The sequence below is a fragment of the Lactiplantibacillus dongliensis genome (genome assembly GCF_005405105.1).
Lineage (GTDB): Bacteria > Bacillota > Bacilli > Lactobacillales > Lactobacillaceae > Lactiplantibacillus > Lactiplantibacillus dongliensis.
In genome coordinates, this window is sequence record NZ_BJDK01000024.1 from 1 (window position 1) to 53,942 (window position 53,942).

At 46.1% G+C, this 53,942-nt stretch carries 58 protein-coding genes, 1 tRNA gene, 1 rRNA gene and 1 other annotated feature; of the genes, 31 read left to right on the forward strand and 29 right to left on the reverse strand.

Annotated elements, in window-relative coordinates; translation table 11 throughout:
- The 3 genes from rrf to FFM80_RS09700 form a co-directional block, all read left to right on the forward strand.
- A 5S ribosomal RNA gene (gene rrf / locus FFM80_RS09690) occupies window positions 1-94 on the forward strand; the annotation flags it as partial.
- Window positions 95-189: 95 nt separating this feature from the next.
- Window positions 190-262, forward strand: a tRNA-Thr gene (locus FFM80_RS09695).
- An 81-nt stretch (window positions 263-343) separates the two neighbouring features.
- Complete coding sequence (locus FFM80_RS09700; RefSeq protein WP_171001077.1) at window positions 344-1,279, forward strand: C40 family peptidase; 936 nt, start codon at window positions 344-346, stop codon at window positions 1,277-1,279.
- A 50-nt stretch (window positions 1,280-1,329) separates the two neighbouring features.
- On the opposite strand, the gene FFM80_RS09705 is transcribed toward FFM80_RS09700, so the two are convergent.
- Window positions 1,330-1,782 (reverse strand): MarR family winged helix-turn-helix transcriptional regulator, encoded by a 453-nt coding sequence (locus tag FFM80_RS09705; protein WP_223877334.1) that lies wholly within the window; start codon window positions 1,780-1,782, stop codon window positions 1,330-1,332.
- 195 nt (window positions 1,783-1,977) lie between these two features.
- On the reverse strand, window positions 1,978-3,408 hold the full coding sequence (locus FFM80_RS09710) for an amino acid permease (RefSeq protein WP_137640604.1): 1,431 nt from the start codon (window positions 3,406-3,408) through the stop codon (window positions 1,978-1,980).
- 209 nt (window positions 3,409-3,617) lie between these two features.
- Here FFM80_RS09710 and FFM80_RS09715 point away from each other — a divergent pair, with 209 nt between their 5' ends.
- Window positions 3,618-4,370 carry a type I 3-dehydroquinate dehydratase gene (locus FFM80_RS09715; protein ID WP_137640605.1) on the forward strand — a complete coding sequence of 251 codons (753 nt, stop codon included), beginning with the start codon at window positions 3,618-3,620 and terminating at the stop codon, window positions 4,368-4,370.
- Between the two features lie 4 nt (window positions 4,371-4,374).
- Window positions 4,375-4,599, forward strand: a complete 225-nt coding sequence (locus FFM80_RS09720) for a hypothetical protein (RefSeq protein ID WP_137636346.1) — start codon at window positions 4,375-4,377, stop codon at window positions 4,597-4,599.
- 33 nt (window positions 4,600-4,632) lie between these two features.
- Here the strand turns inward: FFM80_RS09720 and FFM80_RS09725 are convergent, their stop codons facing one another.
- Window positions 4,633-5,082 (reverse strand): flavodoxin, encoded by a 450-nt coding sequence (locus FFM80_RS09725; RefSeq protein WP_137636345.1) that lies wholly within the window; start codon window positions 5,080-5,082, stop codon window positions 4,633-4,635.
- Between the two features lie 229 nt (window positions 5,083-5,311).
- On the opposite strand from FFM80_RS09725, the gene FFM80_RS09730 reads away from it, so the two are divergent.
- Window positions 5,312-7,012 carry a hypothetical protein gene (locus FFM80_RS09730; RefSeq protein ID WP_137640606.1) on the forward strand — a complete coding sequence of 567 codons (1,701 nt, stop codon included), beginning with the start codon at window positions 5,312-5,314 and terminating at the stop codon, window positions 7,010-7,012.
- Between the two features lie 72 nt (window positions 7,013-7,084).
- Window positions 7,085-8,035 (forward strand): phosphoglycerate dehydrogenase, encoded by a 951-nt coding sequence (locus FFM80_RS09735; protein ID WP_137640607.1) that lies wholly within the window; start codon window positions 7,085-7,087, stop codon window positions 8,033-8,035.
- 484 nt (window positions 8,036-8,519) lie between these two features.
- Here FFM80_RS09735 and FFM80_RS09740 read toward each other — a convergent pair whose 3' ends face one another.
- The 5 genes from FFM80_RS09740 to FFM80_RS09760 form a co-directional block, all read right to left on the reverse strand.
- Window positions 8,520-9,467 (reverse strand): DMT family transporter, encoded by a 948-nt coding sequence (locus FFM80_RS09740; protein ID WP_137640608.1) that lies wholly within the window; start codon window positions 9,465-9,467, stop codon window positions 8,520-8,522.
- Window positions 9,468-9,543: 76 nt separating this feature from the next.
- Window positions 9,544-10,536 (reverse strand): ketopantoate reductase family protein, encoded by a 993-nt coding sequence (locus FFM80_RS09745; protein WP_137640609.1) that lies wholly within the window; start codon window positions 10,534-10,536, stop codon window positions 9,544-9,546.
- Between the two features lie 71 nt (window positions 10,537-10,607).
- Window positions 10,608-10,846, reverse strand: a binding site (T-box leader).
- Window positions 10,847-10,959: 113 nt separating this feature from the next.
- A complete protein-coding gene (locus tag FFM80_RS09750) occupies window positions 10,960-13,146 on the reverse strand; it encodes a transglutaminase TgpA family protein (protein WP_137640610.1) in 2,187 nt (728 codons plus the stop codon).
- Window positions 13,130-14,131, reverse strand: coding sequence for a DUF58 domain-containing protein (locus FFM80_RS09755; protein ID WP_137640611.1), 1,002 nt, complete (start codon window positions 14,129-14,131; stop codon window positions 13,130-13,132). The genes FFM80_RS09750 and FFM80_RS09755 overlap by 17 nt, the downstream gene beginning before the upstream one ends.
- Window positions 14,128-15,069 carry an AAA family ATPase gene (locus FFM80_RS09760; protein ID WP_137640612.1) on the reverse strand — a complete coding sequence of 314 codons (942 nt, stop codon included), beginning with the start codon at window positions 15,067-15,069 and terminating at the stop codon, window positions 14,128-14,130. The genes FFM80_RS09755 and FFM80_RS09760 overlap by 4 nt, the downstream gene beginning before the upstream one ends.
- A 237-nt stretch (window positions 15,070-15,306) precedes the next feature.
- On the opposite strand from FFM80_RS09760, the gene FFM80_RS09765 reads away from it, so the two are divergent.
- Both FFM80_RS09765 and FFM80_RS09770 read left to right on the forward strand, forming a co-directional pair.
- Entirely contained in the window at window positions 15,307-16,131 is an 825-nt protein-coding gene (locus FFM80_RS09765) for an HAD family hydrolase (RefSeq protein WP_137640613.1), read from the forward strand.
- A 181-nt stretch (window positions 16,132-16,312) separates the two neighbouring features.
- Window positions 16,313-16,795, forward strand: a complete 483-nt coding sequence (locus FFM80_RS09770; RefSeq protein WP_137640614.1) for a hypothetical protein — start codon at window positions 16,313-16,315, stop codon at window positions 16,793-16,795.
- On the opposite strand, the gene FFM80_RS09775 is transcribed toward FFM80_RS09770, so the two are convergent.
- Window positions 16,779-17,453, reverse strand: coding sequence for a histidine phosphatase family protein (locus FFM80_RS09775; protein WP_137640615.1), 675 nt, complete (start codon window positions 17,451-17,453; stop codon window positions 16,779-16,781). The genes FFM80_RS09770 and FFM80_RS09775 overlap by 17 nt on opposite strands.
- A 311-nt stretch (window positions 17,454-17,764) precedes the next feature.
- On the opposite strand from FFM80_RS09775, the gene FFM80_RS09780 reads away from it, so the two are divergent.
- Window positions 17,765-18,436, forward strand: a complete 672-nt coding sequence (locus FFM80_RS09780; protein ID WP_137640616.1) for a WxL domain-containing protein — start codon at window positions 17,765-17,767, stop codon at window positions 18,434-18,436.
- Between the two features lie 158 nt (window positions 18,437-18,594).
- Window positions 18,595-20,208, forward strand: a complete 1,614-nt coding sequence (locus FFM80_RS09790) for a hypothetical protein (protein WP_137640617.1) — start codon at window positions 18,595-18,597, stop codon at window positions 20,206-20,208.
- Window positions 20,209-20,257: 49 nt separating this feature from the next.
- On the opposite strand, the gene FFM80_RS09795 is transcribed toward FFM80_RS09790, so the two are convergent.
- Together FFM80_RS09795 and FFM80_RS09800 are read right to left on the reverse strand one after the other, a co-directional pair.
- Window positions 20,258-20,992, reverse strand: a complete 735-nt coding sequence (locus FFM80_RS09795; protein WP_137640618.1) for a glycosyltransferase family 2 protein — start codon at window positions 20,990-20,992, stop codon at window positions 20,258-20,260.
- Between the two features lie 91 nt (window positions 20,993-21,083).
- Window positions 21,084-21,791, reverse strand: coding sequence for a GntR family transcriptional regulator (locus FFM80_RS09800; RefSeq protein ID WP_137640619.1), 708 nt, complete (start codon window positions 21,789-21,791; stop codon window positions 21,084-21,086).
- A gap of 720 nt (window positions 21,792-22,511) precedes the next feature.
- Between FFM80_RS09800 and FFM80_RS09805 the strand changes: the two genes are divergently transcribed.
- The 3 genes from FFM80_RS09805 to FFM80_RS09815 all read left to right on the forward strand — a co-directional run bounded on the left by FFM80_RS09805 (window position 22,512) and on the right by FFM80_RS09815 (window position 24,868).
- Complete coding sequence (locus FFM80_RS09805; RefSeq protein WP_137636188.1) at window positions 22,512-22,835, forward strand: PTS sugar transporter subunit IIB; 324 nt, start codon at window positions 22,512-22,514, stop codon at window positions 22,833-22,835.
- Window positions 22,836-22,928: 93 nt separating this feature from the next.
- A complete protein-coding gene (locus FFM80_RS09810) occupies window positions 22,929-23,273 on the forward strand; it encodes a PTS lactose/cellobiose transporter subunit IIA (protein ID WP_137640620.1) in 345 nt (114 codons plus the stop codon).
- Window positions 23,274-23,422: 149 nt separating this feature from the next.
- Window positions 23,423-24,868, forward strand: a complete 1,446-nt coding sequence (locus FFM80_RS09815) for a 6-phospho-beta-glucosidase (RefSeq protein WP_137640621.1) — start codon at window positions 23,423-23,425, stop codon at window positions 24,866-24,868.
- Between the two features lie 352 nt (window positions 24,869-25,220).
- Here the strand turns inward: FFM80_RS09815 and FFM80_RS09820 are convergent, their stop codons facing one another.
- On the reverse strand, window positions 25,221-26,402 hold the full coding sequence (locus FFM80_RS09820) for a GNAT family N-acetyltransferase (protein WP_137640622.1): 1,182 nt from the start codon (window positions 26,400-26,402) through the stop codon (window positions 25,221-25,223).
- A gap of 15 nt (window positions 26,403-26,417) precedes the next feature.
- Window positions 26,418-27,509, reverse strand: coding sequence for a DUF871 domain-containing protein (locus FFM80_RS09825; protein WP_137640623.1), 1,092 nt, complete (start codon window positions 27,507-27,509; stop codon window positions 26,418-26,420).
- A gap of 540 nt (window positions 27,510-28,049) precedes the next feature.
- Between FFM80_RS09825 and FFM80_RS09830 the strand changes: the two genes are divergently transcribed.
- Genes FFM80_RS09830 through FFM80_RS09855 form a run of 6 tightly spaced genes read left to right on the forward strand, consistent with a single transcriptional unit; the run spans window position 28,050 to window position 31,940 of the window.
- Window positions 28,050-28,271, forward strand: coding sequence for a DUF2829 domain-containing protein (locus FFM80_RS09830; RefSeq protein WP_137636183.1), 222 nt, complete (start codon window positions 28,050-28,052; stop codon window positions 28,269-28,271).
- Window positions 28,271-29,017: a 3-oxoacyl-ACP reductase gene (locus FFM80_RS09835; protein ID WP_137640624.1), complete on the forward strand. Its 747-nt coding sequence runs from the start codon at window positions 28,271-28,273 to the stop codon at window positions 29,015-29,017. Before FFM80_RS09830 ends, FFM80_RS09835 begins: the two co-directional genes overlap by 1 nt.
- 8 nt (window positions 29,018-29,025) lie before the next feature.
- Window positions 29,026-29,388 (forward strand): HIT family protein, encoded by a 363-nt coding sequence (locus FFM80_RS09840; protein ID WP_137640625.1) that lies wholly within the window; start codon window positions 29,026-29,028, stop codon window positions 29,386-29,388.
- A gap of 35 nt (window positions 29,389-29,423) precedes the next feature.
- Window positions 29,424-30,755: a hypothetical protein gene (locus FFM80_RS09845; RefSeq protein WP_137640626.1), complete on the forward strand. Its 1,332-nt coding sequence runs from the start codon at window positions 29,424-29,426 to the stop codon at window positions 30,753-30,755.
- Between the two features lie 18 nt (window positions 30,756-30,773).
- The gene (locus FFM80_RS09850; protein WP_137640627.1) at window positions 30,774-31,337 is read left to right on the forward strand and encodes an NUDIX hydrolase; all 564 of its coding nucleotides are present in this window, start codon (window positions 30,774-30,776) and stop codon (window positions 31,335-31,337) included.
- Window positions 31,338-31,340: 3 nt separating this feature from the next.
- Entirely contained in the window at window positions 31,341-31,940 is a 600-nt protein-coding gene (locus FFM80_RS09855; RefSeq protein ID WP_137640628.1) for a sugar O-acetyltransferase, read from the forward strand.
- Window positions 31,941-32,000: 60 nt separating this feature from the next.
- Here FFM80_RS09855 and FFM80_RS09860 read toward each other — a convergent pair whose 3' ends face one another.
- Both FFM80_RS09860 and thrC read right to left on the reverse strand, forming a co-directional pair.
- Entirely contained in the window at window positions 32,001-32,798 is a 798-nt protein-coding gene (locus FFM80_RS09860; RefSeq protein WP_137640629.1) for a Cof-type HAD-IIB family hydrolase, read from the reverse strand.
- A 14-nt stretch (window positions 32,799-32,812) separates the two neighbouring features.
- Entirely contained in the window at window positions 32,813-34,306 is a 1,494-nt protein-coding gene (thrC, locus tag FFM80_RS09865) for a threonine synthase (protein ID WP_137640630.1), read from the reverse strand.
- A gap of 695 nt (window positions 34,307-35,001) precedes the next feature.
- Between thrC and FFM80_RS09870 the strand changes: the two genes are divergently transcribed.
- Window positions 35,002-36,723 carry a glycoside hydrolase family 13 protein gene (locus FFM80_RS09870; RefSeq protein WP_137640631.1) on the forward strand — a complete coding sequence of 574 codons (1,722 nt, stop codon included), beginning with the start codon at window positions 35,002-35,004 and terminating at the stop codon, window positions 36,721-36,723.
- A 250-nt stretch (window positions 36,724-36,973) separates the two neighbouring features.
- Here FFM80_RS09870 and FFM80_RS09875 read toward each other — a convergent pair whose 3' ends face one another.
- On the reverse strand, window positions 36,974-37,291 hold the full coding sequence (locus tag FFM80_RS09875; protein ID WP_137640632.1) for a hypothetical protein: 318 nt from the start codon (window positions 37,289-37,291) through the stop codon (window positions 36,974-36,976).
- Window positions 37,292-37,474: 183 nt separating this feature from the next.
- On the opposite strand from FFM80_RS09875, the gene FFM80_RS09880 reads away from it, so the two are divergent.
- From FFM80_RS09880 to FFM80_RS09890, 3 genes are all read left to right on the forward strand, one after another.
- Complete coding sequence (locus FFM80_RS09880; protein ID WP_137640633.1) at window positions 37,475-38,110, forward strand: LVIS_2131 family protein; 636 nt, start codon at window positions 37,475-37,477, stop codon at window positions 38,108-38,110.
- 395 nt (window positions 38,111-38,505) lie between these two features.
- Window positions 38,506-39,012: an NUDIX hydrolase gene (locus FFM80_RS09885; RefSeq protein ID WP_137640634.1), complete on the forward strand. Its 507-nt coding sequence runs from the start codon at window positions 38,506-38,508 to the stop codon at window positions 39,010-39,012.
- Between the two features lie 346 nt (window positions 39,013-39,358).
- Window positions 39,359-40,555, forward strand: coding sequence for a MalY/PatB family protein (locus FFM80_RS09890; protein WP_137640635.1), 1,197 nt, complete (start codon window positions 39,359-39,361; stop codon window positions 40,553-40,555).
- Window positions 40,556-40,658: 103 nt separating this feature from the next.
- On the opposite strand, the gene FFM80_RS09895 is transcribed toward FFM80_RS09890, so the two are convergent.
- The gene (locus FFM80_RS09895) at window positions 40,659-40,985 is read right to left on the reverse strand and encodes a winged helix-turn-helix transcriptional regulator (RefSeq protein WP_137640636.1); all 327 of its coding nucleotides are present in this window, start codon (window positions 40,983-40,985) and stop codon (window positions 40,659-40,661) included.
- Complete coding sequence (locus tag FFM80_RS09900) at window positions 40,982-41,413, reverse strand: RrF2 family transcriptional regulator (RefSeq protein WP_223877335.1); 432 nt, start codon at window positions 41,411-41,413, stop codon at window positions 40,982-40,984. The genes FFM80_RS09895 and FFM80_RS09900 overlap by 4 nt, the downstream gene beginning before the upstream one ends.
- A gap of 165 nt (window positions 41,414-41,578) precedes the next feature.
- Between FFM80_RS09900 and FFM80_RS09905 the strand changes: the two genes are divergently transcribed.
- The 4 genes from FFM80_RS09905 (at window position 41,579) to FFM80_RS09920 (ending at window position 43,651) form a co-directional block, all read left to right on the forward strand.
- On the forward strand, window positions 41,579-41,992 hold the full coding sequence (locus FFM80_RS09905) for an SIR2 family NAD-dependent protein deacylase (RefSeq protein WP_137640638.1): 414 nt from the start codon (window positions 41,579-41,581) through the stop codon (window positions 41,990-41,992).
- A 75-nt stretch (window positions 41,993-42,067) separates the two neighbouring features.
- Window positions 42,068-42,457: a hypothetical protein gene (locus FFM80_RS09910; protein ID WP_137640639.1), complete on the forward strand. Its 390-nt coding sequence runs from the start codon at window positions 42,068-42,070 to the stop codon at window positions 42,455-42,457.
- 1 nt (window position 42,458) lies between these two features.
- Window positions 42,459-43,283 carry an SIR2 family NAD-dependent protein deacylase gene (locus FFM80_RS09915; RefSeq protein WP_137640640.1) on the forward strand — a complete coding sequence of 275 codons (825 nt, stop codon included), beginning with the start codon at window positions 42,459-42,461 and terminating at the stop codon, window positions 43,281-43,283.
- Window positions 43,280-43,651: an HIT family protein gene (locus FFM80_RS09920; RefSeq protein WP_137640641.1), complete on the forward strand. Its 372-nt coding sequence runs from the start codon at window positions 43,280-43,282 to the stop codon at window positions 43,649-43,651. The genes FFM80_RS09915 and FFM80_RS09920 overlap by 4 nt, the downstream gene beginning before the upstream one ends.
- A gap of 86 nt (window positions 43,652-43,737) precedes the next feature.
- Here FFM80_RS09920 and FFM80_RS09925 read toward each other — a convergent pair whose 3' ends face one another.
- Window positions 43,738-43,923, reverse strand: coding sequence for a hypothetical protein (locus FFM80_RS09925; RefSeq protein ID WP_137640642.1), 186 nt, complete (start codon window positions 43,921-43,923; stop codon window positions 43,738-43,740).
- A gap of 197 nt (window positions 43,924-44,120) precedes the next feature.
- Window positions 44,121-44,444: a hypothetical protein gene (locus FFM80_RS09930; RefSeq protein ID WP_137640643.1), complete on the reverse strand. Its 324-nt coding sequence runs from the start codon at window positions 44,442-44,444 to the stop codon at window positions 44,121-44,123.
- A gap of 181 nt (window positions 44,445-44,625) precedes the next feature.
- On the opposite strand from FFM80_RS09930, the gene FFM80_RS09935 reads away from it, so the two are divergent.
- Complete coding sequence (locus tag FFM80_RS09935) at window positions 44,626-45,099, forward strand: hypothetical protein (protein WP_137640644.1); 474 nt, start codon at window positions 44,626-44,628, stop codon at window positions 45,097-45,099.
- A 57-nt stretch (window positions 45,100-45,156) separates the two neighbouring features.
- On the opposite strand, the gene FFM80_RS09940 is transcribed toward FFM80_RS09935, so the two are convergent.
- Together FFM80_RS09940 and FFM80_RS09945 are read right to left on the reverse strand one after the other, a co-directional pair.
- Window positions 45,157-45,579, reverse strand: coding sequence for a GtrA family protein (locus FFM80_RS09940; RefSeq protein WP_137640645.1), 423 nt, complete (start codon window positions 45,577-45,579; stop codon window positions 45,157-45,159).
- A gap of 347 nt (window positions 45,580-45,926) precedes the next feature.
- Complete coding sequence (locus tag FFM80_RS09945; protein WP_137640646.1) at window positions 45,927-46,166, reverse strand: hypothetical protein; 240 nt, start codon at window positions 46,164-46,166, stop codon at window positions 45,927-45,929.
- A gap of 195 nt (window positions 46,167-46,361) precedes the next feature.
- On the opposite strand from FFM80_RS09945, the gene FFM80_RS09950 reads away from it, so the two are divergent.
- Window positions 46,362-46,832 carry a universal stress protein gene (locus FFM80_RS09950; protein ID WP_137640647.1) on the forward strand — a complete coding sequence of 157 codons (471 nt, stop codon included), beginning with the start codon at window positions 46,362-46,364 and terminating at the stop codon, window positions 46,830-46,832.
- Between the two features lie 45 nt (window positions 46,833-46,877).
- Here FFM80_RS09950 and FFM80_RS09955 read toward each other — a convergent pair whose 3' ends face one another.
- The 7 genes from FFM80_RS09955 to FFM80_RS09985 form a co-directional block, all read right to left on the reverse strand.
- Entirely contained in the window at window positions 46,878-47,678 is an 801-nt protein-coding gene (locus FFM80_RS09955; RefSeq protein WP_137640648.1) for an ABC transporter permease, read from the reverse strand.
- Window positions 47,668-48,543 carry an ATP-binding cassette domain-containing protein gene (locus tag FFM80_RS09960; protein WP_137640649.1) on the reverse strand — a complete coding sequence of 292 codons (876 nt, stop codon included), beginning with the start codon at window positions 48,541-48,543 and terminating at the stop codon, window positions 47,668-47,670. The genes FFM80_RS09955 and FFM80_RS09960 overlap by 11 nt, the downstream gene beginning before the upstream one ends.
- Entirely contained in the window at window positions 48,540-48,911 is a 372-nt protein-coding gene (locus FFM80_RS09965) for a GntR family transcriptional regulator (RefSeq protein WP_137640650.1), read from the reverse strand. The genes FFM80_RS09960 and FFM80_RS09965 overlap by 4 nt, the downstream gene beginning before the upstream one ends.
- Before the next feature lie 29 nt (window positions 48,912-48,940).
- Window positions 48,941-49,219 carry a hypothetical protein gene (locus FFM80_RS09970; RefSeq protein ID WP_137640651.1) on the reverse strand — a complete coding sequence of 93 codons (279 nt, stop codon included), beginning with the start codon at window positions 49,217-49,219 and terminating at the stop codon, window positions 48,941-48,943.
- Between the two features lie 22 nt (window positions 49,220-49,241).
- Window positions 49,242-51,035 (reverse strand): FtsX-like permease family protein, encoded by a 1,794-nt coding sequence (locus tag FFM80_RS09975; RefSeq protein ID WP_137640652.1) that lies wholly within the window; start codon window positions 51,033-51,035, stop codon window positions 49,242-49,244.
- A 14-nt stretch (window positions 51,036-51,049) separates the two neighbouring features.
- Window positions 51,050-51,808, reverse strand: coding sequence for an ABC transporter ATP-binding protein (locus FFM80_RS09980; RefSeq protein ID WP_137640653.1), 759 nt, complete (start codon window positions 51,806-51,808; stop codon window positions 51,050-51,052).
- Window positions 51,809-52,226: 418 nt separating this feature from the next.
- Window positions 52,227-52,625: a 3D domain-containing protein gene (locus FFM80_RS09985; RefSeq protein WP_137640654.1), complete on the reverse strand. Its 399-nt coding sequence runs from the start codon at window positions 52,623-52,625 to the stop codon at window positions 52,227-52,229.
- Window positions 52,626-52,853: 228 nt separating this feature from the next.
- Here FFM80_RS09985 and FFM80_RS09990 point away from each other — a divergent pair, with 228 nt between their 5' ends.
- The gene (locus FFM80_RS09990; protein WP_137640657.1) at window positions 52,854-53,828 is read left to right on the forward strand and encodes an asparaginase; all 975 of its coding nucleotides are present in this window, start codon (window positions 52,854-52,856) and stop codon (window positions 53,826-53,828) included.
- The last annotated feature ends 114 nt before the right edge of the window (window positions 53,829-53,942 follow it).

The window sequence follows — 53,942 nt, forward strand, 5'->3', positions numbered from 1 at the left end:
TATACCTGTTCCCATGTCGAACACAGAAGTCAAGCTTCTTAGCGCCGAGAGTAGTTGGGGGATCGCTCCCTGCGAGGATAGGACGTTGCCATGCAAACGAAGGGAATCGAGTAATCGATTCCCTTTTTTAGTACCTAAAAGTCCTTACATTTAAAGACAGGTTTGGTATACTATTTAAGGAAAAGAAATGCCGTTTTAGCTCAGCAGGTAGAGCGTTTCCATGGTAAGGAAGAGGTCAGCGGTTCAAATCCGCTAAACGGCTTAGATGAGATTAAAAGCGAGCGTGGCCGAGTCAATCGACTTGGTCACGTTTGTTTTTTCTAAAACTTTGGAGGCGCTTTTATTGAAATATACGGGGATTAAGTGGGGGTTATTGCTAGCTGGGACCTTATTAGGTGGGGGCTTGTTTAGTCTGACGCCTGCTCAGGCGAGTTATCAGACGATGTTTGCCCGAGAAGGACAATTAGCTTTACAGGAACGTCAAGATGCGACTCAGTCATTTGAACGCCGCGTGAGTCGATATAAATCGGTTTTTGTGACCAAGACGGCACAAGGCCAAGCGCGTAACGTTAGCCTAATGTTCTACCAGCAAGCACAGACGCAAAAATTCAATCATTATGCAAAACATTGGTTAAATGTCCGGCAACTAACTAATGGCCAGATCTATGTCTATAATGATCGAACGGTCTATGGGCCGTATCTAGTGGCTTATCATCAGCTCAAGAAAGGCCATGGCACACGGGTAATGGCCGGAAAGCGGTCGGTACGGGTTCACTATTCTAAAGCCAACAACGTTAGTTTTTATTATCAAAAGCAGCGCTTGACGGTCCATTTAAAGACCAGTCGAGTGACATTAAACGGCAAAACCATCAGTGCCAAACACAACCGGCCATTTAAAGGAAACATCCCGACCCATGGTAAACGGACCACGCGCTTGGTTGCGGATGCCAAATGCTATTTAGGTGTCCCGTATCGTTATGCGGGCCGGGATGCTTTTGGCGGCCTGGATTGTGCAAGTTTTGTGAACCAAGTGTACTTAGATGTCGAACAGCGCGACATTGGTGGGATGACCGGGGTACAAGAAAAACTAGGCAACCATCGGGCAGTTAGTGCTGCTCGAACCGGGGATCTGCTATTCTGGCGCCATCCAGGTGACCAATATACGTACCATGTTGCCATGGCAATCGGTCATGGGCAATTAATCGAAGAAGCGGGTAAAAGCGTTCACGTGAGCCGAATTAAGGCCCGTAAGCCCCAATTTAGTATTCGAATGCATTAGAACAGAAAATCCCAGTCATGATTAGCTAGACTAGTCATGACTGGGATTTTTTAGTCCTTAGATTTGGACGCAATGACTTGATGAGTAAAGTCATCAAAGAAAGTTAACATGGTTTTAATACGATCGCGACCTAGTTGATCAATCCACTGGTCGAATACGAGTTGAATGTCTTGAATCAACTGTTTATCGGTTGCTTGGCCCTTTTCGGTTAATAACAGACTCTTTTGCCGCCGGTCTGCGGGATTAGCAACTTGGTAGACGTAGTCATATTTAAGCAGAGTACTGATTTGGCGGGAAATGGCACTCCGTGAGACATGATGACTGTCAGCGATATCCATCAATAAAATCGGCTTGGTACTTGTTCCAATTTCATGCATGATTAGAAAGGCATCGAAGGTCATATGATAACGACTAATCGGTTCGGAAATAAAGTCATCCATGTAGCGCAAGACCGTAGCGTAATACTTTAAAAAATCATCTAACATTTTAGGCGATCCGTTCATCCTATATCCTCCTCGTATTTCGAAGTTCCTGATAGAACATTTAATTGCATAAAATTAATTATAACATTAGTCAATTTATATCTACATAGTGAATGATAACGCCAAATGACTCTAAAGTATAAAAATTCAACTCCAAACTAGCAAAAAACGACCGAATCCTTAAAATCTAAGGTTTCGGTCGTTACTTATTTTAGATTATGCAGTTTGATGACGCCGAGCAATCAATGGTAAAATCATGCCCAAGCCAACAAAGATAATCGGTGTGGCAATGTTTAAAGCTAATTGGAACCACCAGCCGCTAGGGTTAGCTGCGAGGGAAGTTTTTGGCACCATCCCTAAGATACAAGCGAAGGCGGTAAAGAAGAAGCACCAAGCGCCGACTAGCTTACCCGTAAGTGGGTTCTTTAAGAACATGTAATCGCTCTTGAATTGTTTGAGATGTTGGTTCAAGAGAATGTAAGCCAAGAAGACCCAGAGATAACGCATTGGCATCACAATGGAATTTAAGTTTAGTAGCCAGTTATAAAGCTCATTCATATTACCAATTCCAAGCGCGGGAATGATAATTAAAATGCTGACTAGGATCCCAGTCATAATATAGCCATTGACGGGGACATCTTTTTTGTTCATCTTGCTTAACTTCTTTGGGACGAATTCGGGATCGGCATCACCTAATAAAATCTTTAATGGGGCATCGATTGAGAAAGCCAACGCTGAAATCTGCGCTAAGACATTGGCGATTGCATAAAGAATTAAGAAGAGGTTCCCAACGTGATAGAAGGTACCTAACCGTTGGAAAGCATAGTAGGCACCGTTAGCCATCAGGTCCTTAGGAATGTGGTTGGCATTAAACAACATCCCCATTGCAAATGACCCTAACAACGCACAAACGGCAACCATCCCAGCTAAGATCAGCATTCCAAGTGGAAATTCACGCCCGGGGTTCTTGGTCTTATTGACATAGGGTGAAATCTTTTCGGAACCGCCGACCGCGAAAACTAACATGGAAATCGTGGTGAAGTAGGCGAAATCGAACTTTGGTAAGTAGGATTTAAACGAGAGCATGTTCGGTGTCTGCACCGTGGCCGTTGTCATCATGGGCGCTGAGACCGCTAAGATGATGAAAAGAATCGACATGATGAACATCCCGGTCCCAGCAACACTCCCAATCCGTTTCAGGGTGGTTAAGCCAAGCGACGCAATCCATAAGAAGAATAAAAATAGCGCTAAACAAATCGCTTGGACGACCATGGCGGGCGTATTGTTGACAAAGTTCCCGTTGCCCTTGAATAGCCAACTAAAGGCGATGAGAATTCCTTGTGGCTTTTGAGCTAAGTAAGGAATGTGGACGATCCAGTACGTCCAGGCGGCGTAATAAGCCAGCCGTTTTGTACTGGTCGCTCGGATCCACGAAGAAACGCCCCCTTCGGCTTCTTTAAACGTTGAGCCTAATTGCCCCACGATTAACGTATAGGGGACGAAGTAGATGATCATGATGAGGACCCAGGAGGTGACGACGGATAACCCTTGCAACGCAAAGTTGTTAACAACGTTACCCAAGCCCCAAACGGCCACAAACGCAATTAAGGCGATGTTTGACCATCGTAACTGCTTTTCAGTTTTCATAGCTTGAACTCCTTTTTTTAGATTATAGACAACTTAATTTTAAATCGGAAATGGAAGCGGTGACAAGCTTATTTTTTCAATATTAAAAGCGCTTTACAAAGTCATTAATAAAATGAGCAATTGGTGTCAGTTTGGCGAAAGTTTGCTATTATTAAGGTATGAGATACGGCCGGTAGTGATTTAACCGGACTGGAAGCGGGGAAGAAAGCATGCAAACGGTAACAATTGGAACGATGACGTTGGGCACTGGTTTACCAAAGATTGGCGTCACTTTGACGGGGAGTACCCGGGCCATTTTATTAGGACAAGCAGCACAAGTCTTGACGTCAGCAGCGCAAATCGTCGAATGGCGGTTAGATCAATACACGGAATTAGATAATCGCGCCGAGCTGATTAATACGGCGACTCAATTGCGTCAAGTGTTAGGAACGATTCCGGTCATTGCCAAGTTGACCGCATCGACCGTAGCTGATGCTGACGCGTATTACCAACTTTATCAGACGTTGGTTAATAATCGGGCGGTTGATGCGGTCGATATTGACTTATCGATGGTCAATGCGGCTGCGTTTATGCCGTTGACCAAGCAAATGCGGGCGACGCAGATTCGGTTGATTTTGAGTCAAACGACGACGGCTGCTACGCCAGAACTTGCCGATTTAGTCGCCACTTATCAAGCAATGGCGGCCGCTGGGGCGGATATTGCCCGGGTCACGATTAATGCCCAGACCGCTTTAGATGTCTTGACCTTGATGACGGCGACGGCGCAAGCCCGGACCAAGGTGACGCTACCCCTGATTGCTACTGCTAATGGGGCCTGGGGGCGTTATAGCAGCGTTAGCGGGCAACTCATCGGCTCGGCGTTGACATTTGGTCAAGTTGGGCATGGCGATGGTCGTGGTCAGTTACCAGTCAGTCAATTAAAACAAACGTTACAGACCTTATCATCAGCGGGAAGGGGTTAGCGGCATGCAAATGCGTTCGATATGGCGCCATACGAGTACGATTATTCAGACACTGGCGATTTACTTTTTATTAATCCAGGGTCCTTATGATCTGTGGATTGCCAAGGTCGGTTACCATTGGCAGATGTATCTGACGAATATTTTTGGGATCACTGCGTTATTCTTAGTGGTGGACTTAAGCTATAACTACTTACGTCAGCGGTTATTAAAACGACGGTCAAAAAAATAAGCTAGCCGGCAGCTAGCTTATTTTTTAACGTCATTATTCAGCTTGTTTTGCGACTAACTTTTCTGCGAAAGCATCGAGGTGTTTAACGTCATCAGCTTCTGGGGCTAAGTTAACGAAGACATCGTCGGCACCTTGGGTCGCACCGGCTTTTTTAAAGGCATTGCTAAAGTCAGTGACGGCCCGGCAGTAATCGTCGTCATAGAACGTATCACCGGAGCCCGCGCAGCCATAGACTTTACCATGAAGGTCCACTTCTGGTAAGTCGTCAAAGAAGTCGAGGCCTTCTTCTGGTAGAGCGCCTTCATCATAAGTGTAAGGCACGACGATACAAATATCGAAATTCTTAAAATCGTTGGCATCAGCTTGTGAGATTTCTTCTTTAGTGACATCAACCCCCAGTTGTTCTAACTTTTCGATGATGATATCAGCGACGTCTTCATTATTACCTGTAATTGTCGCAAAAATTACTTTAGCAGTTGCCATATAAACCCCTCGCTTTCAACTAATCTTTATGCTGATTATAACAGAATTTAAAGCTGAAATTAAGGGGCGGGGGATTTATTCGTGATAACCAAGCCGAGTGCGGTTTCTCGCAATGCCAATCCATGCTATAATTTAACTATTAATACACCTTAAAGTCCCCGTCTTATTGAATGAATCAGTCATAAGACGTCATCTAAAAAAATTAAACTTGAAGCTAGGAGAAATAAAATTGCCAAAGAAAAATAATCGTCAAAAGAAAGGGCTTGCCAAGCGGTTATGGCACTCGATTACGGAACCAATTCCTGATGAAAATGATGATCAGGCTAATGAACAGATTCCATTAGCTTATGATTTGAAAGATCCTGATAGTTCGAGTAGTCAAGCGGCAAGTGCTGACAGTCAACCGACTTCGGAAGTCTCGGAACAACCAGTAATTAATATGGACTCAGAAGCGACGGAAGCCCCATTACCAACCCGTCGCAGTCGCTTAGCGGCACAATCAACGGCAGCTGAAGACTTGGATGAGACGCCTCATTCAGTTGCGGCTTCACAAGCGGCACAACCAACTAGTGAAGCCACTAGTACCGTGGCTTCTGCGACATCGGCACCGTCTTCAGCCAGTTGGCGGCAGATGCCAACAATGGATACGACCACGAGTGCCGCTACTGGCAATGGCCAACCAGTGATCTCAATCAATGCTTCAGAAGCGGCCTCGGCGGATGATGAACCTCAGATTCCGTTATCTCGTGAAGAATTATTTGAAGATCAACAACCTAATGCGGGGAGCGCCGCTAACACCGAAGATGCGTCAGCTGAACCGATGTCACGAATGGCGCGACATAACGAGACCGATGAGTCAGCGACAACTGATACCGGCGCGACTAACGAAAATCCGCATTTGAAGAAGAAACAAAAGCCGGCTAAACCACATCAAAAGCCGAAGTCGCATCGTAGCGGCAAGTTAGTGGCGGCTGGAGTCGGCATCTTAATCGTGGCAGCTTTAGGTTTTATGTTCATGTGGACGCATGCGAAGACGACCCAGGCCCAAGCGAAGGCTAATGCTGAAGAAATCGTCAAAGAGATCTATACGACCGATGCGCAACGGGACTTACGTAGTGGGGCCTCAAGTGATAAGTTGGCTCAATTACAAACTTATATTGATGAATTATCGAAATCCGATGAGAAGGCTAGCTTACAAAGTCAACACGATACTGCAGCCAAGATGTTGAAGTTACGGTCACGGGTTGAAGGCCTGTATACGGGCAAGTTAATTAAGGCAGCGGTAACGACGAAGACGGTCAAAGCTGCCCAAGCAACGATTAAAGATTCAGGATTAACGTCAAAGAAGGCTTACTTTACCAAGAAGTTGACTACTCAACTGGTAGCGACTGGCAAAACGGTTAAAAAGGTCCAAAGCGATCATAAAGATTTTAAAGCTTTGTATACCAAGAAAGATAAGCTAAAATCAACGGTTTCAACCCTTGAAGTTGATGGCGTCTTGAAACAGTTGAAGAAGTATCGGACGAAGTCACAATTGGCTGCCGACGACTATACGACCTTAAAAGCTGATCGGAAAGCCTTGGCTAAGTCAGAGAGTTCAGCGGCTGCGGCTAGTGCGAGTGCTTATTCGGATTCAGTTGCCAGCAGCTCAATGAGTGAATCAGCAGCATCAAGTTCCGCCGCTGATGAAAGCTCAAGTTCCGATGATTCGACTTACTCGAGTTCGGATGATACTAGCTCAACTGGGACCACTGGTACGGGTAATGATACAACCACCAGCTCAGCTAAGCATAGTTCTAGCACCACGACTAGCACTGATAACAGTCAGACGACTGGCACTGGTACCGGTAATGGGACGAGTGATAATACCACGACTGGTAATGATACGACCGGGACGACCGGTGATACCACGACCACGACGACTAATTAAGGGTTAATTTAAACAGGGCATAACGTGAGCTTAGCGTTGTGTCCTGTTGTGTTTTAGAAGGGAAGAATAAAGATGCCACTAGCTTTGATGGTGCAAGCAACCAAACCAGCTCAATTACAGCGGTTGCAACAAAGGTATCCAGACTGGCAGTTTATGCCGGTGGCCGATCTCCAGCCGCAAGATTATGCACAAGTTACGGTGATGTATGGTTATCATCCAGTTTTAAACGCTATTTTGGCACTGCCGGATAATCGGTTACGTTTTTTGCAAGTGATTTCCGCCGGCGTTGATTATTTGCCGCTGGCTGATTTGCAGGCGCAAGGGGTCTTGGTGGCGAATACGAGCGGTATTCACGCCGATGCCATCAGTGAATCGGTGCTTGGTGCGATGCTAACAGTGACGCGCGGGTATCAAGCTGCTTGGCAAAATCAAAATGGCGCTCGGCAGTGGACCTTACCAATGACGACTAGTACGTTAACGGGTCAGCGGTTACTGGTCTTTGGCACGGGGCAAATTGGCCAAGCAATTGCGGCTAAAGCCGCGGTGTTTGGGCTACACTTGATTGGCGTTAATACCAGTGGTCACCCGGCACCTGGATTTGATGAAACGGTTGCGTTAACGGCGAGCGAGTCCGCGGTGGCAAGGGCCGACTTTATCGTTAATGCATTGCCATTGACCCCCGTCACGCATCATTTCTTTAACGCTGCTTTATTTGCACAGACGCGACAACAGCCATTATTGATCAATATCGGTCGTGGACCAGCTGTCGACACGACGGCGTTAATGGCGGCGTTAGACCAACACCAGCTAAGCGGGGCGGTGTTAGATGTGACGGAACCAGAACCGTTGCCAGCTAATCATCCGTTATGGCAACGATCAGATGTAATCATCACGCCGCATATCTCGGGTCAAATCAGTCACTTTCGAGCGACGGTCTTTCCAATCTTTGTAGCTAACTTCGCGGCTTGGATTAAGACCGGCCAGTTGGCTAATCACCAAGTTGACTTAACTCGCGGCTATTAGATATGTTTGGTGCTAGTTAAAATTGCCGCCTGCCGGTTGGGTTCTAAAACGCTGGAACGCCATGGGTCATTTTGAAGCCTCAGCCCGGTCTTCAAAGCTGACCTTGGCCTAAGTCCGAGCAAACCACTCGCACTAAGGCCAACGACACGGCTGAGCATTTTAGAACCCAACCTCTCGGCTAAAACTACAGCTTAAACAGTTTATAACTTGTCAATCAATTAACGAACGCCGGGCGGGTCAGCATTGGCTCAGTGGTGTCGTTTGACTTAGTTGAGTGGTCTGCTCAGCTTAGTCAAAGCCCGGCTTATGAGACCGTTCTTTGGCTCATAAACGCGGCCACCACGTTCCAGCCGATGCTGACCCAACCAGAGTGGCAATCTAATCCAATTAGCCCTAAGCGTATCTAGCTAGCTTTTAATTAATCTGATAGTCAAAAAAGACGCTACTGCGTAATTATTGCAGTAGCGTCTTTTTGACGTTGAGGTTATGAATCATCATGTTGCCGTGCGGCGTGAAAGTCGGCGGCTGCCCGGTCATTGTGACGTTGACCAATGGCTAAAACGAATACGGTACTAATAATTAAGAGACTACCGAACAAGTCGAGCCATTCGAATTGAACCCCGAGCCAAACGACCGCAATAATGGTGGCGGATAAGGGTTCAAAAGCATCTAATAGGCTGGCAACAGTCGGCTGAATGTCGTTCAAACTTTGTAAGAAAAAGAGAAAAGCCAGTAGGGTCCCGAATAAGATAACGAACCCTAATTTGCTGACATTAAGAACCGTTAGCGGGATTGAAATACTCCAGAACGGTTGAATCATGTTGAAGATTATCCCGCCTAACAGCATTGACCAAGTGTTTACCGTGACCGCGCTGTATTTGGTCAGTAACTTGGCTGGTAACAAGGTATTGGTTGCCGAACTAACGCCTGAGAGCAGCCCCCAAAGTAATGCCCAAGCTGAAATGACGAGCGCAGCAGGATTGCCATGTGTAACTAGTAAGAATGAGCCTAATAGGGCTAAGAAGATGGCAATCCCTTCGCTCCTGGTTGGAAATTGGTGGTGCGCAACGACGAGCCAGAGGGCGATGAAGACGGGCCCCATGAACTGTAAGATCGTGGCGGTCGCAGCATTACTGGCTTCGACCGCTAGGAAATACGTAAACTGAACCGGCATTAAGCCGAGCAGCGTATAGGCGGCGACTTGTAGCAAATCCCCCGGATGGCGCCAGATCGACCAGAGATCGACTTTCATGATTAGACTGTAAACGAGAAAGCCAATCCCCGCACCTAACATCCGAATTCCCGTCAGCCAGATTGAATTAATATCGGTGGTATCGAAGAGTGTCTGGGCGATGGCCCCAGAGACACCCCAAAAGGTTGCACTAACACTAACTAAAATAATGCCGCGTAATTCATGTTGCGTCGTTTGCATCAAGCTCACTCCCAAACTAAATAAATTGCTAACTTACATTGTAACGTATTTAGCTGGGAAATAGGGGGCTAACGGTCTAAGCGGTAGCTTTAACTGACGCGTCGGTGGCTGCAGGTTGAGTAGCTGCCGTCTGCCGAGTGTGTTCAGCCAGATGCACGAGATGGGTCAAAAAGGCGTGGGTCTTGGCTTGATAGTGATATTTTTGTCCTAAGCGTACTAAGTAGCCGTTGATGTAGTCGACTTCGGTAGGACGGTCGTGTGACATATCTTGATACATGGACGGGTAGTGGAGCGGATTGGCGACTTGGCTGACGTAGTTGACCGAGGCCAGTTCTTCAGCTCGCGTATTTAACATCGTGACACCATCGCGTTCGCAGACATCGTAGGCTTCGTTGATGAGTTGTTTACTCAGCTCGTCAGCCCCGGCGTAGTCAGCAAATTCGCCCATTGTGATTTCAAATAACGTACATAAAGTATTCACCACGGAATTGAATACAACTTTAGCGAGCAAGGTCCCTTTAAAATTAGTCGTTAAGTTGGGATGAAACTGGCATTTTTCTAGTTCGGCCACGACCTGATGAGTCATAGCATCGGGTGTTTCGGTGTAATTGGCTAGATTCATCGTACCAGCCCCGCGTTGACCGATGAAGTCGACATCACCAGGACCATTTAAAACGGTGGCAACGAGAGCGGTTCCGGCGAGCAGCTTGTCCGGTTTGAAGTATTGCAATAGCTTTTCAACGTGGCCCATGCCATTCATACACGTCAAGACGTATTGCTGATCATTGAAGGCGTGGGCGGTGCGTTTAAGAAAGTCGGCGAGTTGCATCTGCTTCGTGAAGACGACCCAGAGATCAGGATTGCCGTGATAGTCTTCGGGATAGCAGACTTTAACGGGGACTAAATGCCGATTTTGATGATCGCGAGAAACGTAGACGCCACCTTGCTGGCGCATGGCTTCGACGTTTGGCTGCCAAGTATCAACGAATTCGACTTGATTTCCAGCGGCTTGTAATAAGACCCCGTAACGTAATCCCATAGCACCAGCACCTAAAACTGTAACTTTCATATGTATTGACCATCCTTTGAGCTGAATTATTAACAAAGATAAGAAAAAGCGTCCGCCTGACAAAAACTTGTCAAACGGACGCTTTGAGCGTGTTACCACCGTGAATTTATCAGCAAGTCGCCTCACTGACCTTAACGTACCCGAAACTAGCGATACGCGGCACGATAATGGGTGCGACCATTGAAGGTTAATGTTAGTTTGGCCTTCACGCTCACAGTCGATATTCAAATGACGCCACCGGTCTGCTTACACCAACTCAGACTCGCTGTAACGGCGGGGGGCATTCTACTGAACTGCTCATTGCTTTTCTCATCAAATATTAATTGACTCTTAATTTAAACGTTTGTTGGCAGCCTGTCAATCTTTTTTTCAAAACCTTAAGATTCTAAAGTCAGGCTTAATGCTCGTTTTTCAAAGATTTGACTAGACCGGTATTGGTTTTCGATGTTGCCGTAAGGTGGTAACTACGGCTTGCAGTTGCGCGGGTAAGGTATCAGCGGGATAGTCCCCAAAGGTAATGGCCAAATAAGTGGTCGTAGCGTTGGTGAATTGACCGGCTAATGCTGGCCAGAGTTGTTCGACGGTATCTGCATAATCGCTGAGCGTTTCGGCTGGTCGCCGGGCGTGCTGGTGTTCGAACCAGGCTTGCAAGTAACGATAGTGTTGGGTTGGCCGACCGAGATGCCAATGTAGCATGAGACTGAGCCCCATTAAACCTAGCCAGTAGCGGCCTAACCAAGCGAATAGGATGAGTAGTAAGCCCAGTATCCCGAGGCTAACGTGTAACCAAGTCGTTGTTAGCCGAAACTGGTGAGTGGGTTGTTTCGTGGTCGTGCTGGTACTGGTCTGGTTAGTGGGGCGCGGTTTAGATGAGCTAGCCGTTGCTTGACTAGTATGACTGCTGGTGCTGTTAGTCGTGGCACTACTGGAACTACTGCTGATACTGGCGGTTTTAGCGGCTTTTTCTTTGGCAGCTTTGGTTCCTGGATTTTGATACCCGGGGGTTGGGTCGAAGGGGACCCAGCCAATGCCGGCGAAATAAACTTCCGCCCACGAATGGGCATCGGAATTGAGAATCTGATAGTGATATTGACCATCGCCCGCTTTTTTGCCACGAGTGCCCCCGCTAAAGCCATGTGCCCAGCGGGTTGGAATTCCTAATGTCCGCAACATTACGACCATGGTAGTCGAAAAGTTGTCGCAGTAACCGCGGCGACTAGTGAAGAGAAAGTAGTCGACGTAATCACGTTTGGCCGGGGTCGTTGGCGTATCAATCTTGGTATATTCAAACCGGTGATTGTTTTTCAGATAAGTCAAAATGGCGTGAACGCGCCCGTACTCAGTCGTTTGTGTTTTCGTTAGCTTTTGGCTGAGCGGCTTGATTCGTTTCGGTAAGTCTTCGGGCAATTGCGTATAAGTCTCGGTCAACTCAGCGTTAGCTCTGGCCGTGATTGCAGTTAGTTGGGCGGCGGTGTACTTTTGTGGTTGATAATGAACTTGTACACTAGTCAGCGGGCGTTTGCCAGTATTTAAATAAATGCGCCCACGTTCTGGTTCGTAGCTGACGCCGATACGTTTTTGCTGGGCAGCGCTGACGGCCCAACTGGTGGCACCGTAGCCGACTGGTAGATAGGTGAGGGTCTTAGCAAAGGTCAGTTTTACGGCATCCTTTTTGCTAGTCGGGGTGGTTAGATAGCCGGTCGAAGTCGTGGTGGGCTTGCGAGTGGCATCTTGGTCACCGGCAATCGTCCAGCCTTTACCGGAATACTCGTCTCGGGTATCGACTCGCCAATAATGATTACTGCGGCTGACGGCTTTAAATGCCACACTATTGTCATCTTGAATCGAGCCGCCTAGTGTGGCCGTATCTTCAGAGATACCGGTCTTCTTGGCAGCGGCAGACTTAGCTAAAAAGTTATAAAAGCCGCGACTGCTAAGTTGATTGCGCCAAGTCAGACTAGCCTTCGCAAGCTGATTAATTGCTGGTTGCGCCCAAGTATTAACGGTCGCACCGGCACCTAGTAGCCCTAGGGCCAGTAAACCGTAGCTTAGTGATAGCCATGACCAGTGACTGTGACGGTAGGACAGCAACAATAGAGTTGCTAGCCCAATTGCCCCCGTTAGCGGCCAGACTTCATTACGGGTGGCGAATAACGTGACGGCCAGCAGATAGCCGATGCTGACAATCATACTGAGCAAGGGTTGCTGCCAACGCACGGCTAATAAGCTCAAGCCAATCGCTAAAGCCATAATCAACAACATACTGAGTAAGACCGGCATGGCTTGGGTACTCGTGGATGCCCGAAAAGCGCTAGTTTGCTGGAATAATTTGGTGCTAAAATGTTGGAACCAAGTTAGCGACAGTGGCTCACCCAAAGGATAGCTGGCATAACTGCCACCGATTAGGCTGAGCAGATACAGCGGCCACCATAGCCCCCAAGCACGCGGCCATTGAGTGTGAGCAACGACAACTAGACTGATAACGACTAAAAATAGCAGTAACGCGTTCGGTTGTCGAAAGTCGTTGACGGTCGTATAGGTGGCTAAGGGGATCGCCAGGAGTAGGCCGTTTAATAACGCAAGCCAACATGTTTTAAGTCCTTGACGCATCTGGACCACCTCCTTTAGCTGCCCAATCGAACCGGGTGACTTGTAAGTTTTGTGCTTGTAGTTGGTCGAAAAGCGCCCGTGCTTGGGCACTGTGGTCGGCAAATAAGACGATGCGATGCTGTCGTAGCGCGGTCGCTGGCACAGCGGTAGTGTTGGCGGGTTGATAACTGGCAAAGGCGTCTGGCAACACGTTAGCACTGAGTTGTTGTGTTGCTCCAAGCAACAGAATGTTGGCTGGTAAGTCACTGACTAGTTGAACAAAGGTATAAAAGGCAGCTAGGTGTGCTTCTAAGTCAGTATCAGACGTGGCGAAGAAGACCCAACCCCAAGGCGCGGGTTCGTCATTAGCTAAGACCCGTAGCATGGGCGTCTGTTGTTTTGCTGAAAGTTTCCAATCAATTTGGTTACTCGGATCGCCTGGGTGATACGGCCGAAAGTCTTGAGTCTCAAAGCCACTAGCGTCACTACTATTAGTCGGGGCAGCATGAATCAATGGGGCGAGTTGTTTAAAGATCGTGGCGGCGGCCGTTGAAGCTAAGACGGGTGGCACAATTAAAGCAGTTTTAAGCGTTTGGCGGCGTCGTTTTACGAGTAGATGTAATGGATCATTGAACCGTAAGTTAAGCGTGACTTGATCGTAGACGCCACGCGGTAAGGGGGTGGTCGTTTGCCATTGCTGTGGCTGTCCAGTTGGCTGTAAGGTCAACTCAGGATTCTGTAAGCTGAGTGTCACCCAAGTCAGCCATGGTTTAGCGGGGAGCGTCAGTTGCAAAAATTGACGGTTCTGTTGCTTTACCAAGGTCGCGTGGACAGTTAGTCGATGCAATGGGATTAACAGCGTCAGCGCGCTTAGCAGGCCAATGCCGGTGATACTAGCAGCGACGGCCCAACCGGTAGCGTTATTAAAGCTTAGGGCATAGCCCCAAAAGAGGGCGATCACTGCCACAAAAATGAGGTTATGGCCGATAGATTTCAAGCTGTTCATTTGTCTGGCCCCTTTGTTGGTACCGGCAGACTGCTTTGCAAGTCGCGGACAACTTGTTGCTTAGCCGATAGTGATTGGGCCCCGTTAGCGAGGACGAGCCGGTGACTGAACGTGGGAATCAAGAGGGCCTGGATATCAGCGGGTAAGACGTAATCACGACCATTCAGTAAGGCGTACGCCCGACTAGCTTGCATTAGAGCCAAGCCGCCCCGGGGACTAATACCTAAGCGAATGGCAGCATCTTGCCGGGTGGCAGTTACTAAATCTAAGGCATACTGAACCACGGTGGGACTGATTTTGACCTGAGTGACTTGTTGTTTTAGCGCGGTCAAAGTCTCTTCGGAAACGACCGCTTGAAGTTGGGCTAATGTCTGTTGCCGGTCGTCACCACTATATAATGCCAGTTCATCTGGTGCGGTGGGATAGCCGACTTGCAAGCTGAACAAGAAACGGTCGAGTTGGGCTTCCGGTAATGGATAAGTGCCGGCATATTCACTAGGATTTTCGGTCGCAAGGACGAAGAAATTCGCGGGTAACGGATAAGTCGTGCCATCAATGGTGACTTGACGTTCGGCCATTGCCTGCAGTAGTGCTGATTGGGTTCGCGGCGTGGCCCGATTGATTTCATCTGCTAGTAGCATGGTCGTGAAGATGGGGCCAGCGTGAAATTCAAAATCATTATGTTGTTGATTTAAGATTGAGACCCCCAAGATATCATTCGGTAAGAGGTCAGGGGTGAATTGGACCCGGTTAAAATCACCGGCCACACTACGAGCTAAGGCCCGGGCCAAAGTGGTCTTGCCGACGCCCGGAACGTCTTCAAATAAGACGTGGCCGCCCGCTAATAGTGCGGTGATCGTGAGCTTGATCACGTCGGGTTTACCGACGACGACTTGATTGATTTGCGCAGTTAAAGTTGCTAAAGCTGGATTTTCCATGATGCCACCTCTAAGGATAATGTTTTTGTTGAGAACTGGGTTCGTTTTTAGGGTCATTTCAGTTGGCTACATTAAGCATAGCCGGTAAGTAACGGCTATGCCTAATGTTCTTGATACTATCAGAATACACTGTTCACCAATAAAAGGGGAGTAGCAGGCTCGTTTTGAAAGCGATTTCCTTTCTGATACCGAATAGCGTACAATTAGAAGTGTAATCATGTAAAAGGAGTGGAAAATATGCCAAAATATCTAGTTTTCATGGACATTGATGGCACCTTGCTGACTGAGCATCAATATGTTTCGGACCATACGAAGGCCACGATTGCGCGTTTGCAGCAACAAGATGTGCTGTTTTACATTGCAACTGGGCGGATGTATGAATTAGCGAAGTTAGTTCGCCAGAAGGTCAACCCGGATGTGCGGTTAGTCACCTCGAATGGGGCGGTTTTTGATGGTCAAAACGGACGTGAGGTTACCAAGTTAGGCGGCGCGGCGGTCGAATTGGCCTACTTGATTGCCCGGCGTGACAACTTACCGATGCTGTTATTTACCCCAGAGATGGCGTATTACACGGAACAGATTCCCCGATTTGTAGCGCGCAATGCCGCCAACTTTGAAGCTGGCGATACGACGATTGGGTATCAAGAAATCAAGAGTTTCGCTGAACTGGCCGCAGTTGAAGATCAAATCACCAATGGCGTTATTCTAAGTCGCGAAGATATGGCGCGCCTAGATTCTGCCCGTGAAAAGTTGACGAATAGCAAGTTGTTACGGCTATCATCTTCTAATCCGAATAATATCGAAATGATTCCGTTACATACGGATAAAGGAACGGCCGTCAAACAAATTCAAACTGAGCAAGGCGTCGATGCCGCGCATACATTTGTCTTTGGCGATGGGCTCAATGATGTCGGCATGATGGCTGAAGCGGATCTGTCAGTGGCGATGGGCAATGCGTTACCACAAGTCAAATCAGCGGCTAATTATGTGACTGATACGAATTATAATGATGGCTTGGCTAAGTTCTTGGATGATTATTTTGCCAAGCAACTCCAATCCTAACCAAAAAACTTCACCTTAGCGTGAAGTTTTTTAATTGACCTAACAGTTTGGCATGACTAGGGAGCCATTGTCCTGGCCGTTTAATTATTAAATTTTCGGTATTAGCACGCCAAGGATAATTGACTTTTTCGTCAAATTTGGCAAACTTAAGATGGAATGTGTTTTTAGGAAGTGAAGTCTGTTGGAAATTAAGTTATTACCGGCCAACCAACCGGTCCCACTAGCAATCTTGTCAATGACGGGTCTAGATAATCGCGAATTAAATCCTGCGGTGGAAAAACAATTAAGTGAACGCCACCTCGTGCCGGCGCAACCGCAGAGCGCCCTAGGTGACCTCTTACAAGTGATTGGTGATCGTCATCAAGTGGCGATGCAAGCTTGGGATGCCGCCCTCATTGGTGAGCGGCCCGTTGACGTTCAGCTAACGGCTGATCAAGTCACCTTACGATTAGCCGCGACACCGTTACCACCTGATTTAGATAGTAAAAGTAGTCAGGTGCTTGTGTTGATTGGCGCCCCGCAGGTCACAGATGAAGTCGTGCATGCCACGGGTCAAGAATTACAACGGAAGCTCAAGGCGTTCTTTGGCATTCAAGCGCGGTTACAATTTCGCACGTTGGGCCCAGTCAGCCAGGTGTTGGATACGATTAAGCCCGTTTCTTAGGGGTGACATTGATATCGACCAGTTTAAAGTGACCAGCGGTATAATCGACCCGCGAAACACTCGTGTTTTTCAGTAAGCGTGTGGGCAACTCCCGCGGGCTGAGCTGATACAAAAAGGCGCTGAGGACCAACCCGTGTGAGACGATTAAAATGTTTTTGTCACCACTAGCGGATTTAGATTCATAGAGGCTGATGCGTCGCAATGTACGGCTAATGCGATTGGTGACCCCGACTAGCGTTTCAGCAGTCCGTGTTTTATCCAAGGAGTTAAAGACCCAGAGTAAGGTTGCAAAGCGTTCTTTACTGAGCATTAGCTTGAGAAAGGTCCCAAGACCAAGTTGTTGGCGGACTTGTTGAACAATCCAAAGATTCTTGGTCCCTTCAAGACCACCAAAGTTGAATTCTCTTAAACCGACGTCAATCGTCGGTTTTTTTATTTCGGGATGTAAAGCGGTGATGATCCGGGCGGTTTGTTGGGCCCGGCCAAGATCACTCACGTAGGCGCCATCAAAGGAGACGTCGGCCAGCATTCGGGCTAACCGTTGGGCAGAACGAATGCCTTGCCGGGTCAAGTCGGAATCATAAATGCCTTGTAAACGGCTGGCGGCGTTGAGCTTGGTTTGACCATGCCGGACTAGGTAGAGATGAATTGTGGTCATTGCGAAGCCTCCTTGATTAGTTAACATAGCTTCATTGTACGGCGCGATGGGGGTGAGAACAAGCATTTTGTTGGGACCGTTTCCACTAAATGATTGCAGCTGAATCGTTAGCAGGCATAATGGTCTTGAACGAGGGAGACAATTAATTTAAAGATATTTTTATGATAAATGACGCCAACAAAATAATTATTAGATTTTTCATATGATTTACATAAGATTTAAGCTTGCAATCTAAAATTGTATCTGCTAGGATATTGGCATGGATAACTGAGGCCCAGTAAAAAAACATCCAATGCAAAGGAGCACAACCGATGAAAAAATTAGCGAAACAAGTCTTTATGATGAGTGCCACGTTGAGTATGGGAATTAGTGTTTGTACAATTCTGGTTAACGCAGATAAAGCTGACTCGACACGACCGACGCCAGAAAGTTCAACCTCCGCCCAGACCGATGCCAACGTTAATTTGACCTTGGGTAAAGATAATACGGTAGAGCTAGCACAAGTGCCAACTTTAAACTTTGAAGGCTTAGAAATGAAAGCTGAAGGTTTGAATGAGGTGGCGGTGACGGAACTCCCTAATCCAATAAAAGTTAAGAATCCTGGATTAGAAGGCGGTTGGGTAGTTACGGCGAATATCGGTAGCTTTGTTCGTCATGATCGTAAAACGAAACCAGCTGGTCCAGTAACATGGGGAAATGGAAAGCCAGAACCGGCTAAGGAAGAATTAAAAGGGGCTACGGTGACTTTATATCAAGGAACGGTTTCTGGTAATGATGTTTCCAAGAAACCGACTGCACCTGAAAAAGTGACTTTAAGTCAAAGTGACAGTCCGGTACTTCAAGCGCATCCCAAGGCGGGGTTAGGTCAGTCGAGCCATGCTTATGGTAAGGATCATGTCCGTATTTCAATACCGGAAGGGAACCGGTTGGGTGCGTATACTGCGAAAATTACCTGGACGATGAACATGGTACCGGCTAGCTAATCTTGATTTAATGACTAAGTCGTGATGCAAGCGACTCAGTTATACATAGCTGAGAGTGGTGTTTCAGCAAATGCCTGCAACCGCTACACTGAATAAATGAAAGTGGTTACAGTTGTTACTTAGTTAGAGACAATGACGATAGATTTGGAGGAAATGTGATGTGGCGATGGGTCATGGTAGTGGGATTATGTCTTAGTTTAATTCAGGATTGGGGATTGACCGCACAGGCTATCACCACACCAACAGCTGAAAGTAGTCAGATTGATGAAACAACTAAGCAATCGGAAAGTCAGGCAGCTGTGAGCAGTTCAGCAGCCGATTTAAGTAGTCATGTAGAAAGTTCAAGTAGCTCAGAATCTCAAGTTAGTTCAAGTTCAGCTAGTAGTGTAGAGAGTCATGCTGGACGTGAAAGTAGTTCAGAAAGTAGTGTTAGTCAGAACAGTGCAGTTTCAAGTAGTCGCGAATTACAGGAGACCAGTTCTAGTTCAAGTAAGACTGGGAGTGAACATTCAAGTGATTCAAGTGTCTCAACTAGCGGCGAGAGTACTAGTAGTAGTAGCAGTGAACCGTCAGTGGTGGCTGAAGGTGGTTCAGATACAGCGACGTCACATGCTAATGATGCCATGCCGAATGCAGTTGTCGACACTTCGGTAGATATTATTGATGCGCATGGTCAAGAGGTTAGCGCTGGGTCAGTATTGGGGGATCATTCAGAGTTGACCTATCGATTCAAATTTAAACATCGAACTGGGACTGCGACAGCAAAAAAAGTTAAGCTGTATTTTAGGGCACCGGAAGCAATCACGTTTAGAAGTGCTGAGTTTTTAAGTAGTCAAGGTGTGCCGGAAACTATTTCAGTAGATAAAAAACGACTGTTATATGAACTTCCAATTAAGTTGAGTGACCAGGATGATTGGGCAATGGTTGAAGTAAAAGTTATTGCTAATCATGTAAAGGATAATATTATTGTTGGTAATAAGAAAGATGATGGTGAAGCTAAATATTATATCGGTAGTCATGATCATAACCTTGTCCTGCCAAGATATATGCTATTAGCTGATTTACCAATGCACCTAGAATTGGCAAAAACTGAGTTTAGAATTAAACATCATGAAAAGCTAAAACTAACTGGTACAATTAAACGTGAAAGTAGCATGGAAGATCATAATGTTCGAATTATGGTCGTGCGGAAAGGTGATCGGTTGGCAAGCTTAAAATTGAATGATGAAGAGATTGCAACTGGTAAATTTGAATTTGATTTAGATGAAAAAAACTTAAAGCCTGGTACCCACGAATTGGAAGTCTTTTCGATTGATAGACATAATATGACTTCGCAGAAATTATCAGTGTCTGTCCATGTTCAGGGTAATCTAGCCTTCAAAAAAGTCCCAGACCAAGTGAAATTCAAAGATGTCGTCTTAAACGGGCACTCACAATTAACGGAGCGCACCGATGATTGGCAAGTTAAGGTCAACGATGAGCGGGGCGATGTCAAGCAAAGCTGGCGTCTCTTGGCTGCAGTGACACCGTTTAAAGATCCAAAAAAAGGTGAACTGGCGGGTCAACTCGAATATCATCAAGGCCAAAATGCAGTGCCCTTAACGAGCAAAGGGACAGTGATTGCGACGGCGCAAGGTCAGGCGGCCTTTGACAGTAATCAAGCTTGGAAAAACGATACGGGAATTTTATTGAAGACGCGTCCCGATGCGGTTCCCGGAACGTATCAAGGTAAGATTACATGGACCTTAGAGGATGTGCCCAGTGATCAATAGTATCGAGATAGTCAAAAGGCGTTCAGAATTTTTCTGAACGCCTTTTAAGTTACTGATTATTCAAATCTTCACGCAACGTTTGCTTACTTTCTTGCTTTAATAACTTGATCATCTTGCGCCGCGCCGCAAAGAACGGAATCCCGATATGGGATAGGTTGCTACGGAAACGCCAGCGGTAATGATAGGTCTTTTCAGGCATGTAGGCTGTCGATTGGACATAGTTGGCATACTGAAAAGCAAATAATTGATCTTCAAGAAAATCAATTTCTTCGTTGAATTTTAAATGATGCGCCGTAATGATGGCGCGGACGAAACATTTATTCCACGAAAAGCCGCCCACGGTCCCAAAATTAATATTGGCAATTAATTCTTTTTGATCGTATGTTTTCTGCGGGCCGGGTACGGATAAATAGCCGTAGTGGCCGCAAACAACCAATTGTGATTTGGGAGCAGCTTGGTAAGCCTGCAAGAAATATTCAAGAAAGTTTGGTTCCACCCAGTCGTCCCCGTCGACGAAACACAAGTACTGACCGGTCGCGGCCGCCATACCTGAATTGCGCGCTGCCGAAACACCGCGATTGTGCGTATGGGTGATGACGTGGAACCGGTCATCATCTTTGATTAACGTCGCAATCTGAGCTGCAGTATCATCGGTTGAACAGTCATCCACCACGATCACTTCGAAGTCTGTAATCGTTTGTTGGCGGAGGCTGGTCAGGCAACTGTTGATAAATTTATGTTGATTGTACGCAGGTACAACCACTGAAAAAAGGGGTGCAGACACGCTAATTCCTCCATCATATTTTTGTATACTATACCATTATAGCCGTAAAATGTGATGAAATTACAGTGATTCGTCAATATTTGAAGATAAATTAATTATTTGCTAAGTTAGTTGTGTGGAAATACAGCGCCAAATCAGGGTAGGCGAAGACTGTATGCGAAAAATTAAATAAACCATTATTTTTGTAATAATTGCTAGAATCTAAAGTCAAATAAGTTTTGCCATGGTCCGCTTGCATTAAACTCGCTTCTTCTTCGTTTAGATTAGTCAGCGATAAATAATCATCACTATTCGCTACTCGAATGCCGTAGACCTCTTCCAGAAAGCTGAAAATAGAACTATTAACCGCTTCGACGGAAATAAAGCGTACTACTGATTTTAAGTAGTAGGATGTTTCCAAGCTGTAAAGTTGATGATGCCAATAACGCAACCGGATGACGCGATAAAGTTCTTCTTCAACCGGAATCCCGAATTGCTTAGCAAGGGCGGCGTCACTTTTAATGGTGTCGAAGGTGACGACTTTTGATTCGAGGTTATGCGGTTGATTCTCGCCACCTTGAATTGAACGGGCGGACAAGTTTACGACTGTTTTATGGCGGAGTTCAATCTTACTAATAAAGTAACCACTACCTTGGACGCGTCGAAGCAAGCCTTGTTGGTAGACAAGGTCAATGGCTTTGCGAATGGTGTTGCGACTAACGTTATACCGGTCCATTAATTGGGCTTCGGTGGGGAGCTTGGTGACAAAGATACCGTCGCGAATCGCTTTGACGATACTAGCTGCAATGTCACGATACATAAAAATCACTGCTTTCTTGGTTGATTGTGTTTTTGATTAGTGGTGCCTTACTCGTCTTCGTTGACCAAGATAGTCACGGTGGGACGAGCCTTGAAGCCTGAGGAACGGTCTTCGAGGTGCTTCCAAGCCGATAACCCACGTTTTTAAAGGCGGCCCAGTCACTAAATTTGGAAAATCACCCAGTTAAGTGACTCAACACGGCGACTATCTTGGTCACTACAACTGTTAATTTTTAAAAGTTGCTTTTAAAAAATGAATCAGTCACCTGGGTGTTAGTCTGATATGGCGATAATTAGTGATGGACTAATTGTCTCAATAATAAGTTATTTTAGGTGGTGCTGGGTGCTAGTTAAAATGCTGCCAAGTTCTCGGCTAAGTTACCGGATTAATCATGACTAGTCGTTAATTAACGTCGGGCGGGCCAGAATTGGCTCAGTGGTGTCGTTTATCTTAGTCGTGGTTTTTCGACTTAGATAAAGCCCGGCTTGGAAGACCGCCCTTTGGCTTCCAAACGCGGCCACCACGTTCCAGCCGATTCTGGACCAACCAGAGCGGCAAACTATATCCAACTCGTACCAAACGAAAATTTTTGCTAAAAGTATTTATTCAGACTTGTTTAATTTGTACCCATGACTTATAATCTTAATTGTAATGAAAGCGGTTTAAAATGCAACCGTTAAAAGTAATAAAAACAAAAAAGAATTTAGGAGCGTGTTGATTATGGCTGAAAAAACAATTATGTTGGTCTGTTCTGCCGGAATGTCGACCTCATTATTAGTTTCAAAGATGCAAAAAGCAGCGGAAGCTGACGGGATTGATGCAGATATTTTTGCAACCGCTGCCAGTGATGCCGATAACAAGCTAAAAGAAAAGAACCCCGATATCTTAATGCTTGGACCACAGATTCGTTATATGTTAAGTGACTTCCAAAAGAAAGTCACTGACATTCCCGTTGAAGTCATCAACATGCAAGATTATGGCATGATGAATGGTGAAAAAGTCTTAAAAGAAGCCGAAGCCTCAATGGCTAAAGCCGCAAAATAGTTATCAATTAACTTAGCAAGTTCCAATCAACGTGATCGTCCAAATCCGGCGGTGACGGTTGAACTAAAAAAATTTAAAAGGATGTATAAATTAATGGCAGAAGAAAATCAAGCAACAGAAACCGATGCAAGTTTAGAAACAATCATGGGATTGATCGTCAATGGCGGGAACGCTAAAAGTTCCGCTTTTGAAGCCATCCGGGCCGCTAAGGAAGGCGACTTTGACAAAGCTGATGCCAAGTTAAAAGAAGCCGATAACTTCTTGACGGAAGCACACAACGCCCAAACGTCAATGTTAACTGATGAAGCCGCTGGCAAGCATACCCATGTGTCATTGCTCCTTGTTCATTCACAAGATCATATTATGAACGCGATTACGTTCCGCGACTTAGCTGGTGAAATTATTGATTTATACCGGCGTTTAGACGCTAAAAAGTAATCATTAGAACTGCCGTTAATTTTGGACCGCGACTAGTGCTACGGGATTAGTTGAGGTTCTTTTTTCGGAATATTTTCAATGTATATACATTTTTAAAAATAAACCACTCATTTTTAAATAACAGACAACTCATTTGGAGGTATAAATCAATGGTAAATGGATATAAAATGCCGAAAGACTTCTTGTGGGGCGGCGCGGTTGCTGCTCATCAATTAGAAGGTGGTTGGCAAGCTGGTGGTAAAGGCGTCAGCATTGCCGATGTCATGACTGCTGGCCGCAATGGCGTGCCCCGTCAAGTGACGGATGGCGTCAAGCCTGGTGAGATCTATCCGAACCACTGGGGAAATGATTTCTATCATCGTTATCCAGAAGACGACCAACTCTTTGAAGAGATGGGCTTTAAGTGCTTCCGGACGTCGATTGCTTGGACTCGAATCTTCCCGAATGGCGATGAAGCTGAACCGAATGAAGCCGGCTTAAAGTTTTATGATGACTTGTTTGACAACTTACTGGCGCATCATATTCAACCGGTGATTACCTTATCACATTTTGAAATTCCGTATCACTTGGTCAAAGCTTATGGTGGCTGGTCCAACCGGAAGATGATCGATTTCTTCGTTCATTTCGCCAAGACGGTCTTCAAGCGGTATCGGAATAAGGTCAAGTATTGGATGACTTTTAACGAAATCAATAACCAAACGGCGTGGAAAGATCCGCATCCGTTACTACAAGACTCTGGGTTGCAATTAGGTAAGGATGATAACTGGCAACAAGCGATGTATCAAGCCGCGCACTATGAATTAGTCGCCAGTGCTTTGACGGTGCAAGCGGGTCATGCCATCAATCCTGATTTTCAGATTGGCTGCATGATCGCAATGTGTCCCATCTATCCGTTGACCGCCAAGCCGGAAGATGTTATGAAGGCGGAACGCGCCATGCAGACACGTTACTGGTACGGCGATGTACACTGCTTGGGCGAATATCCAAAGTGGTTACCTAAGTACTTGGAACGTCAGCATATCCAGTTAGATATTACCGATGATGATTTAGCAACGTTAAAGGCCGGTACCGTTGATTATGTAGGCTTTAGCTATTACATGTCGTTTGTCACGAAGGCCAAGGCTGATGAAGCTCCAGAATACGAATATACGGAACCAGACGACTTTGTTGAAAATCCATACGTTGAAAAATCAGACTGGGGTTGGCAAATTGATCCAACCGGGTTGCGGTATTCGATGAACTGGATGCAAGATCGTTGGCACTTACCACAATTCATCGTGGAAAATGGCTTTGGCGCTTATGATAAGAAGCAAGCGGACGGCAGTGTGCACGATGACTACCGGATTAGCTACTTCCGCGATCATATCAAAGCGATGGAAGAAGCGGTGGCACTTGATGGTGTCGATCTAATCGGTTACACGCCATGGGGCTGCATCGACTTAGTCTCAGCCAGCACCGGTGAAATGGCGAAACGTTATGGCTTTATCTACGTGGATGCTGATGATAACGGTGAAGGGAGCTTTGACCGCTCGAAGAAAGATTCGTTCTACTGGTATCAAAAGGTCATTGAATCCGATGGCGCTGATTTAGGTTAATTATTAGAAGCTGAAATTGTAAGTAGCAGTCGTCAGCCAGCCTGATTTTCAGGTTGGTTAGCGGCTGCTTTTGCGTTATTCTAAAGGTAAGTCAAAACCTTGGAGGACAATGCGATGAACGGAATCTTTTACGGGGATTTATTGTTTCTGGGTGTGACGGCGTTAGTGATTCTAGCGCTGGCAGCGGTGATTTTCTTACTATTTAAATTACGACGTTAAAATTAATGATTAAAGCGGCCCAACTAGTGAGCCACTTTTTTTATCGTTCTGCTACATTTGGTGTTAGCTAAAAACTGCTGTTGTCACTAAAAACCACCGACCGCGTAATCAACGTGAGTCGGTGGTTTTTGAATTAGAAGTAATCGATTAAAGCCGGTTTGTCGTGAACCAGACTAGCATCTAATCGTTGGGCCGCAGCGTGGTCACCAGTGAGTTGACCATAGTGCCAAGCACTGGCTAAGGTCCGGGCGCCAAAGAGCGCTTTAGTGAACTGTTGAATCGTTAGTTGTAAGTCGCTCTTACCGGTTAGGTCGGCAGTCACGCGGTTGCAAGTCACTTGACCGTGCGTGACTTGTAGTTGCCAGATACCTTGGTTAGCGGGCAAGGTGGCGTCCGTCACGGCTAGGCGGATTGAGACTAGGTCACTGGTAAATGGATATTGTTTTAAGAAGTCATGTAATAAGACGATCCGGGCCATCATATACGGGGTCGTGGTGACGTGGACGGCGTATGGATTTTCGAACAGGTCAGCCAATGGTGTTTCACTCGGCGCTTCGTAACTAAACGTCTGAAACGTCGTGCCGTGCTTGGTGACAAAGTTAGCCAACCGTTGTTGTGCAGTCGGGGTGCTGGCCCCCCATTCTTGAATCGCAAAAGTAGTGGCTTGGCGGTCATAGATCAGATAGCCTTCAATCTGTTGATCGGCATTGCGATAAATTGCGACGGACCAAGCATGCTTTAACGTTAAATAATGTAGCCACCACTCAGAACGAATTACTCCCCCACGCTGGTTAATCGGTTGAGCCGCATAAAAATCATTAACAAGTGCCAAGCCTTCATTACCGTAGCGAGTGATGGTCCCGGATAAGTCATGAGGCTTAATAACCGGTAGATCGTGCGCCGCGATAGTGTGTTGCGTGTGGTTAAAGACTTGTTCGTAACCGAATTTACGATAATAAGCGTAAGAAAACGGTGCGAGATAGGATAACGGAATCTGTTTAGCCGCCATTTCTTGTAACGCTGCGGTTAACAGCTTACCAGCACCACCGCGGCCGGAATATTCGGGCGCACTCATGACGTCGCCGATGCCGTTCATCGGATAGGTGACCCCATGAAAGTTGACGTGAAACGGTAGGCTGTACAGGCCACTGACGAGTTGCTGATTGGCGTGCAAACCATAAATCCAACCGTGTTGATAACGATCCATAAAAAAGGCCCGCCGTGCAGGACTATCATGATTATTGAAGGCATATTGATACAGGTGATAGAATGCCTCCCGATCGGCGTCACTAGTTAAACGTAAATTTTCAGCCATCCGTCATTCCCCCTTTTACTTAACGGCGACAAGTTTGAAATCAGCCCAAGGTGCTAATAAGTCTAAGCATTGGGCGTCACTGGCGACGACATGGCCGACGACATTGATCCGACCGGTATTTTTAAAGTCGCGCCGGGCAATCTGGAGTTCTCCTTTGTATTGACCGAAGTCGTCATTGTCGATTAACAAGTCGCCACGCTTAACGTCGGTCGTGGCATGCGCTGGAAAGTCGCGATCTTTATAGATCACCCGCGTTTCGGAGGAGCGAATCACGTAATCCGAAAAGTCACCCCGATACGTTTGGGGTTGATCGAACAGTACCGCTTTTTCAACCGGTGTGATATCGCTGACTGTTTCAACGTGTAAGACCGGGTAGGGACTAAAGAAGACGTCACTGGCCGCTTTGAGTTCAGCTTCACTGGCATAGGCATTCGCAATAAGCACATCGTCAATGAGCCCCGTTAGTTTCAAATGTTGAACTTGCGCGGCAAGCGGTAAGCCCCGGTGTTGTTCTAATGTGCAGAGGCCATCTTGCATTGGCCAAGGCCCATAAGTCGCGTCGTTTGATGAGACAAAGGCGGCCGTGTTTAAGCCGTATTGCCGATATTGGGTCGAGGTCTGGACGAAGTAATCGTAACCGAGACCGGTATATTGTTGTGGATAAAAGTTATGTGATCCCAGTAAATTATCTTTAACGGGTGAATAATCCATGATCGTGTCAACATAGTGCGTCCCTTTCGACATGTTGACTTCAATCTTGATGCCGTATGGATTATGCGTCATGCGAGATTCTTCAGCGCCAGTAAAACCAAGGTCTAAGCGCACGCCCCAAGCACCGAGGTCATGGAAAAAGGATAAGTCATCGTAAGAAACGCCGAGTTGTTTGAATAAGCCCGGGTTCACGTCGACCATGACTTGTAACCCTAATTTATTCGCATAAGTGATGACACGTTTGAAGTTAGCGACAACTTCATCGGCGTCGCCTTTGATTTCTAGTAAAGAAGTGAAGACACGTTGGTAGCCATACTTGGCAGCTAAGTCCAAATAAGCAGCATCCTTTTCAAAAGTTGACCGTTCCGGATAAACGGATACTCCAAGTTTACTCATAATATAATTCCTCCATTGCAATTACTGTATTCGCTTACATTATCGCACAGATGATTGGTCCATACCAGCAATTACGGTAAATTGGTACCAACAAATTTTAGACATGCAAGTTCGCTGTTAATCAGTGGGGGATTATGATACGATTTTGACATAAGTACTGTTGAATTTGCTTAAGTTGCCGCTCCGGTTGGTCTGGATTGATGCTGGAACGTGGTGGCCGCGTTTTTGAGCCGAAGGGCGGTCTCAAAAGCCGGGCTTTGACTAAGCTGAGAAAGTCACTCACCTAAGTCAAACGACACCACTGAGCATCAGCCAGACCAACCTGCGCTAATTAGGGTGTATATTGGTAATCGACACGTTGATCAGCGTGTCCGCATCAGTCAACGATAACTATATACAGAATGAGATTTTGGGTGCTAGTTGAGGCTGTGACTTGATGTTTGCTACTTAAAATAGCTGGTTAAAAGTCAATGCGAAACTCAGTTATAACTGGCAATATATTCGTGAAGAAATAAATTAAAAATTAACGGAGGAATCATCATGACATTTGAAGCAATTTTACCTGAATTAAAGGCTGGCAAGAAAGCCGTACGGACTGGTTGGGAAGGAACCGAATTATATGTGGTTCTACAACCAACGACCACGTACCAAGGTGATGTATTGAACCCCTACTTCTTGATTAAGACCGCTGACGAGGCATTTAGTCTATGGTCACCGACCGATTGTGATATTTTAGCCGAAGATTGGCAGTTGGTTGCCTAATGCAATTCGATGAATTTACCGGGCAAACGGTGCTGGTAACGGGTGCGGCGTCTGGGATTGGCTTGGAACAGGTCCAGGCCTTTTTGGCGCAACATGCCCGGGTGATTGCGATTGATATTCAACCACGGCCTGGTGTTTTGGCTGCAACTGAGCAGTTAAGCTATCAAGTGGCGGATGTCACCGATGTTACAGCATTGACGGCAGCCATTCATGCGGGGGTGCAACAATTAGGGACGCCCGCAATCGTCTGCAATACCGCAGGAAAGTTGGATGGCTATCGGCCAACCCTTGAGACGAACTTAGCGGCGTGGCAGGACTTGTTAGCGACGGATTTGACGAGTCAATTTATTGTGACGAATACCGTTTTGCCAGCGATGCTGAAGCAACAACATGGCGTCTTTGTCAATATGGCTTCGATTGCTGGCTTAGTTGCTGGTGGCGGTGGCGCTGCTTATACGGCGGCCAAGCACGCTATTATCGGCTACACGAAGCAACTTGATTTGGACTATGCCGATCAAGGTATTCGCGCCAACTGTATTGCTCCGGGGGCGATTGAAACACCGATGAATGCAGCGGATTTTGCGGGCGACGGGCACATGGCGAAATGGGTTGCTGGTGAAACACCAGCTAAACGTTGGGCGAAACCCCATGAAGTGGCGGATTTGACATTGTTTTTAGCCAGCCGACATGCCGATTATATTCATGGGACTGTCATGCCGGTTGACGGCGGTTGGTTAGAAAAGTAGGGGAAAAAATGAAAGCGTGTTTGTTTTGTGCGCCGCGGCCGTATGTCTTGGAAAACGACTTGGCAGCGGCTTTTTTCGATATTCATCCAGTGAGTCGTGGTCATTTGTTGATTATTCCCAAGCACCATTATGCGACTTATTTTGATGTGCCCACTGCAGATCAGCAGGCAATGATGGCTTTACTAAAACAAGCGAAAGGCTATTTAGATGCCCGTTATCAGCCAGATGGTTATAACATTGGCATCAATGTTGGCGCGGCAGCCGGTCAGACGGTGATGCATTGTCATTTGCATTTGATTCCGCGGTATCATGGCGATGTGCCTGATCCAACGGGCGGTATTCGCAAGATGTTGCCGGCTGATCAAGGATAGCGGGGACTAATTTTAAATTAGATGGGAATACGAACATGCGTAAACGACGAATTTGGTGGGTATTAGGAATTAGTTTGATTGGGTTAGGCTTGTTGATTGGGATTGGGACAGTTTGGGCGCGGCAAATAGCGACAACTGCAACCGTCACAGCGCCCAAACGGAAAAAGCATGTTAAGGTGGCGACTAAACCGGCGAAACCCAAGCCGTTAACGGCCGCTCAAAAGCGTCGACGGGCCGCGGATCGGACTGATGGTGTGGGAAAAGTTTTAGCCACCTGGGCTGGCAATAGTCGGGTGCCTTATCAGCTCGCCAATGACCATGTGAAATTATACGATAGTTTGAAACACGTGAATAATCGGTATCATGTGACGGTTGATGGTGATGAAGAAGAGATTTCGGCGCCGATTAAAGTCGTGATTGCTAAGTTGTTCGATACTGAAAAAGGCACGTATTGTTTGATTCAGAATGTGCGTCATGTGGCTGTTAACCGACCATTTAAGGATTATACCAAGCAAACGTGGACGAACTTAAAGCCGAATTATGACTGGGGTTATATTGCGTTAAAAGATTTACGACGGACGACTTATCAGCGCTCGGTAACGACATTGCCGAAGGTGCCGTATTATTTAACGTCGTTTGAAGGTAAAAATCCGTCAAATCTGGCAATGAATCTAGGGAATACGATTGTCCATGCTTGGTCGAATGTACCCGGGACGGTTTTTCGCGCGTTTGCCCATGATACGGATACGTTATTGAACCAGCAATTCTATGCGGTGAAACGCCTAGTGCGGACAGATGGTCGCCGATACTTGTTACTGAAGACAGCAAGCAGTCGGACTATTGGTTGGTTGCCGGAAGAATCCCAGTTAGTGCAAGGCCAGTATCACGACCCAGCGACAGTGCTATTGAGGCCTAAGTCGACTGAAACGGTGACACAGGCTGTTCAGCACCCAATCAAACGAACTGAAAGTAGTGGTTATCTCAGTCGCAGTCGCGTGACTTGGGTGACGGATCGGCAACATCAGCTTAAGCGAGCTTTAATCTTGACGGCAATGAATACGCCGATTAAAGTGACGTTTAGAGCCGGCCAAGCGCAACAAGTGGCCTTTTATCAGCCGAATCGGCGTCGGAATCGCGTGATTAAGGTGCATTTCAAAAAGCAGTCTAACCAGCGGACTTATGATCGTGAAAATGAATATGGCGATGCTGGCAGTGTTACGGTTTACCGAAATCATAAGCGGCGTTTGGTATCGTTTAGTGATGGCGATGATCCGACTGATGAAGAAGGGTATACGGCAAGTGGTGTCTTATATCGCAATCGGACGGCCACGTTTAAGAGTGGTATTTGGTCTAATCAAGATGATTAAAAAGTGAGGTCAATAAAAATGGATGCATTAGATAAAGCCGGGCGGACCGGTCAGATTTTAGATGAGCAACCGGTGTATCAGGGACCAATTTTTGATTTGGTTAAGCAAACCATCAAAACACCGGATGGGTTAACGGTTGATCGAGATTTAATCAAGCATGGCGATGCGGTTACGATTTTAGCGATTACCGATGATGACCAAGTTGTCGTGAATACGGAATATCGGGTCGGCTTGAATGCCGAAACGATTAGCTTACCGGCGGGATTGATTAATGCTGGTGAAGCACCGTTAGCGGCGGCGACACGCGAATTACAAGAAGAAACGGGTTACATTGCCCATGATAGCCAAGTGATGACGGCGATTACGTCTTCTGAAGGCTTTACGAGTGAAACGGTGAACTTGATTTTAACCCATATTGATCCAACTGAGCATGGCGAACGCCACTTCGATGCCGATGAATTTGTGAATAATCAGTTGGTGCCGTTGCGCCAAGTGATTGATTTATTGCGGGCTGGTAAGATTCGGTCGGCTCAGGCGGTCTGTGCGTTAACTTGGTATTTGAACTTTTTGCGCGAGGCGTAGCGGATGAACTTAGCTGAAAAATTTGCTTATATGGCGACTGGTCAGCCGTATTTAGATTTGGATGCTGATTTGATTGCCGCGCGTCATACGGCAACGACCGTGACGACTCACTTGAATGCCATCACTGATCCCATAAAGCAAGGGCCGATTTTTCGGCAGTTAGTAGGCAGTGCGGGACAGCAGCCGTTTGTTAACCCTAACTTCCGGGTTGAATTCGGGCGTAATATTCATGTGGGTGACCAGTTTTACGCTAATTATGATTGTGTGATGCTGGATGGCGCCCCGATTACGATTGGTGATCACGTCTTGTTTGGTCCGAAAGTTGGCTTGTATACGAGTAATCATTTATTTGATGCAACGGAACGGCAAAATGGCGGTTGTATTGCCAAACCGATTACAATTGGTGATCGTTGCTGGTTAGCGGCCAAAGTCAGTGTTTTACCAGGTGTGACGATTGGTGATAATACGATTGTCGGTGCAGGTAGTGTGGTGACCCATGATCTGCCGAGCAATGTCTTAGCAGCTGGAAATCCGTGTCGGGTTTTGCGGCCAATTACGGCGGCAGATCGGACTGAATTTACGGGGATGCGGTTTACGGAATAATATAAAAACTGGTCAGACTTCTTTGAAAAAGTCTGACCAGTTTTTTGTTACAGTAGTGATCTACTTAAAATAATTCTCTAAGAAAACAGCCACCCCATCGTCATCGTTACTCAAGGTTTCGTCGGTTGTCGCGGCTTTCACCTTTGGAATGGCATTAGCCATCGCCACGCCGACTTTGGCCGCTTTGAGCATACCGAGGTCATTTTCTTCATCACCAAAGGCCATCAAGTTACTGAAGTCTTCGTTGGAGTGTGCTAACAAGGCCTTTAAACCGGCTGATTTATCGGTACCAGCCGGTAAATATTCTAACAAGTTACGGCGTGAAGGTACGACGTGGAACTTATCAGTGACTGCTTGTGGCAAGTTGGCTTGGATACTGGCCACATCTTCATAAGCACTCACGACTTTACCGAATTGATCATCGGCGGGTAAGTCGTTGAAATGAACGTCTTTAAAGGGCATTAAGCCGCGCATAAAGTCTTCATATGGCGATTTGCCAAGTTCGACTAATGAATAGACTTGCTTTAAGTCGATGACATCAAGTGGGAATTGTTGGGCCTGCGCGTAGTCGTATAGTGGCTGAATATCAGTTTTTGTAACGCTATTACGAGCTAAGACATCCCCAGTCGTATTTTGTTGAACGAGGCCGCCATTGAACGTAATGGCGAAGTCCGTCGATTGTTCCAAATCCAATTGCTTTAAAAAAGGTTGGATGGCCTTAATTGGCCGCCCCGTACAGAGTACGATCCGTTTACCAGCAGTGTGGAGTTGCTTTAACACGGCTTCGGTCTTCGGTGAAATCGTTTTGTCAGACGTTAATAACGTATTATCTAAATCCAATGCAATTGTCGTAATCATCCTAAAAATCCTTTCTAGTTAAGTTTTAAAATGGTCTTGATGGCAGCGGCCATGGCATCAGGTTCCGTGACTTGATGGTGACGTACCGGCGCTGTCCGCAAGTTGTCAACGGTCGCTGGGATGGGCGTCTTAATCAAGGCGTGTAACTGGTCGACGGCTGCTAAGCCATCAACATCGTGATCTTGCCCAGTAATGGCTGCCAAGACGGCTTTCGGGAACTTATACGGGCTAGCGGTTGAAACGACCACCATCGGCCGCTGATCCTTCGTGGCGGCTTGATATTGCTTAGCGACGGCGGAGGCAACGGCCGTATGCGGATCAATCGTGTAATGATGATGCGCATACAAGTGGTGGATCTCGTGTTGGTCTTGGCCTTCAGTGACGAAGCCGGCCCAGAATTCCGTGACGGCTTGGCGCATGGCTGGGGTTAAGGTATAAGACCCTTTCGTTTGTAAATCAGTCATCAAACTAGCCGTTTGCTTTGGGTCTTCACCAGTTAGATAGAAGATTAAGCGTTCCAAGTTACTGGAAACTAAAATATCCATGGATGGTGAACTGGTTAAGAAGAATTCTCGGTTCTTGTTATAGACGCCGGTATTAAAGAAATCAGTCAGCACGTTATTGCGGTTTGACGCACAAATTAGCTTATGAATCGGCACGCCTAATTGTTTGGCATAGTAGCCGGCTAAGATGTCGCCGAAGTTCCCGGTTGGCACACTAAAGTTGACTTCATCACCATTTTTAATCTGGCCTTGCTTGATCAATTGGGCGTACGCATAGACGTAGTAAGCCACTTGTGGGAATAGGCGGCCAATATTGATCGAGTTGGCACTTGAAAATTGGAATTGGTTGGCTGCTAATTGGGCGTGTAACTCGCGGTCATTAAGCAGTTCTTTGACTTTAGTCTGAGCATCATCAAAGTTCCCATTAATCGCGACCACGTAAGTATTTTCACCAACTTGGGTTACCATCTGTTGTTTCTGAATAGCGCTGACCCCAGCTTGTGGGTAGAAGACGATGATCTTGGTTTGGTCGACATCCGCAAAGCCAGCCATGGCCGCTTTACCGGTGTCACCCGAGGTCGCCGTTAAAATCACGACTTCGGCTTGTAACTGGTTCTTTTTAGCAGCAGTCGTCATTAAATGCGGTAAGATTTGTAAGGCTAAATCTTTGAAGGCGATTGTGGGGCCGTGGAAGAGTTCCAAGTAGTACTGCTTGCCATGCTTCGTGACGGGGGCAATGGCGGGATCATCGAACTGGGTGCCGTAAGCGGCTTGGATACAGCTTTTAAGTTCGGCTTCGGTGTAGTCGGTGAAGAAGAGCTTTAAAACCTCGTAAGCGACTGTTTGATAATCGGCCTGAGCTAATTGGTCAAAATCAAAGTCGGCTTGTGGCAAGGTAACGGGGACAAACAAACCACCATCGGGAGTTAAGCCTTGTAATACGGCTTGTGAACTCGTCATGGTCTGGCTTGCAGATTCACGGGTACTGCGATAAAGTGTTTCCATAGATGAACGTCCTTTCACTTAGTTTGCTTTAAATGATACACTAATTTACGAGTCAGCGGGGGCGTTTCCACGAAAATAACCGGGAATCTTGGTTGCAAAATGTAACCGGTTACTGTTTCGATAGTTATTGCCGCTTCGGTTGGGCTGGACTGACGCTGGAACGTGGTGGCCACGTTTGGAAGCCAAAGGGCGGTCTTCCAAGCCGGGCTTTATCTAAGTCGGAAAATCACCGACTAAGATAAACGACACCACTGAGCCAATTCTGGTCCGCCCGGCGTTAATAAACGGGAACTAATGACTATTTATTGTCGGCCCCAGATATAGCCGAGAGGTTGGTTCCTAAAATGCTCAGCCGTGTCGTTGGCCTTGGCGTTCCAGCGTTTTAGGAACCAACCGGCAGGCGGTGCGTTCAACTAGCACCAAGCGTGAATGGATTAATGTTGATAGCGTAATCGTGTTTGTCCAATGAAAATAAAAATTGTGGCCAATTTAAGATTCAAGAAACACGTGTTAGTTGGCTTCTATAATTATTGGTGTGTCGCGGTTGAAAGATTTTGAAATTAATGGTTTAGGCAAAGTAAAGTGAATCTCAATTAATGCCGGTTGGGCCACCACGTTCCAGCCGATGCTGGCCCAACCAGAGTGGCACTTTTAAATTAACTAACAATAAACATAACTAAAAGGGGTATCATAATATGCAATTAGCAGGTATTTCACATCGAGCTGAGAGTGCGGACACCGCGATTCTAGCGGATCATCAGTTATTGATGCGGTTGCGCACGGCCTTAGATGATGTGCAACAAGTAGAATTGATTTATGGCGATATGTATTTGTGGCAGGCAGGTACACCGTTGCAACACGCGCAGTTACGGCCAACGTTAGCGACGCAAGCCCAACAATATTGGACATTACCCGTGACGGTACCGACGAATCGGTTAATTTATGCTTTTAAGTTGACTGATTTGAATGGTGCGACGATTGGTTACGGTGATGATGGGTTCTTTGAGGATACTGCCACTAACTGGGCCACGACTGGGCATTATTTCCATCTGCCATATTTACATGTTAGTGATGCTGAGTTGCCACCCGCTTGGGTCAAATCGACCGTCTGGTATCAGATTTTTCCAGAACGGTTTGCCAATGGTGATGCTGGCAATGACCCGGCCGATACCCAACCTTGGGGGCAGGGGCCAGTTAAGCCGGACTCGTTTTATGGTGGTGATTTACGTGGTATTATTGACCACTTAGATGACTTGGCGGATTTGGGAATCAACGGGTTGTATCTCTGTCCAATCTTCACGTCACCCTCTAATCATAAATATGACACTTTAGATCACTTTGAGATTGATCCGCATTTTGGAACCAAAAAGGATTTTCAAGAGTTGGTCGATGGCGCGCATGCACGTGGCATGCGTGTTATGTTGGATGCGGTCTTCAATCACTTTGGAGCGGCGTCACCGCAATGGCAGGATGTCGTGAAAAATGGGGCGAAATCGCGATTTGCCGATTGGTTCCATATCCATGATTGGCCAGTGGGGCGCGACCAACAAACGGGGGCGCTAAATTATGAAACCTTTGGCACCACGGCGAGCATGCCGAAATTAAATACGCAAAACCCAGCCGTTCGGGACTATTTGATTGAAATCACCACTTATTGGTTATCACAATTGGATATCGATGCTTGGCGCTTTGACGTGGCCGATGAAGTTGACCACGGCACGTGGCGCGCCATTTGCGCAGCCTTGCGCGCGGTCAAACCCGACGTTTACTTGCTGGGTGAGGCTTGGCATAGTAGTCCCTCGTTAATTGGTAATGGCCAGTTTGATGCGGTCATGAACTATCCTTTGACCCAGCCAATCTTAGCGTTATTCAATCATGAACTGACGCTTAAAGATTATGTTGGTAAGACAAATCTTCAGTTGACCCAGTATCCACGACCGAATCAACAAGTGATGCTCAATGCGCTGGATACGCATGATACGGCGCGGGCCATCACGGTAATGGGAGGGCAACCACAGCGCTTGCAGGCAGCACTAACGTTAATGATGCTATTGCCAGGGAGTCCGTGCCTTTATTATGGCACTGAAGTTGGCCTACCAGGTGGTCCTGACCCGGATAATCGGCGTTGTATGCCTTGGCAGCCAGCACCAGCCACCACGAAAATGTATGGCTTTGTCCGTGCGCTATTAGTTTGGCGGCGGCAACAGGCCGAATTCTTAGCGACGAGTGCGCTGAGCTGGCAGATTGAGGGTAATTGTTTAGTCTTGATTCGGCAGCATGCTGATCAGACGGTCACGGGGACCTTCAATCTGGGTAAGTCGGCCCAAACGATGGCTAATGATGGGATGACGGTCTTGGCGGTTGGTCAGCAAGGGCAACAGTTGGCGGCCGGCGGATTTAGCTTGCAAGTTCAATAGTTGGCAAGTTAAAAATGATAAATGCATACTGATTGCTTAGCAGTATTTGGACTAGTTGAGTTTAGCGAAAATTGGCTAGTCCATTTGATTACGGTGGGGGCTAGTTGCATCAGGTGTCACTCTGGTTGGGTTAGCGTTGCTTGGAATAGGGTGACCGCGTTTATGTGCTGAACGGGCTAGTGAGCACTTATACTAAATCTCCGACAACAAAAAAACTCGCCCATAAGTGGACGAGTTTTAAAGTCAATCTTTATTTAGCAGCAGCTGGTTTGATACCGCGGCCTTGAATGAATTCGATGACAATCAAAACAACGTAGCAGATTAGGACGATGCCTAATAAGTTGGTTGTTTGCACGGTACTGGATAACCAGTAGTATTGCCAGTTCTGGTTGTTGAAAACCCACCATACTAACAAACCGGCGAGTAAACCTAAGGTATTCATAATTGCAATAAAGAAAATATTGCCGTTTTGCTTTTGACCAGCCCAGTAAGCTGACAGAATTGCCATCCAAACGCCCCAGACAATTAAGCCTACGACAACAACCCAATAAATAAGTGATGCGATCATCGGTACTCCTTCTTTCTACAAGTTAATACCATTATTTTACCATGAATTCGATTACATTGGGAGCTTCAGTGAGAATTTTCACAATAGAAATCTTAAAGTTAGCGGGCATTACTTGTTATTTGGAAGCGAATTATTTACAATTAGAGAATAATAACAAGGAAAATGGGAAAGGGTTGGCAATTGATGACTTCTGCATGGAACTGGATTGGAATCATTGCTTGGATCGTTGTACTGGTATTGTTCGTGTGGGTATTTCATAATATTCGCGTGCGTCGCATTAAGATGATTGTCGAACGGAAACATACCTTTGAATGGCCAAGTTTATTTATCACGATTGGTGAATTAATTGTGAGTTTGGGATTAGTTGCTGGCATGTTTTTTGTCACGTTTAATCATCGGGTCAGTCTAGCGAAGAACGATGTCAGTGTCAGTTACGACTATGAACCGTTAGTTATGCAAGTTGGCAGCAATGGGTCAACTTATGTGGCCGTTGACCGTGGGAGTGCTAACAAGCCGGTGCATATTTATAACTACTGGGTCAAAGGTGCTAAATATACGGTTTCAAGTAATAAAGCCACGGTGGTGACTAACTTGAATCAAGTTAAAGTTGCCGATGCGGGGATTCCGTGGCAGCAACACGCCTTATTAAAACAAGATAAGCAACATGAAAAAGCTTATGTTGCTAAGATGACGGCGACGTATAAGCCTAGTTTTTGGAATGGGTTAGGTGTCCACGTGGGGCATCAAGCAATGACGCGTTGGCTGATTCGAGTCCCAGCACAATCGTTTATTAACACAACTGATTTACAAGCTGAATAGCCTAGTCAAAGGAACAATCCGTCTTGGATTGTTCCTTTTTGGTCATAAATGCTAAAAGTTATTAAATGTTTATATCAGAATGTTGTTTTTAGTTTTAGTTCACCGTATAAAGGAGTAGAATTAAGTAGTTACAAATTTTTGGATATTTACACATTATTTATCTAGTTAAAATAGCTTTGGGGTTAGCTGGCTGTAACGGATCACGCTAGTTGGTCCAGTATCGGCCGGGACACCGTGACCTACAATAATATGGTCTTGCAGGGGAAATCTAGGCAAGTGAAAGCACCGACCTAGACAAATAACACCCGGCCGGCGGTAGTGTTAACTAGTCCCAAATGTCGTTAAGATATCTGAAAGCAAGCAACTAATCGAAAAATAATGAAGGAAGCGAACCGATGATAGTCGAACAAGTTAATCCACTATTGGTGTGTGGCATCATTGGCGATGAAACCACCTTAATCGTGAACAAATGTCTGACGGGCCCTTTCACCAATCGCTATGATTTGGCAACGGCACCGGTCACGACAGATACCACGCTTAGCGAGACGGTGGCCAGGATCACTGCCATTGAGACCGGCTTACAAACAACGATTGAAAAACAACTCGGCACTATTCGTTTTACTTTTCCAGCGGTCGAAGCTGATCAGCCACGCTGGGCAATGATCAGTACTTTTTATGTGTTACAACCGGTTGGCGGCCAGCTCCTTAGTGAACGGCCAGCCTTTACGGATGCTGTTTCGGCCGGGGCCGCCCGGGTACCGTTGAGTCAGTTGAACTGGGCCAACAGTTCACCCTTGGTGATGCAGGCTAAACGTTATTTGGAAACGGGGGCGTTCCCGATTGCCGATCAACGGATTTCGCAATATGCCATTCCAAGTACGCCACAATTCAGTGAAGCTTAGCGGGTTGACAATTTAAAAGTAACGTTGTAAGTTAGAAACAGCTTAAAAAATGATACGTTGATGAGAAGAGTAGCAAAGTTGTGATGACAGCGAGTCAATGGTTGGTGAAAATTGATGATTGCGGCTTAGTGAAGATGAACTCGGAGTTTAATTAATGGTGTGTTGGTGCTGTTGATTCGGATTAGTCGCCGTTATCCTGATGTCGTTTATGCAGTATGGTGAACGCAAGAGGCAGCATGAGCTGTGAACTTAGGTGGCACCTCGGAGTGATTAAACTTCGTCCTTATGAGAATTAAGGACGGAGTTTTTTTGTGATTGAACGTTAAAGTTGGAAGGGGTTTTTAGCATGGATCAAGCAGCATTTATTAAAAAGTACGCTACAAATCGGCAGCACACGAACTCGCTCAAATGGGACGCTTTAGATGAACGATATGGTAATCCGGATTTAATTGCGATGTGGGTTGCAGATATGGAATTTAAAGTGCCGGAAGCCGTTACGACTGCCCTAAATGCTCGAATTGCGCATGGCATTTATGGCTATTCCTATACACCTGATAGCTACTATCAAGCCTTTTTTAATTGGGAGCAACAGCGGCACCAATTGCACTTGGAAAAAGACTGGATTCGCTTTGGAACCGGGGTAGTGAACTCGTTGTATGCGTTAGTGAATACGTATACCCGACCTGGAGATGCCGTCTTGATCTTAACGCCGGTCTACTACCCATTTTTTGATGCGGTCAAAGACAATCATCGGCAATTAGTGACATCGGAACTACACAATGATCAGGGTCACTACACGATTGACTTTGATGATGTGGAACGCCAGATTAAAGCCCATGAAGTTCGCTTATTTATCCAATGTTCACCGCATAATCCGGTCGGCCGTATCTGGACGGAAGCCGAAGAAACCCGGTTATTGGCGCTATGTGAGCAATATGGCGTCTTAGTAGTTTCTGATGAGATTCATCAAGATCTAGAAATCGATCCACAAAATCATCCGTTCAGGTCAGCCTTGACCGTTGCCAATCGGCGGTTTGAGGATAATGTGATTGTTGTGAATGCGCCATCCAAGACCTTTAATATGGCAGCCCTGTTGAATTCACATGTGATTATTCCTAATCCCAAGTTGCGGCAACAGTATGATGCTTATATGACGACGGTTAACCAAACGGAGACCAACGTCTTAGGTCAAACGGCGGGCCAAGCCGCCTACACAGACGGGGCCGACTGGTTAGATCACATCTTGGCGATTGTTCGAAGTAACTATCAGTATTTAAAGACGACTTTAGCACAAAAAGCACCGAAGATTGTGATTGCGGAGCTTCAAGGGACCTACTTGACTTGGCTAGATATTCGACCATACGTTAAACCAGAATATACCCGCGAATTCATTGTCGACAAATGTGGGTTGGCGGTGGACTTTGGTGAATGGTTCAGTGCCAATGACCAAGGTTTTGTTCGCTTGAACTTGGCGACTGATCCGAAGTATGTGCACCAAGCTGTCGCTAATATTACAGCATGTTTAGCACAGTTGGCTAAGTAAGCTAACTGGTCAGGCAGTTCGATGGTTAAAGTTAATGATGATGAAGTCCGCTACGGCGGGCTTTTTTGGTGTAAAAATGTTCTCGCAAGACAAGTTGGGTTAGCTAAGGTCGGTGCGTGTCACCCCACTGACACATCGACTGAATAATTGGAAACAGGCTTTCACCATTGGCAGTTAGCTGGTATTCGACCCGTAACGGTATTTCAGGATACTGGGTGCGTAAGATTAAGCCATCGACTTCAAGTTCTTTTAGTGTGTGGCTCAGCGTTTTATGCGTGATATGGCCAAGCAGTCGATGGAGCTCGCCATAGCGTAGTGTCTGTTGATGATGTAAATAAAAGATAATCAGCAGTTTCCATTTACCACTAATGAGACCCAGGGTGTAGCCAAACGAGGTACGGTCGTTGTCTTTGAATTTAGAAGTGCTCATGATTGGGCTTCAACTTTTTGGACTTGGGCCATCACATCTGCCAAGGTGATGGCCTTTAAAGTTTGCTGGGCAGCTTGTTGGACTTGCTGATAGTAGGCATCTAAGACGATGGGCATCGCTTGGCCAACTTGACAATCACTGGCGGTGTCCATATTTAAATGTAGCAATGGCCGTGCATCGACCGCTTCATAGATGTTGCAAAGCGAAATGTCAGTGGTTGGTCTAGTAAGTTGTGGCTGCGGGTGGCCAGTCGTACTACTTAACAAGTCAGCCCGTTTGAGTTGGCTCATTAATTGGCGGACTTGTGACGCATTTTTGTTCAGACTATGGGCAATGGCCGTGCTGGAAAGATCATGGTTGCCATTGCCGCCGAGTGCGATAAACGTTAGCACGTGGATGGCATCGCTTAGTTTAGTTGAGTATTTCAAAATTAAGGCTCCTTAAAAATAGTTGTTGCTGTTATTTTAAACCAAACAGGTATTTTTTGAAAGGCAGTATCTTTTAGGAAAGTAAGTATCTTTAAAGTGCGTTCTTGTCAGCACTTGCTGTTTAGTTTATATTAACAACCAGATAATTTTTTAGGAGGTTACTTAATGAAATTAGCAACGGATGAGGAACAAAGAACCTATGAACAAGCACTGCAAGTTACTTTGGATGAGATTGCGGCGGCGGATGCCGTCATTGTTGGTGGCGCTTCTGGCATGTCGACGGCCAATGGGTGGGATTACTATTCAGCCAATGCGAATTTTCAAAAAGAATTTTCGCCTTGGTATGATAAATATCAAATTAATGGTATTTTTGATGGGACCTATCGTGATTGGCAAGATCCAGAAGAACGCTGGGGGTTTATGGCGCATTTCTTTTATTGGGTTAAGCACTTGCCGATTGGCGACACTTACCAGGACTTAAAGACGTTACTGGCTAACAAATCAGTCTTTGTTTGGACGACCAATCAGGATCGGCAATTTAATAAGATCTATCCAGCCAGTCAAATTGCACATCCGTAAGGTGATGATGGTTATTTTCAGTGCTCAACTGGTCAGCACGATCGCGTTATTCCAGCAGATGAAATTATTGAACAAATGGCTGCTAACACGCAAGGGACTCGGCTGCCACAGGCTGATTGGCCACGTTGTCGAATCTGTGGGGCACCGTTATCACCATGGTTCCGGTCGCCACAATTCATTGAAGGGACTTTTTGGAGTCAGGAATTAAAGAAGTACAGTGATTTCTTAAATGCGCATCAAAATCAAAAGGTCTTGTTTTTAGAGTTAGGTGTGGGTCAAATGACACCTAATATTATTAAGTATCCCTTCTGGGAAATGGTGAATGCGTGGCCACATGCTGAATTGGTTAGTATTGCACTGAAAAATACCAATGTCCCGGCACCCATTAAAACGAAGAGTTTGATTTTTAATGCTGATATCAAGGTGGTTTTAGACGACTTGGTGCAAGCACAAGGAGGCCGTTAAGATGCCAACTTTGACAACACAACAGCAATTTAAGTTGAGTCTGGATCAAGCTGACGCGGTGTTAATTGGTGTCAGTAATGGGTTATCGGTCGCGGAGGGCTACGATTATTATCGACCTGGGGCGTGGTTTCAAGCAAAACTAGGCGCTTTTAGTCAACGCTATGGGTTTAAAACCGTTTTGGAAGGGGCTAATTATCATTTTAAAACGGCCACTGATTACTGGTCTTTCCAAACGGCGGTGGCGATGGCTAGTACGTTTTCAGTGACTGAAGTGCCGGTTAGTCAGGCGTTATATCAATTAGTTCAAGCAAAACCACACTTTGTGTTGACGACGTTGGTGGATGATCATTTGGAAAAAGGCGGGTTTGCGTCATCAATAATTTTTGAAGTTGAAGGCAATTATCAGCGGTTGCAGCGCGCTGATTTACAAGGTCCCCAAGCGTGGCCAGCTGAAACGGCCATTCGAGCTATGGCGACACAGCTGCAAAGCGGTGAGCTGTCAGCAGCAGACTTGCCCCATGACCCTAGTGATGGCGCACTGTTAGTGCCCGCAGTTGGGCAGGTTGTCCATGATGCCAATTTTGAGCGTCAGCAGCAAGCTTTACAAAACTTTATTCAAACGTATCAGCAACGACGGGTTGTCTTATTAGAAGTTGGCGTCGGACCACACCACCCCGTTATTCAATCACTATTTGGCCAGTTGCAACGTGGCCTAGCGCATGTTACGCGACTATCTTTGAATATGACATTATTGCCGAGTGCTGATTGTGGCCTGACTGGTGATATTAAGACGAGTTTGGCTAGTTTGAATCGGTTATCAAAATGACAGCCTGTGTCTTCTGCCAGCCAGCTAATCAGCACTACGTTGTTGAAAATGACGTGGCGGGGATGTTATATGATACCCATCCAGTGACACCCGGGCACGCACTGATTGTGACGAAGCAACATACTGCGACTTTTTTTAAAACGTCACTTGAGGTGCAAGTGGGCATGTTAGCTTTACTGCCAAAAGTAAAGGCCATCATTGATGCCAATTATCATCCAGCTGGTTATAATTTAGATGTGAATATCGGACGTGCCGGTGGTCAAGCCATTATGCATACTCATTTACATGTCATTCCGCGTTATCGGCATGACCAGCTAAGCACGAATCAGCCAATCCAGCGGCAGTTACCAGCTGGACTGCCAGGTTAAGCTTTGTTCTAAGTGAGTGGAGGACTATTCAAAAAGCGCGATGCACCGTTTACTTTTAGGGGCATCGCGCTTTTTGAAATTAGTGATTAGCCACGACTTTTAGTGGTCGTGGCGTTGTTTTTTAACGAGCGTTTACGGGCAAGTTGACGGCGAATGAAGGAGTACCCCATTAGCACCAGCGTCAGTAGGCCAACGATGATTGCCGCTTTCGTGAAACCAAAGATCCAAAAGAAAACCGCGATTGCGAGCGCACAATAGACTAGTAAAAACATGGGACCCTCCTTCTTTCATGTCGATAGGTTTTAAGTTTATAAGTCTATTGTAACGAGTAAAAATTGCTATCTCGTGATTGAAATTTGAATTTTTTGTTAAGAGTGTGAGGACCAGCGGGTTGACCGTGAGCATTGACTGGCCAAACAATGATCCGGTGTTTTTTCGGATGGTTGTTTGGTGCTGGCAAAAGTAAGACCTACCGGCGATGCCGACTTAACCGTCGTTCATTAGCCATGGCCAATTGTTCAGGCGTGAGTTGATAAGTTTGGGCTGCAGCTAATTTTGTGAGACCAGCTTTTAAAGCCGCTAACTGTTCTTGATCACCAGCTGTGGCGGTTAATTTGGCCAATAAACTTTGTAACATTTTCACATTAGGCGTCAAAGTCTCACCGACTTGACGATCATATTGAGCTTGAGACAGACTATGAGTCTGCCAGCGCGTGACTCGACTGAGTAGTGTGAATAAGTGGGTCGTTAATAGTTCGATCAAGTAATCGCTTTCTTTAGCGGAAAATGCCATTAAAATCCCTCCAGATTAGGTTTTGTTAAGTCTTAGTGTAGCACAATTAGGTGATTGGTTAGTTCGCCGAAACAATCATTATTAACAAGCTGCTCAAAAGCATGTGAATTCAGGGAAATCGTGAGAACTTGATCAAGAATCGTGGTAGATTATCGGTAATCGGTGAAGGGAGGAGATTAGGATGATTGGTCATGTCACAAAAATAAATATTAGCCTGAATCAAGGCATCTTAACCGATTTTCATGGACGGCATTTTAAGTTTGCGTTATCGGCGGCACCACCAGTTGGGCCAGTGCAATTAGGCGAAGAATTTTACTTCACGCCCGAACTAACCGCAGCTGGGTTAACGGCGATAAAAATCAAGCGGCATCATCACGATGGGACTCGGATGGTCGTTCCGGTTGCGAATACTCCAGGGGGACCCCGGTTTGTGCGGATTGGCGAAATCGTCGTTAATCTGGCGCAAATTCAGTATTATGAGATGTCAACGACTCAAAATGAACTTCGGAATGGTTATGAAACGACGGCGCGGCATTTGCTGATTCAAATGAAAGGCGGGCGCCAATTCAACTTTTATAACTGGGATAGTATTAACATTGATGAAGTCTTACAGACGTTAGAGATGCTACATACTGAAAATAAGAAGCTCGGCTAGTGTTCACGTTACTCAGGGCATACAAAAAGGTCTACGCTAAACCGCAGACCTTTATTTTTATTCAGTTTGTTTTTTGAAAATGAATAGCTTACTAAAGAACCAATTAATGACCACAATGACGACTTGATCGATTAACTTAACTAGTAAGGGATTACCATGTAAGACGGAAATCCCAATGACCATAATGGCTTCATCGACCCCTAAGCTTAATAAGCGAAAGCCGAAAAATGAACCAGCTTCTCTGATGAGACTGCTTAAGGTCGGTGTCTTAGCGTCAAAGACCCACAGTTTATTCGTGATATAGGCGAATAGAACGGATAATAGCCAGGCAATGACGTTGCTGAGCCAATAGGGCCATTGGATGAGATCATTAAATAACCAGAAAACCACAAAGTTTACGACGGTCGTCAGACCACCAAAAATTAGATAGGCTAAAACGCTGCGATAGCGTTGCCACAGCTGTGTGATTAATTTTATCATGTCGTTACCCCAACTCATTTAGTCACGGTTAGTTTGCCGTTGGTAGCCACTCTGGTTGGGCCAGCATCGGCTGGAACGTGGTGGCCACGTTTGTGAGCCACAAAGCGGTCTCACAAGCCGGGCTTTATCTAAGTCGGAAAACCACCGACCAAGATAAACGACACCACTGAGCCAATGCTGACCCGCCCGGCGTTAGTCTAGGCCTAATTTATGAGGTACTTGTTAATCATAATTTAGAATGGCTAGGTGAACGAGCCTGGTTCCAAGCTGGCTGCCAACTAGCACTAACCGTCTTTATTAATATTTTAATCCTAGCACAATTTGAGTGGGATAAAAGCAGCGAATGATTACTTTTCGGCTAAATCGTTGAAATAAGCTTCAAAAGTGGCTTGGGCATCACTTAATTCAGTAAAGTGTTCGACGGCAACGGTCGTGTGGCCGAGCGTGGTTAAGGCTTGAACCTTAACGCTGAATGGCCGTGTGCGATGCCGTTTTAATGCCAGAATGATTTGATAGGTGACTTCACCATTAATAACGATGGTTTGACTAACAATAACGCCGTTGGGTACTTTAAGCGTTGCTAACATGGGAACCGCCTCCTCATGGAATACCCCCATTGTAGCCGTTAGATGTAAATTAACCACTTTGTTTGTGTAAATGTTGTGTAAAAGCGGTGGTTCGGCCACTTAACTGTTGGTAACTAGCAAATCTAACATTTGAGAACGCATTCATGAACGATAAATGTTAAAATAAAGATAGTAGATTGAAAGGGTGTGGCGCACATGTTACAAGAATATACGAATATTTTAGTTCCCATGGATGGTTCCAAGCAGGCGGAGACCGCGTTGAACAAGGCGGTTGAAGTTGCCAAGCGTAACCAAGCCCATATTGACGTTTTATCAGTGATCGATCCCGGTCAGTTCGGTTACAATTTAGCCGGTTTAGCTGATGGTGATATTACGTATCAACTCGTTCAAGACTCAGAAGCCTATTTACAAAAAACGGTTGACCAGATAAAAAAAGATGGCTTTGATGATGTTGAATTCCATATCCGGATGGGGAGTCCTAAACCCATCATTTCGCAAGACTTTATTCGCGATCATCACAATGACTTAATCATGATGGGGGCTACCGGATTGAATGCGATGGAACGGGTCTTAGAAGGCTCCGTTACGACTTATGTTCAACGCAATGCCTTAACCGATGTTATTGTTGTTAAAACTGATTTAAATAATACGCAATTAGCAAAATAGCCTTAAAAAAGTTCTGACCATTGGTGGCCAGAACTTTTTTTAAGGCTATTTTTTAAGCTTGAGTTTCTGATTAAAGTAGTAGGCAATTCCCCCCATGATGACACAACCAATAATCATGGTGAGCATCGGCACGGTTGGGTTAAAGTAGCCCGGCTGCGCATTAGCGTGGTAGCCCATTAAGAACTTCAGAAAATTGACGAGCCCATCTAAATTATAGCTGTGTTGGTTAAGCGATGAATTGGAAAGAAAGACCAGCAAGAAAAAGCCTAAGACTGGGATCGCGATAAGCGCAATATTACGAGTAAACTTGGTTAATAAGCTGAAAATACTGCCAACTGCCATTCCGGTTAAGCCAAGCCCAATGAAGAAGAGCCAGTTAAAGACCATATAGCCTAAAATGTTGACGAATAAGTTTGAACCGAGAAAGTGGTCGTATAAGCTGTAAAGGGTTGAGCCGAGAAAAGCTTGACCGCTGTGACCACGAGCCGGTGCGGTGACTAGGAAGTTGTATAGGGTCGCAATGATTTCCATGCCAAAGCTCAAGCCAATCAGACTGATGACTCGGGCTTGCCAATAAGTCTTACGCGAGATGCCGTTTTGAATCAACAATTTGAAGTTGTCATAAGTCAAAGACATCGTGATTGAAATAAAGAAGCCAAAGGCGACCCCGATACCGAGGTCCGTTAACGTACTGGTGAATGAATAGTGCCCTAAATTACCAGTCAAAATAGCAAATAATAAAGGTAGGACCACAAAAGCGATTAAGATAATGGCATAGGCCCGCCATAATAATTGAAGTTGCTCCATCAAGATATAGCGGGTTACCGCCCAGCGTTTAGTTGACATGGGTTGTGGCCTCCTTAGCATTAGTTAAGTTGACGAAGAGCTTCTGTAAGTCGAGGCGTTCGATCGTAACCGTGTCAGGAATCGGACGGTCATCTTCCAAAGCCCCATAGACATAGTTCGCCGTAATCCCGCCAAGATGATCTTGACCGATGACATTCAGACCAGCTGTATAGCCGGTCACATCGGTATCGGGACCCGTAATCATGTAGGCCCGGTCTAAAATATCACTGACACTACCATTCACAATAATTTGGTGTTGATCCAAGATAAAGACGTGTTCGATCAAGTTGGCGATTTCTTCGATTAAGTGGGTTGAAATCACAAAGGTTCGGGGCCGTTCCGTATAGCTATCAATTAATGCTTGATAGAAAAGCTCACGATGATTGGCATCCAAACCTAAGACGGGTTCATCTAAAAAGATATAATCGGCGGGGACGCACAAGGCAACGATCAGCTTAAAGATGGTGCGATAGCCGGTTGACAGCTTACCAAAACGCTGATTCAAATTCAGGTCGAATTTAGCGGCTAATTGGGTGGCATAGTCACGGTCAAAGGCACCATAGAATAAAGCCGTACTGTTAAGCAATCTTTTTAAACGACTGCGGTCATTATACATGTTCACTTCACTCATCAAGTATAGTCGGCCCAAGGTGTGGTCATTGTCGTGCAACGTTTCACCGTCGAGTGTCGCGGTGCCGCTAGTCGGGAAGAGCCGATCGCTGATAATGTTCAGCAACGTACTCTTACCCGCACCGTTGCGGCCTAAGAGCCCATAAATCTTTTTCGGTTCGATAGTCAGGTTAAGGTTATCAAGGACTGACTGCCCGTGGAACTGCTGAGTGATGGCTTGCAGTTGAATACTCATTGTGTGGTAAACCCCCGTTCGATTAATTGTGCTAATTCTTGTTTCGTAATGTGAAGCTTGCGGGCCTCACTGACTAGGTTCTTCACGTAGTCGTCATAAAATTGATTGCGTCGTTTTTCAACGATTTTGGCTTGAGCGCCAGGGACGACGAACATGCCTACCCCGCGCCGCTTTTCAATCAACTGGGCATCGACGAGAATGTTCATGCCCTTTAAAACGGTGGCGGGATTAATATGGAATTCTTTAGAAATTTCGGTCGTCGAAGGGACCTGTTCACCTTCCGCAAAGCTTTGGGCGAAGATGGCTTCTTCGATTTGATCGGCAACTTGCAAGTAAATCGGTTCGGTACTATTAAAATTGAACTGCATATTTTCACCTCATTGCAGTGGGATAACCGTTATTTAGCTGCCAGCTTGTGGTGGTGCGGGTTGGTTAATTGCCGTTCGGCGCGATCGATGCGGGCGGCGACCCAGCTTGATAGTAAGAGTAACAACCCTAAGACGGCTAATAAGCTGTCTTGGTGTTCAAAAACGGTCAAACTGGCTAATAGCCCATTAGCGCCTAGCCAAAGCAACGGCATCAGGCTCCCCAGCCAAAATGCATGCCGATTCGCTAAACCATAGCGATGCAGCGGGGTAATAACGATTAATAACGCGACTAATCCAAAGTATACCATGATTCATCCCTCCTCCAAAAGGTTATTGCAAGACGATTCGTTGATAGATCTTGACGGTAATCAGATAGTAAATTAAATACAGACCAGCAAAAATGAGGAATGGTAACCAGATGCCGGTATAAGGTGAGGTGACCATTAAAAACTTAAACATTTGTAAGCCGAACAACACATGAATGACGCCGACAATACCTGGCAAGATAAACAAGACGGCGATTTCTTTGCGAATCGCACCGGTCAGTTGTCGCTGCGTTGTGCCCAGCTTGTCGAGCATCTGGTAACGATGCTGGTCAGCGGCGGCACCGGACAAAATCTTGAACATTAAGCAGCTGGCTAACATTGCAAGGAAAGCCACGCCTAAGAAGAAGCCCATAAATTGCAAGCCGGAATACATACTGTTGATTTGCAAGTAAGCGCCGTAACGACCGCCTAAATTAGTGGCGACTTTGTAGCTGGCGTCGTGTTTAGCAGCCGTTTTCACCAAGCGTTTGATGGCTGGTAAGTTGGCGGTGACGTCTTTGGTTGCAAAGACTGTTAATGTTTTTTCAGGTTGCGCTAGTTTTTGATACGCACTAGGCGTTAAGAAGACGGCAGCTTTCATTTGATTGCCATTGGTCTGCAATTGGCCTAATTGATAGCTGTATTGACTCTTTTGCAATTGTTTAGCCGAGTTAGTGACCGCTTTAAAGGCCAACTGGTTCTTCCCGTGCATATTTAAGGTAGTAAATGGGTGTGTATTGAATTCACTAGCTTGGTAATAGACGGCTTTTTTAGCCACTTTAAAGTGGTAATTGGTTTGAGTCTTAGGTTTTAAAGCCTTGATCTGGTTTTGTTCAGTCTTAGTTGGATTGACCAAAGCGAGATCATAGGCGTTGCTGGCATTAGCCATCATTGGCACTTGACGATGGAAGCCCATCCCCGTTGTGATGGCCCCTAAAGCTAAGGCAAATAACAACGCCACGATTGAGAGAATCTTCGTATAGTTATGAATCCGGAAGCTCAATTGTGACAACGTAAAGTTATTCAAGCCACGATGAGCAATGGCAAAGTGTTTCAGCCAAACGATCAAACCGACAAAGATGGCGTTGAAGAGGAAGTAAGTTCCCATAACGATCGTGACTAACGCTATTGCAATCCCGAGCATTTGTAACTTATCTAAGTTCGCCATAGACCAGTAGCCAACCGCGATAAGTAAAGTGCCGCCAATAATTTGAATCCCTTGCCACACCGGCTTGAGTTGTGGCCGGTTCGGCTGGTCGTTACTGTGAAGCAACTTTAAGGCGGGAGTCTTGGTTAGCGCGATTAAGTTAAAGAGGCCAGCAAGTAAGAATAAGCCTACATATAGAAGCAAGGTCTTTAAAGCTGCTGGGAAGTACCAGGCGGCCAAGTGGTGCAAGGTTAGCCCGAGACTGCTAATCAACAACTGGCTAATGCCCATCGTCAAGAGGGTCCCAAACAAAATGCCGGCTAAGGTGGCCACAATTCCCACAAGTAGGGTTTCGAGCCAAATTAATTGGCCAATCTTACCCTTACGTGCGCCAACAAGCATGAAGAGGCCATAATCGCGTTTGCGCATGCTGAGTAAGAATGAATTGGCATAGCCGATGTAGACTAAGGTGATGATGGTTAGTAGTACGGAACCAAATTGAAAAATAATGCCGACTAAGCCGATGCCGGTATTTTCTTTTAAAAAGCTTTGATTAGTGGCTAGGGCTTCGAACATATAGAAGATGGCGCTGGACATGATTAAGCCGGAAAAAAGGACTAAGTAGTCGCGCCAGCGGTTCTTGAAGCCGGTCATGGCAAGTTTAGTTAACATGGAAGGGCTCCTTTCTATTGTTCAAATGTCCCTAAAGTGTCAAGAATTTGTTGATAAAAGTCTTTACGCGGCAAGTCACCACGTTTTAATTCTTGCCCGATCCGGCCGTCTTTAATGAATAAGATACGTTGGCAGTAACTGGCTGAAAAGGGATCGTGGGTAACTAGCAAGATTGATACGGCTTGTTCGCGATTGATTTTACTGAATAAGTCGAGTAATTCGCGGGCTGAACTAGAATCTAGCGCCCCAGTAGGTTCATCACCGAATAACATGGCCGGTTGGTTAATGAGCGCGCGTGCAGCGGCAACCCGTTGCTTTTGACCACCAGAAAGCTCATTTGGATAGTTGGTCAAGAATTCAGCGATGCCCAGTTGACGCGCCACATTTTCTACGGCGGGCTTGATTCGTTTCATGGCCACGTTTTGTAATGTTAACGGCAGGGCGATATTTTCGTAAGCAGTCATCGTTTCGAGTAAGTTGAAATCTTGGAAGATAAAGCCGATTTCTTTTGCTCGGAAGTCCGCTAATTGGTTGCCTTTTAAATGGGTAATCGGTTGTCGATGAATGGTGACCTCACCGCTAGTTGGTTGGTCCAAAGTTGCTAACATATTTAGCAAGGTCGTCTTCCCAGAACCGGAGGCCCCCATGATGCCAACGAATTCCCCTTCGTTGACTGTGAAATCAATGCCCTTTAAGGCTTCATATTGTTTGCTGCCGGCTTTCCCGTAAGTCTTGTGTAGATCGGCAACCGTCATAATTGGTGTGTTAGGCATAATCAGTTCTCCTTTTAACGCTTCGTTTGTTATTTAGTTAATTACTTATGTAACTAACTATAAAGGCGACTAGCTACTTTGTCAATGTTATCCGTTTTATTTTGGCTGCGGTTAAGGTGGTAAAGTCAATGATATCAAGCACTTTACTGATTAATAATTTTATTTTTGGGGGCTGCTTTTGTGGGTAATGTGGTTAGTTAGTGGGGGTGTTTTTGAGTGCAAGTAACTAAGCTGTGTGCAAGCTTAGTCATGGACTTTATAGCATGATAGTCAAGTTAGATAAGCGTCTTTGCGTGGGGGCGACAACATGTCTGGGCAAGACTGAAAACAAAAAACGGTGCTACCAAGTTAATTGGTAACACCATTGGAATAGATTGATCAGCGGCTAAGCGGGGGGCCTAGCCGTTGTTGACAATTGTTATTTAATGACCGTTACTTTAACGGTCCGATACCCAAAGCGAATGGCTTTGGTGGTACTCATGTTCAGGTCAATGCGACGACCTTTGATTAGGCCGCCCGTATCAGCAGCAATCGCCGTCCCATAACCCTTGACCTTGACTTTAGACCCCAGCTTGATCACGCGTGGATCGACCGCAATCACTTTTTTCTTCTTACTATTGACGAAATAACCAGAAGCCGTCCGCCCGCCTAAGCGTACCGCGTCATAACCGGTTGCTTTAACATGGTAGGTCTTGCCCTTTTTTAACCGACTGGCCGCGGCGACTGATGGGGTGAGTTGGTTTGAAAAGTTCTGGACCGTGATGCAGCCAACCGTTGCAAAGAACGCGATAACGAAGATTTTAACGAGTGATTTCATAAAAAGTTATTTCCTCCAAAGTAAGTTATGCCGAATTAATAATTGTTTCTAGTATATCGTGCACAAGTTGCAGACCCACGACAGGCAGGTAACAATTTCTGTACAAATGTTACAACGGGGTTACGGTGAATTAATGATTAAGTGGTTTTAGTGATTGCAATCACCGTGGCGGTACCCTAAAATGAAGCTTACTGATGTTAGGTTGCTCAATATAGGAGGAAATGCATGTTGAAAAAGATTTTAGTGTTGCATACGGGTGGGACCATTGCGATGTCCGCCGACGAAGCTGGCAATATGGCGCCCGGTGCTCAAAATCCACTGGATGATTATAACTATCCCTTTGCGGATGAAATTGAATTAACCACTGAAGATATTTTTAACTTGCCGTCACCACATATTACCCCGGTGCAAATGTTAGCCTTGAAGCAACGGATTGCTAAGGCCGCCCATGAAGGGATTGATGGCGTCGTGGTCACCCATGGAACAGATACATTGGAAGAAACGGCGTACTTTTTAGACCTGACCTTGCCCAATGAATTACCCGTCGTCGTCACTGGGGCGATGCGTTCCGCTAATGAGATCGGTTCGGACGGCTTGCATAACTTGGAAACGGCAATCCAGACGGCTAGTACCCCAGATGCCGCGGACAAAGGCGTCTTAGTTGTGATGAACGATGAGATTCACTCCGCCCGTTATGTGACGAAGACCCACACGACTAACGTGGCCACATTTCGGACACCGACATTTGGTCCAATCGGCTTAGTGGCGAAACAGGGCGTCGTCTTCTTTGAATCCTTGTTACGCTCGACCGTCTGCCCAATTCAAACGGTTGCTGACAATGTCTTCTTAGTGAAGGCTTACGCAGGGATGGGACCAGAACTATTGACAGCTATCGCCCAACCGTCAACCAATGGGGTCGTTATTGAAGCATTAGGGGCCGGTAACTTACCGCCAGTGACTTTGCCAGCGGTCCAGGCGTTGCTAGATATGGGGATTCCCGTAGTTTTAGTGTCACGGTGCTTCAATGGGATCGCTCAAGATGTCTACGATTATGAAGGCGGCGGCGTCCAATTGAAACAAATGGGCGTGATCTTCTGCCAAGGCTTGAACGGCCAAAAAGCCCGAATTAAGCTATTAGTCGGGGTTAGTGCTGGGATGTCAGCCGATGAATTAGCCCGCTTTGTCGGGACTGCTAATTCTTAATTAGTAAACATAATGGACCAATCATAAAAGGAGCCAAGGCGCGGCTCCGTGTCAAGTAGACAATCAAATAATTAAAATTGTTATGCAATTTTCTTGACGGCATGATTTCGGTAT

Excerpts from the sequence above, each read along its gene's own strand:
- FFM80_RS09705 (WP_223877334.1), bottom strand. The coding sequence starts at position 1,782 with ATGAACGGATCGCCTAAAATGTTAGATGATTTTTTAAAGTATTACGCT.
- FFM80_RS09710 (WP_137640604.1), bottom strand. The coding sequence starts at position 3,408 with ATGAAAACTGAAAAGCAGTTACGATGGTCAAACATCGCCTTAATTGCG.
- FFM80_RS09715 (WP_137640605.1), top strand. The coding sequence starts at position 3,618 with ATGCAAACGGTAACAATTGGAACGATGACGTTGGGCACTGGTTTACCA.
- FFM80_RS09720 (WP_137636346.1), top strand. The coding sequence starts at position 4,375 with ATGCAAATGCGTTCGATATGGCGCCATACGAGTACGATTATTCAGACA.
- FFM80_RS09725 (WP_137636345.1), bottom strand. The coding sequence starts at position 5,082 with ATGGCAACTGCTAAAGTAATTTTTGCGACAATTACAGGTAATAATGAA.
- FFM80_RS09735 (WP_137640607.1), top strand. The coding sequence starts at position 7,085 with ATGCCACTAGCTTTGATGGTGCAAGCAACCAAACCAGCTCAATTACAG.
- FFM80_RS09740 (WP_137640608.1), bottom strand. The coding sequence starts at position 9,467 with ATGCAAACGACGCAACATGAATTACGCGGCATTATTTTAGTTAGTGTT.
- FFM80_RS09745 (WP_137640609.1), bottom strand. The coding sequence starts at position 10,536 with ATGAAAGTTACAGTTTTAGGTGCTGGTGCTATGGGATTACGTTACGGG.
- FFM80_RS09750 (WP_137640610.1), bottom strand. The coding sequence starts at position 13,146 with ATGCGTCAAGGACTTAAAACATGTTGGCTTGCGTTATTAAACGGCCTA.
- FFM80_RS09755 (WP_137640611.1), bottom strand. The coding sequence starts at position 14,131 with ATGAACAGCTTGAAATCTATCGGCCATAACCTCATTTTTGTGGCAGTG.
- FFM80_RS09760 (WP_137640612.1), bottom strand. The coding sequence starts at position 15,069 with ATGGAAAATCCAGCTTTAGCAACTTTAACTGCGCAAATCAATCAAGTC.
- FFM80_RS09765 (WP_137640613.1), top strand. The coding sequence starts at position 15,307 with ATGCCAAAATATCTAGTTTTCATGGACATTGATGGCACCTTGCTGACT.
- FFM80_RS09775 (WP_137640615.1), bottom strand. The coding sequence starts at position 17,453 with ATGACCACAATTCATCTCTACCTAGTCCGGCATGGTCAAACCAAGCTC.
- FFM80_RS09780 (WP_137640616.1), top strand. The coding sequence starts at position 17,765 with ATGAAAAAATTAGCGAAACAAGTCTTTATGATGAGTGCCACGTTGAGT.
- FFM80_RS09790 (WP_137640617.1), top strand. The coding sequence starts at position 18,595 with ATGTGGCGATGGGTCATGGTAGTGGGATTATGTCTTAGTTTAATTCAG.
- FFM80_RS09800 (WP_137640619.1), bottom strand. The coding sequence starts at position 21,791 with ATGTATCGTGACATTGCAGCTAGTATCGTCAAAGCGATTCGCGACGGT.
- FFM80_RS09805 (WP_137636188.1), top strand. The coding sequence starts at position 22,512 with ATGGCTGAAAAAACAATTATGTTGGTCTGTTCTGCCGGAATGTCGACC.
- FFM80_RS09810 (WP_137640620.1), top strand. The coding sequence starts at position 22,929 with ATGGCAGAAGAAAATCAAGCAACAGAAACCGATGCAAGTTTAGAAACA.
- FFM80_RS09815 (WP_137640621.1), top strand. The coding sequence starts at position 23,423 with ATGGTAAATGGATATAAAATGCCGAAAGACTTCTTGTGGGGCGGCGCG.
- FFM80_RS09820 (WP_137640622.1), bottom strand. The coding sequence starts at position 26,402 with ATGGCTGAAAATTTACGTTTAACTAGTGACGCCGATCGGGAGGCATTC.
- FFM80_RS09825 (WP_137640623.1), bottom strand. The coding sequence starts at position 27,509 with ATGAGTAAACTTGGAGTATCCGTTTATCCGGAACGGTCAACTTTTGAA.
- FFM80_RS09830 (WP_137636183.1), top strand. The coding sequence starts at position 28,050 with ATGACATTTGAAGCAATTTTACCTGAATTAAAGGCTGGCAAGAAAGCC.
- FFM80_RS09835 (WP_137640624.1), top strand. The coding sequence starts at position 28,271 with ATGCAATTCGATGAATTTACCGGGCAAACGGTGCTGGTAACGGGTGCG.
- FFM80_RS09840 (WP_137640625.1), top strand. The coding sequence starts at position 29,026 with ATGAAAGCGTGTTTGTTTTGTGCGCCGCGGCCGTATGTCTTGGAAAAC.
- FFM80_RS09845 (WP_137640626.1), top strand. The coding sequence starts at position 29,424 with ATGCGTAAACGACGAATTTGGTGGGTATTAGGAATTAGTTTGATTGGG.
- FFM80_RS09850 (WP_137640627.1), top strand. The coding sequence starts at position 30,774 with ATGGATGCATTAGATAAAGCCGGGCGGACCGGTCAGATTTTAGATGAG.
- FFM80_RS09855 (WP_137640628.1), top strand. The coding sequence starts at position 31,341 with ATGAACTTAGCTGAAAAATTTGCTTATATGGCGACTGGTCAGCCGTAT.
- FFM80_RS09860 (WP_137640629.1), bottom strand. The coding sequence starts at position 32,798 with ATGATTACGACAATTGCATTGGATTTAGATAATACGTTATTAACGTCT.
- thrC (WP_137640630.1), bottom strand. The coding sequence starts at position 34,306 with ATGGAAACACTTTATCGCAGTACCCGTGAATCTGCAAGCCAGACCATG.
- FFM80_RS09870 (WP_137640631.1), top strand. The coding sequence starts at position 35,002 with ATGCAATTAGCAGGTATTTCACATCGAGCTGAGAGTGCGGACACCGCG.
- FFM80_RS09875 (WP_137640632.1), bottom strand. The coding sequence starts at position 37,291 with ATGATCGCATCACTTATTTATTGGGTTGTTGTCGTAGGCTTAATTGTC.
- FFM80_RS09880 (WP_137640633.1), top strand. The coding sequence starts at position 37,475 with ATGACTTCTGCATGGAACTGGATTGGAATCATTGCTTGGATCGTTGTA.
- FFM80_RS09885 (WP_137640634.1), top strand. The coding sequence starts at position 38,506 with ATGATAGTCGAACAAGTTAATCCACTATTGGTGTGTGGCATCATTGGC.
- FFM80_RS09890 (WP_137640635.1), top strand. The coding sequence starts at position 39,359 with ATGGATCAAGCAGCATTTATTAAAAAGTACGCTACAAATCGGCAGCAC.
- FFM80_RS09895 (WP_137640636.1), bottom strand. The coding sequence starts at position 40,985 with ATGAGCACTTCTAAATTCAAAGACAACGACCGTACCTCGTTTGGCTAC.
- FFM80_RS09905 (WP_137640638.1), top strand. The coding sequence starts at position 41,579 with ATGAAATTAGCAACGGATGAGGAACAAAGAACCTATGAACAAGCACTG.
- FFM80_RS09910 (WP_137640639.1), top strand. The coding sequence starts at position 42,068 with ATGGCTGCTAACACGCAAGGGACTCGGCTGCCACAGGCTGATTGGCCA.
- FFM80_RS09915 (WP_137640640.1), top strand. The coding sequence starts at position 42,459 with ATGCCAACTTTGACAACACAACAGCAATTTAAGTTGAGTCTGGATCAA.
- FFM80_RS09920 (WP_137640641.1), top strand. The coding sequence starts at position 43,280 with ATGACAGCCTGTGTCTTCTGCCAGCCAGCTAATCAGCACTACGTTGTT.
- FFM80_RS09925 (WP_137640642.1), bottom strand. The coding sequence starts at position 43,923 with ATGTTTTTACTAGTCTATTGTGCGCTCGCAATCGCGGTTTTCTTTTGG.
- FFM80_RS09930 (WP_137640643.1), bottom strand. The coding sequence starts at position 44,444 with ATGGCATTTTCCGCTAAAGAAAGCGATTACTTGATCGAACTATTAACG.
- FFM80_RS09935 (WP_137640644.1), top strand. The coding sequence starts at position 44,626 with ATGATTGGTCATGTCACAAAAATAAATATTAGCCTGAATCAAGGCATC.
- FFM80_RS09940 (WP_137640645.1), bottom strand. The coding sequence starts at position 45,579 with ATGATAAAATTAATCACACAGCTGTGGCAACGCTATCGCAGCGTTTTA.
- FFM80_RS09945 (WP_137640646.1), bottom strand. The coding sequence starts at position 46,166 with ATGTTAGCAACGCTTAAAGTACCCAACGGCGTTATTGTTAGTCAAACC.
- FFM80_RS09950 (WP_137640647.1), top strand. The coding sequence starts at position 46,362 with ATGTTACAAGAATATACGAATATTTTAGTTCCCATGGATGGTTCCAAG.
- FFM80_RS09955 (WP_137640648.1), bottom strand. The coding sequence starts at position 47,678 with ATGTCAACTAAACGCTGGGCGGTAACCCGCTATATCTTGATGGAGCAA.
- FFM80_RS09960 (WP_137640649.1), bottom strand. The coding sequence starts at position 48,543 with ATGAGTATTCAACTGCAAGCCATCACTCAGCAGTTCCACGGGCAGTCA.
- FFM80_RS09965 (WP_137640650.1), bottom strand. The coding sequence starts at position 48,911 with ATGCAGTTCAATTTTAATAGTACCGAACCGATTTACTTGCAAGTTGCC.
- FFM80_RS09970 (WP_137640651.1), bottom strand. The coding sequence starts at position 49,219 with ATGGTATACTTTGGATTAGTCGCGTTATTAATCGTTATTACCCCGCTG.
- FFM80_RS09975 (WP_137640652.1), bottom strand. The coding sequence starts at position 51,035 with ATGTTAACTAAACTTGCCATGACCGGCTTCAAGAACCGCTGGCGCGAC.
- FFM80_RS09980 (WP_137640653.1), bottom strand. The coding sequence starts at position 51,808 with ATGCCTAACACACCAATTATGACGGTTGCCGATCTACACAAGACTTAC.
- FFM80_RS09985 (WP_137640654.1), bottom strand. The coding sequence starts at position 52,625 with ATGAAATCACTCGTTAAAATCTTCGTTATCGCGTTCTTTGCAACGGTT.